This window comes from Embleya sp. NPDC005971 (assembly GCF_040629175.1).
Taxonomy (GTDB): Bacteria; Actinomycetota; Actinomycetes; order Streptomycetales; family Streptomycetaceae; genus Embleya.
On sequence record NZ_JBEXUX010000009.1, the window covers coordinates 115,344 to 173,014 of the forward strand.

The following is a 57,671-nucleotide window of genomic DNA, read 5'->3' on the forward strand; positions in this document are numbered from 1 at the left end:
CTCTACCTGCCCGACGAGCGAGCGGACTCGCGGTGGACGTTGTGGCTGGAGGTGTGGACGCGGTCGCCGGCCGATCCGGAGGTATTGGCCGCGAGCGCGGAGATCGAGGGCCCGTGGATGGCGGACCTGCGCGCGCTGATCGCGCCGCATCCGGATCCGGACGGATATGTACTGCGGCTGCACGCGTTGCTGGACGGGCTGGCCACCCGGATCGTGATCGGTGCGCCCGGTCCGTCCCGAGCGGAGATGGCGCGGCAGGCGACCGAGTTCGCGGTGCGCGAGGCGCTGGTGGCCGGGACTGGGCCGGGGTTCGCGAGTGCGATCGCGGAGGGCGGGGGCGGGGCCGGGGAGGCGGCTGCGAATTCGGGTTCGGACGCGGATTCGGGTGCGGGTGCGGGACCGGACTCGGGTGTGAACCACACGAACCGGTGATCCGGGGGTGAATTGCCCCCGTTTCGCGGGCCTCGGCCGCATCGTGGGGGCATGAAGTGGTGGCGGAACCCGAGGCAGCGGCTCGCGTTGATCTGTGCGGTGGCCGCGGCGCTGGTGATCGTGGGGCTGATCAACCGGGACCGCAAGGACGACACCCGGTCGACGGCGGCCGACGGCGCGCGGGTCGCCGCCACGGCGCCGGCACCCACCGGTCCGGTATCGGCGGCGCCGCAGACCCGGCGGGCCAAGCCCGCACCGGTGCCGAAGAACGTACTGCCGGACCTGGTCGGGGTCGACCTGCAACAGGCGTGGGACGGCGCCCGCCGGGCCGGCTACCGATCCGTCACCTCGCACGACGCGAGTGGGCGCGGCCGACGGCAGTTCGTTTTCAGCAATTGGCACGTGTGCGATCAGACTCCCGAGTCGGGCCCGCTGGCCAAGGAACTCCCGGTCGACCTGGGCGTGGTCCGGCACGACGAGAAGTGCCCGGCCGGTGCCGTGCCGACCCGGGCGCCCAAGGTGGTCGACGGACGCATGCCCGGCCTGGTCGGCCGCAGCGTCACCGTGGTCCGCCGGGCGCTGCGCGGCGACGCGCACGTCAAGACCGAGGACCTGGGCGGGAGTCGGCTCGTGCTGATCGAGACGCACTGGATCGTCTGCACCCAGCGCCCAGCCGAGGGGCAACCCGTCGCGGACCCGGTGACCGTGGGCGTGGTCAAGTACGGCGAACGCTGCCCGTGACCGCGCCCGGCTCGACGCCGCCCCGTCGAGTCAGCCGTCGAGCGCCTCACGGGCCGGGTCCACCAGCTTGCGCACGGTGCGGCCGTCGGCGAAGCGGCCGAGTGCCGTCATCGACCAGACGGGACCCTCGCGCACCAGCTTGCACATCAGCACGCCGGTGCGCGGTTCGGTGGCGGACAGGTCGAAGCGCACCAACTCGGCGTCGGTGGTGTCGTCGACCAGGCGACAGAAGGCGCGGGAGACCTCGGTGAACTTCTGCCCCAGGAACGAGTTGACGGTGAACACGAGCCCGGTGACCTGCGGTGGCAACGCGTCCAGCCGGACCACGATCGACTCGTCGTCGCCCTCGCCCTCACCGGTGAGATTGTCGCCGGAGTGCACGATCGCGCCGTTGAGGCCGGACAGCTTCATGAACCAGACGGTGACGACCTTCTTGCCCTGCGCGTCGAACGCGATACAGGACGCGTCGAGGTCGATGCTGCTGCCGGCCTTGGCCGGGTCCCAGCCCAGGCCCATCCGGATCCGGGTCAACGGCGGGGCGCCGGTCTTGACCAGCGAGACCGACTGGTCCTTGCGCAGGCTGACCCGGCCCTTGTCGAGGTTGATCGCTCCACCGGTGTGGGTGCCGCCGACCGGCAGCGGGACGGTGGCCGCCACCGTCGGAGCAGGAGCAGGAGCGGGAGTCGGGGCCGACACCGGGGCCGGCGGAGGCGGTGGCGTCGGCTCCGCAGGCGCGGTGGGCTGCACGGTCACCGGGCGTCGTGGCACCGGCGGCGGGATCGGCGCGGGCCTGGGTGGTTCGTGCGGGAGCAGCGGCGCGACGGGGACCGGCGGCGGCTCATCGGGCGCCGGGGCCTGCGGGCGCGCCGGAGCCGGAGTCGGCACGGTCTGTGCGGGCGTCTCCGGACGCTCCTGTCGCGTGGGCCCGCCCGACGGTGCCGGCGGCGTGCCCGGGCGGCCGGTCGGCGGGGTCGGTTCGTCGTCGACCGCGACGCCGAAGTCGGTGGCGATGCCCGCGAGTCCGTTGGCGTAGCCCTGGCCGACCGCGCGCACCTTCCACGCGCCGCCGCGCCGGTACAACTCCAGCATCGCCAGCGCGGTTTCCCGACCCAGTCCGTGCGGGGTGAAGGTGACCAGCGCTTCGCCGGTGGCATCGCGCACGGTCGCGGTCGGCGGCGCCGTTCCGCCGAAGGTGGCCGGTGTGCCGGGGCCCTCGTCCAGGCTCAGCGTCACCACGATGGTCTGGACGTCCGCCGGCACCGCCGCGGTGTCCACCTGCACGGCGGCCGGTCGGCCCGGTGCGCCCGCGCGCAGTCGCACGCCGGGCCCGGTCGGCTGGTTGTAGAAGACGAAGTCGGCGTCCGTGCGCACCTTTCCGGATGCGGCGAGCAGCAGCGCCGAGACGTCCACGGGCGCCTCGGCGGCGACCTCCACCAGTACGGCAGCCACCGCCAACGGGCAGTTGCCGCCCTTCGTGAGCGTCACCGACATGCGCACCCCTTCGGTTCACGGATCCGACCGGGGTCGGACGCCTCCGAGGTTACCGAGCACGCGCCGCCGTCGCACCGAGGCCCGCGGTCCGCACCGCCGCCGCCCGGTGGCTCGTCCGCACTCGGGTCAGCGGCGGATCAGGCCCGCGTCGTAGGCCAGTAGGCCCGCCTGGGTGCGGTTCGCGCACTCCAGTTTGGTGAGCATGCGGGAGACGTAACTCTTGACGGTGGTCTCGCTCAGGAACAGTCGGTCGGCGGTCTGCGCGTTGGACAACCCCTCGCCGATGCAGGTGAGTACCTCGATCTCGCGCTCGGTCAACGACGCGACGGCCAGTACGGCGCGCTCGCGGGCCGCGTTGCGTCCCGAGGACGCGGTGACCAGGTCGCGGGTCACCGCCGGAGACAGCACGGTGTGTCCGTCCATCGCGACCCGAACCAGACCGATCAGATCCTCCGGCGGGGTGTCCTTGAGCAGGAACCCGGCCGCGCCCGCGTGCAACACGCGCAGGATGTACTGCTCCAGACCGAACGTGGTCAGCACGATCACCCGAGGCGCGTTCGGCAGGTCGACGATCTGTTCGATCGCGGTCAGCCCGTCCACTCCCGGCATGTGCAGGTCCATCAGCACCAGGTCGGGCCGATGGCGCAGGACCGACTCGACCGCCTCCGCGCCGTCGTACGCCTCGCCGATCACCTCGATGTCGTCGGCCACGCCGAGAATCGTGCGCAGGTGCGCGCACACCATACGTTCGTCGTCGACGAGCAGGACGCGGATCATGCGGGGTCTCCGGATTTCGTGGTCGATGCGCCGGCCGGTAGTACGGCGAGCAGTTCGTAGCCGCCGTCGGGCAGCGGGCCGGTACGCAGCGTGCCGGCCACCAGTTCGACCCGCTTGCGCAGACCGAGCAGGCCGCTGCCACCAGTGCCCAGGGCGACGTCGGCGACCCGGGTGGGAGCCGAGTTTCGCACGGTGATCTGCACCTCGTCGCCCACGTAGTGCAGTCGTACGTCCACCACCGCGCCCGGCGCGTGTTTGTGCACGTTGGTCAATGCCTCCTGGACGACTCGATAGGCGGCCCGACCGACCACCGGCGAGGTGGCGTACGGCTCGCCCAGGGTGAGTACGTCGACGGATACGCCCGCCGAGCGCGAGTCGGCCACCAGATCGGACACGTCGAGCACCGCGCGCGGCGCGGCCACCACCGAACCCATCTGCTGCTCCGACCGGGTGACCGCGACCAGAGTGCGCAATTCCTCCAGCGCCTTGCAGCCCACCAGGCGCAGTTCCTCCGCCGTCGCGCGCACGTCCTCCTCCCGGGCCCGGGTGCGCAGGGCACCCGCCTGGAGCACCATCAGGCTGACCCGATGGGTGATCACGTCGTGCATCTCGCCCGCGATCCGGGCCCGTTCCTCCATCCGCACCTGCTCGAAGAGCAACTCGCGTTCGCGCTCGGCCCGATCGAGGCGATCCAGGCGCAATCGGCGGCGCACGGCGACATAGAGGCCGAGCAGCGCCGGCACCAGCGCCACGCCGGCGCCGCCGACGATGCTCGGCGCGTCCGGGTGGTTCCACGGTTGGGCGACCGTCAGCACCAGGGCGGCGATCAGTGCGACCGCGCGCCGCCGGTCCTCCAGGTAGGCCCCGGCGGCGTAGGCCGCGAAGAAGAGCGCGTGGGTGGGAAACAGCAGGGACACGGCACAGATCGCCACCCCCGAGCCGAACGGCGCGCGCCGGCGATCGAGCAGCAGCCCGCCCGCCAGCACCGCGCTCACCTGGTGCGTGTACGGCCAGTCGACCAGACCCGGGTCCCGCCCCATGCGCAGGGCCAGGCCCAGCGCGACGGCGATCGCCGAGACCAGTACGTCGAACCCGAACGAGCGGCGGGTCGCCGACCAGGCACGGAAGCTCACCCGGCCACGGTAGCCGGGCCCGGACCCCGGCCGCCGCAGCAGCGACGGTGCGCCGGCGAGGGACGCCGGCGCACCGTCGGATCGGGCGGCGGTGTCGATCATCGAAGGGTGGTCATTCCGTGGAGATCGCGGCCAGTACGTTCATCCGCGAGGCCCGCAGGGCCGGCAGCAGGGCGGCGAGCAGGCCCACCACGCCCGCGCCGACGACGACCTCGGCGATGGTCAGCCACGGGATGGTCAACACATCGAGGCCCTGCGATGCCAACATGCGCTGCGCCGCGACCCCCCAGCCCACCCCGAGGGCGAGCCCGAGCACCGCGCCGAACACCGCGATCACCGCCGATTCCAGCCGGATCATCCGCCGCAGTTGTACGCGCGACATGCCGATCGCCCGGAGCAGTCCGATCTCGCGCGTGCGCTCGATCACCGACAGGGCCAGCGTATTCACCACACCCAGGATGGCGATGATGATCGCGAGCCCGAGCAGGCCGTAGACCATTTGCAACACCAGGTTGGTCTGGTCCTGCACGGTCTGCTTGTAGTCCGCCTGATCGCGCAGTTGCACCTGCGGGAAGGGCTTGAGCGCGTTGTCCAGGGCCGCCCGCACCTGCGAACTCTTGGACCCGTCGGCGGTGTTGGCCATGATCACCGAGTCGAGCAGCTCCGGGACCAGCTTGCTCAGCGTCTCCAGGCCGACCATGCCGCCGCCGGCGGTGGCCAGCCCGATGCCCTCGTCGTCGATCACCGCGCCGATCCGCAGCTCCGCACTCCTGCCGTTGGGCGTGCGCAGCGTCACCGTGCCGCCGATGCCGAGGTGACGACCCTTCACATAGGACTTGGGCAGCGTGATCCGGCCCGCGGCCAGCCCGTCGGCGGCGTTGCCGGCGGTGTACTTCTGCTTCAACATCCCGTCGATGCCCGGGTCGGCGCCGGTCACCGAGATGGTCTCGGCCGACCCGTTGAAGACGACCTTCGCCTCGGTCTCGCGTTGGCGCACCACGTCGCGTACGCCGGGCACCTTGCGCACCGTCTCCGCCACGTTCGGGGCGAAGTTGAGCCCGCCGGTGCTCTCCAGGGTGAAGTCGGCGCCCAGACGCTGGTCGATCTGCTTGCCCACCGAGTCCTTCATCGACGTGGCCACCACCGACAGCGAGGCGACCAGCGCGACGCCGATCATCAGTGCGGCGGCCGTGGCGCCGGTGCGACGCGGGTTGCGCAGCGCGTTTTCCCGGCTGAGCCGGCCGACCGTGCCGAACAGGCGCGGGAACGTGCCCGCGAGCCACGGGATCACCAGGCGGGCCAGCACCGGTCCGAGCACGATGAACCCGACCAGCGTGCCGCCCAGGCCGCCGCCCAGGGCCAACCCGTGCGCCGGGTCCAGCTTGGTCGCGGACGCGCCGGTCGCCAGCCCGATCGCGCCGAGCACGGTGACCACACCGCCGCCGATCGCCCGGCCGCGCAGCGACTTCGCCGGCGGCGCGCCCGCCTCGCGCAGCGCGGCCATCGGGCTCACCCGGGCCGCCCGGCGAGCGGGCAGATAGGCGGCGACCACGGTGACCAGCACGCCCACCGCGTAGGCGATGATCGGTGTCGCGGGTTTGATCTCCAGCGGGGTGCCCTTGAGGTCGACGCCGACCGCGCTCATCAGCGTCAACAGCCCCTGCCCGAGCCCGAATCCGCCGAGCAGGCCCAGCGTGGAGCCGACCACCGCGAGCAGCAGCGCCTCCACGAGCACCGAGCGGTTCACATCGGCCCGACTGGCTCCGATCGCGCGCATCAGCCCCAGTTCGCGGGTGCGTTGGGCGACGAGCATGGAGAAGGTGTTGAAGATCAGGAAGGTGCCCACCAGCAGCGAGACGCCGGCGAAGCCGAGCAGCGCGTACTTGATCACATTGAGCGCCTGGCCCAGGTCGGCGGAGGCGGCGTCGGCCTCCTCCTCCCGGGTCTTGAGCTCGAAGCCCGCGCCGAGCTTGGCCGCGACCCGGGCCTTGAGCTCCTTCTGGTCGACGCCCGGCTGCGCGGTGAGCGACACCGAGGTGACCACGCCGGGCTTGCCCAGCAGTCGGGCCCGGGCCGCGGTGCCGTCCAGGAACAGCAGGGTCACGCCCGGGTTGATGGTCTTGTAGTCGGCCAGCCCGACCACGGTCGGAGCGAATGTGCCCGGCGCGGCGATCACCTGCACCCTGTCGCCGATCCGGACCTTGTTGTGGTCGGCCGCGTCGCTGTCCAGCACGACCTCGTCGGGCCCCTGTGGTGCGCGGCCCTTGCCGAGCCTGACCGGGGACTGCTTGTTCGGGAACCAGTCGGCCGCCTGCACCTGTGGCTCCGAGGTCAGGCCGACCTTCTTGCCCTTGCCGTCGACGACGATCACGTTGGTGACCACGACGTCGGGATGCGCGTCGGCGACGCCGGGCACCGCGCGCGCGGTGGCCACGGCGCTCTCGGGCACCGTCGGCTGCTGGCCGGTGCGGCCGAGCCGGTCCTCGCGGAACTCGGACTTGGGCTTGACCGTCACGTCGGCCGCGGCGGTGCGGGAGAGGTCGTGGAAGGTCTTGCTGATCGTGTCGGTGAACATCAGGGTGCCCGCCACGAACGCGACCGACAACAGGATCGCGAGTGCGGACAGGACCATTCTCGCCTTGTGCGCGAGGAAGCTGCGGAACGTGGCCTTCAACATGGCGCCGCCTCAGCTCGTCGCGCGGGCGAAGCGCTGCATGCGCGCCAGCACCGTGTCCGCGGTCGGCGACAACATCTCGTCCACGACCCTGCCGTCGGCCAGGAACAGCACCCGGTCCGCGTAGGACGCCGCATTGGGGTCGTGGGTGACCATCACGATGGTCTGGCCCAGGTCGTAGACACTGCTGCGGAGGAAACCGAGCACCTCGGCGCCGGAGCGCGAGTCGAGGTTGCCGGTCGGTTCGTCGCCGAAGATGATCTGCGGCTTGCTCGCCAGCGCCCGGGCACACGCCACACGCTGCTGCTGACCGCCGGAGAGCTCGCTGGGCCGGTGCTTGAGCCGGTCGCGCAGACCGACCGTGTCGATCACGGTGTCCAGCCAGGCCGGGTCCGGCTTGACCCCCGCGATGTCCATCGGGAGCGTGATGTTCTCCAGTGCGGTCAGGGTCGGCAGCAGGTTGAACGCCTGGAAGATGAAACCGATCTTGTCCCGCCGCAGTCGGGTCAGTTCCTTGTCCTTGAGCCCGGTGATCTCGGTGTCGGCGATCCAGCTCTGCCCGGAGGTGACCGAGTCCAGGCCCGCGAGGCAGTGCATGAGGGTGGACTTGCCGGATCCGGACGGGCCCATGATCGCGGTGAACCGACCGCGGCCGATCTCCACGTCGACCGAGTCCAGCGCGATGACCCGGGTCTCACCCTCGCCGTAGCACTTGGTCAGCCCTCGGGAAGCGGCCGCGCTGCCCTTGGCCCGATCGTCGTGATCGATGCGCCGGTATTCGTCCGGCGCGGCGGGCCGGGTCGCCGGGGGAGTCGTGGTCGGGGGGCGCCGGCGGTTTCCGGGAGGCATGCGGTGTGCTCCTTGACTGGGGGTCCTGACACCTCCTCAGCCTCCGGTCCGGGCGGGTGGGCTCGATAGCCGCGAACGTGCCCAGCGCTGTCACTAAAGTTGCATCCTGTTTGCCCTTTGTTGCCGGCCCGTCGCGCGTCGATTCGGCCGGCGTACGTTGCCGGGCCCGCCGCGTCGTCGGGCCCTCCCCTCACGCCGTCGAGGTCAGCCGGGCCAGCACCAGTCCGCCCACGATCAGCGCGAGCGCCGCGATCCGGCCCGCGCTCAGCGCGTCGTGCTGGAACGTGATGCCCAGCGTGATCGCGCCGACCGTGCCGATCCCGGTGAACGCCGCGTAGGCCGTACCCACCGGCAGATCGCGCATGGCCAGTGACAGCAGGTACACCGCCGTCGCCCCGAGCACGACGCAGATCGCGGTCGGCAGCGGTTTGCTGAACCCCTCGGTGGGCTTGATGCTCTGCGACCACACCACCTCGACGAGGCCCGCGCCGAGCAGGATCAACCAGGCCATCAGTACGCCTCCACGAGTGAGCGCCCCAGCTCCGCGGCGCGGCCGAGCGCCTGCGCGTGCGAGGACACGTGCTGCTCCCGGCGCTCGGCGAGCCCGGGGTCCACGAGTGTGTTGGTCAGTTCGGTACCGAGCACGATCGCGTCCGAGATCGCGTAGTGCCCGGTGAAGAAGTCGACGAGGTAGCGCGTCTGGTGGTCGAACGGCGCCCGGGGCGTGCCCGGCAGGTACGAGCCGCCGCGCGCCGAGGCCACCACGAAGCGGCGCGGCGCCAGCGACATCTTCGGGAAGGTGACCTGGTCGATCCAGCTCTTGAGCTGCGCGGGCACGCCGAAGTTGTACATCGGCGCGCCGATCAACACGACGTCCGCGGCGACCAGTTCGGCCAACAGCGGTTCGACCGTGTCCCACGCCTTGCGCTGCTCGGGCGTGCGGACCGCGCGCGGGTAGTCGGCGATCTCGGTGATCCCCTCGCGCAGCATCGTGTCGCAGATCTCGGTCCAGGGCTGGTCGATCGGTGGCACGGGACGGGCGGTGAGGTCGCGGTGGGTGTACTCGGCGTCCGGCCGCGCGGTGCGCCACGCGTCGGCGAAGGCCGCGCCCAGGGTCCGGGAGAAGGAGTCGGCGCGGGCGCTGGAGTCGAGGTGCAGAAGGTGCGGCATGGGTGCTCCCGAAGATTAAGTGGACGTGGTGTCCGCTTTCCTGGGAGGACCGTAACAGCTAAGTGGACAGCATGTCCACTTGCTGGTTAGGGTGGGGAACATGACGAAACGCACCGACTTGCTCACGGGCCTCCCGGTCGCCGAAGACGGTGCGGCGCGACCGCGGGAGCGCGCCGACGCGGCCCGGAACCGGGCCCGGGTGCTGGCCGCCGCCGAGGAACTGTTCGCGGCCGGCGACCCGGCCGAGGTCACGATGGAGGACATCGCCAAGGCCGCGGGCATCGGCCGCGGCACGCTGTATCGCCGCTACCCGGACCGGGCCTCGATCGCCCGTGCCCTGCTGGACGAACACGAGCGCGCGCTGCAACACGAAATCCTGCGCGGCGCGCCCCCGTTGGGCCCGGACGAAGACGATCCGGCGGAGCGCCTGACGGCCTTCTACGCGGCGATGGTCGACCTGCTGGAGCGACACGTACACCTGCTCCTGGGCGCGGAGACCGGCAGCGCGCGCTACCGCACCGGCGCCTACGGCTTCTGGTACACGCACGTGCGCGTCCTGACAGCGGATCACCCGGACCCCGAGGCACTCGCGGACACACTGCTCGCCCCGCTGGCCCCGGAGATCTACCGCCGACAGCGCGAACAGGACATCTCCCCCGACCGCATCAAGAACGCCCTGGCAACCCTGGCCCGGGGCGTACTGACGGGCGGCGGAGCGAAGCCCCCCGAATAATCGGCCGACCCGACGGCGGCCCGTCGCTACGCTGCCGTCGCATGATCGAATACGGCGCGTGCGATGACCTGTTCCCGCACGACGACCTCGTGCGGGCCCTCGACCTCGGCCTGGTCGTCCGCCGCTCGCACCCCGAACTCCCGTTGTCCATCTACACCTACACCCGCACCTGCGTGTTCGAGCGGCGCTGGACTCCGGTGACCCTGCGCTGCCGCGGGCTGATCCTGGAGGACACGACCGGGCGCGTCGTCGGTCCCGCGCTGCCCAAGTTCTTCGGCCACACCGAGCACGAACTCGGCAAGGCGTACGCGCCGTCGCTGCCCGACGACGGGTTCGAGGTCTTCGACAAGGAGGACGGCTCGCTGGGTCTGGTCTTCCACTACGCCGGTCGGTGGCGGGCCGCGTCCAAGGGGACCTTCACGTCCCGCCAGGCCGGCTGGGCGCAGGCATGGCTGGACGAGCGGGCCGGCGAAACGCTCGATCCCGAGGTCGGCTACGTCACCGAGATCATCCACCCGGACAACCGCATCGTCGTGGACAACGGCGCGGAGCACACCCTGGTGTTGCTCGCCGTGGTGGGCCGGGACGGCGTCGAGCAGCCGTTGGCCGCGCATGCCGATACCTGGATCCGGATGGGCGGCCGGGTGGTTCGCTCGTGGCCGGCCGCCTCGTTGGCCGAGGTGGTGCGCGCGGCGCGGGACAATCGTCGGCTCGACGGGGTGCCGGTCGACGGTATGGCGGCCGAGGGTTGGGTGTTGCGCCACGCCTCCGGGCTGCGGGTCAAGGTCAAGCTCGCGGACTACGTGCGGTTGCATCGCATCCTCACCGGGGTGAGCGAACGCGACATCTGGCGCTACCTGGGCATGCAGCGCTTCGCCGACCGCGACCCCGGTCCGGTCGCCTACGCGCTGTCCTGTGCGACATCGGAGGTGACCGAGCAGACCGTCCCCTTCGACGCGCTTCTCGACCTGGTGCCCGACGAGTTCGACGCATGGGTGCGCTCCGTCGCGAACCGGCTGACGCGGGAGGCCGAAGCCGTCGAGACGGCCACCCGGACGGCGTTCACGGCGGCGGCCCACCTCCTTGACGACCGCGCCGCGTTCGCCCGGGCAGCGGCGTCGCACCAGGATGTGCGGGTCAGGGCAGGCATGTTCCAACTCCGCGACGGTCGCCCTGTCGACCTCCCGATCTGGCGCTCCCTCAAGCCGGGCCCGACGCCACCGTTCCGCCCGGACGAGGACGGCTGAGGATCGAGGATCCCGTGCGATCGGTCGATCGGCGCCTCACCCCTCGCCGGGCACCCCCATCCGCAGCCGATTCCCGTCCGGGTCCGTCAAGTGCACCTCCCGGCCCCAAGGCGCTTCCTCGACCGCCACGCCGAACTCCCGGGCCGGCCCGTCGACGTCCGCCACCCGCAGATACACCAACGTGTCCGGCCGCGCGTCGCCCGTGTGTTCGCTCAGGAACAGCCGCACATCGCCCCGGGCGATGGACACGAACGCCGGGAAGCCCGGCTCGAACCGATGTTCCCACTCGCGGACGAAGCCCAGCCGCGTGTACCAGGCGACGGAAGCGGGGGCGTCGGCCACGCGCAGGATCGGGATCGCTTCTTCCTTCATGGCGCGGATGGTCCCAGGCGGCGCCGACACCCGAACCCTTGTGTCAGCGGGCGCCGTGCGGGTAACGGGGTCGGCGGGGTGCACCGATCGATGCCCGCACCCGCCGCAGGCACCTGCCGTATCTGGAGGACCCATGGCCATCGCGTCCGTCAATCCGGCCACCGGAGAGACGATCGAGGAGTTCGCCGAACTGAGCGAACCCGAGATCGAGGCCCGGATCGCCCGGTCCGACGAGGTGTTCCGGGCGCACCGGCGGGACTCCTACGAGGTCCGTGCCAAGGCGATGCGCCGAGCCGCCGACCTGCTCGACGCGGACCGGGCCGAGGTCGCGGCGACGATGACGGCGGAGATGGGCAAGACGCTCGCCGCCGCCGAGGCCGAGGTGGCCAAGTGCGCCCGGTTGTGTCGGTTCTACGCCGATCGGGCGGCGGCCTTCCTGGCCGACGAGCCGGCCGACGCGCAGGCGGTCGGCGCGCGCAAGGCGTACGTGCGGTACGAGCCGCTCGGTCCGGTGCTGGCCGTGATGCCGTGGAACTTCCCGCTGTGGCAGGCGATGCGGTTCGCCGCGCCCGCGTTGATGGCGGGCAATACCGGGCTGCTCAAGCACGCGTCGAACGTGCCGCGGACCGCGCTGTACCTGGGCGACTTGTTCACCCGGGCGGGTTTTCCCGAAGGGGCCTTCCAGGCGCTGTTGATCGGGTCCGCGCGGGTCGAGCGGGTCTTGAGCGATCCGCGCGTGGTGGCCGCCACGCTGACCGGCAGCGAGGGCGCCGGGCGTTCGATCGCCGCGATCGCCGGCCGCGAGCTGAAGAAGACCGTGCTCGAACTGGGCGGCTCGGACCCCTTCCTGGTGTTGCCCTCCGCCGACGTCGAGGCCGCCGCCAAGGTCGCCACCACCGCCCGCACCCAGAACAACGGGCAGAGCTGCATCGCGGCCAAACGCTTCATCGTGCACACCGACGTCTACGACGCGTTCGCCGCGGCGTTCACCGCGAACATGGCCGCGCTCCGGGTCGGCGACCCGACCGCCGAGGGCACCGACATCGGCCCGCTCGCCCAGGAACAGGGCCTGCGCGACGTCACCGAACAGGTCGAGGACGCCCGGGCCAAGGGGGCCCGGATCCTGTGCGGTGGCGAGCGACCCGCAGGCCCCGGCTGGTACTACCCGCCGACCGTGGTCGCCGAGCTGACCCCGGAGATGCGGATGTACCGCGAGGAGGTGTTCGGCCCGGTCGCCGGCCTGTACCGGGTCGCCGACCTGGACGCGGCGATCGAGCTGGCCAACGCGACGCCGTTCGGCCTGGGGGCCAACGCCTGGACCGACGACGAGGCCGAACAGCAGCGCTGCGCGGCCGAGTTGGAGGCCGGCGCGGTATTCCTCAACGGCATGGTCACCTCGCACCCCGAACTGCCCTTCGGCGGCGTCAAGACCAGCGGCTACGGCCGCGAACTCGCCCGACCGGGCATCCGCGAGTTCTGCAATGCCAAGACGGTCTGGGTGGGCGGCGGCTGACGGGGCAGACGTCCCGACGTGGACACCCGGCTTTGGATCCTGATCGGCGTCGCGGCGCTCGTGTTCGTGGTGACGCTGGTGATCGTGGTCGTCCTGGTCCGCAGGTTGTGGCGGACCTGGCGGCTGGTGCGCGGCCCGGACGCGAGCACGCGCGACCGGGCGTTGTTCCTGGGCGCGCTGATCTACGCGATCAGCCCGGTGGATCTGCTGCCCGACCCGATCCTGATCGACGACATCGTGGTGCTGCTGTACGCACTGCGCGAACTCGGCTCGGCCGGCGGCGTGCGTACCGGCGTCCGTGCGGGCGTGCGGCACGGCGCGGGCGCGCTCGCCCGCACCCGGCCGCCGCGGAGCTGACCCACCGCCCGATCGCGGCCTCAGCGGTTCGTCGGCCCCGGGTCCGCGGCGGAGCCGCCGCCCACGTCGATGCGCACCTGCGCGCCCGCGATCGTCCAGGCGAAATAGGGCAGCGCGGCCGCGAGCGCCGCTCGGCGGGCCGTGCGTTCCGCCTTGGCCAGGCCGAATCGTTCCTGGAAGACCTGCGTGCTGCGCCGGCCACCGGCGTGGGCCGCGAGGTGCCACCCCGGCGCGCTCGCGGCGGCCGGCAGGTGGGCGCGCAACACACCTCCCGCCCATTCGACCTCGGTCAGCTGCGTCCAATCCAGGTGGGAGACCTTGCCGCGAAAGGAGGTTCGGGTGATGCCGACGCCGTCGATCCGCACCGTGGGCACGGTCAGCGGGATGAAGCACATGATGATCGGCACGGTGACATAGGCCAGGGGCAGTCCGAGGTAACTCCGGATCGGGGCCGCATCCTCGTCGGCGGTCCCGAACAGGCCGCCGACGAGCGCCAGCACGATCAGCGCGCCGCCGTGCCAGGCGACCAGCCGGAGCAGGCGCACCCCGCGTCGCGCCGGCAGGACCAGCCCGGCGGGATCGACGCCGGCCGGGACACCGCCGTGCGGATCGTGACCGGCGTCGGTGGGGCCGAGCGCGCGACTGGGCGCGGCGTCCGGCGTGTAGACGAAGGCGTGCAGCCCGCCGGGCAACGCGATGACCGCGCGGGTCGCCGGATCCCCGGCGCACCACACGCGCGTGACACCGGACGCGCGCACCTGTTGCAACACCTCGGCCCTCCAGCGCACGCCGACTTCGAGCAGCGTCTCGCCGTTCGCCTTGAGCAGCCGGATGCCCTCCATCGGATACCCGTCCTGGTGCTCCACCCGCGTGAAGGTGAACGGCACCGGCACCCACGGGTGTTCTCGCAACACCCGACGCATCGTCCGGCTCGTGCCGCGGTGAATGGAGAACCTCGCGGAGACCACGAGCAGGAAAACGATCGTGAACACCACGCCGACCAGCGCCGACGCGATCGCCCCCGGCGCGTCCGGAAGCCCGTACCCGTAGCCGAGCGTCCCGCCGGAGATCACCAGCCCGTAGGCCAACCCCCGTAGCCGCTTCCGGAGTTCGTGTCCGCGAGCACGATCGATGTGGGCCGCGACCCCGGGCGAATCGATCGCCGCCCCCGGTGCGGGCGTCTGTTCGAATATCTCGGACACGGTAGCCCCCCGACTCATCCCGAATCCGGGGAGCCTAACCGCAGTGCCGCCCGTCGGCCCAGCCGAATCGGGTGACTCCCTTGCCCCGGGCGGAATTTCGAGGCAGCCGAAAGCGGCGGGGCAGGGCGCTACCGCTGCCGGATCACCGCCTCCTGCACCACCGACGCGACGAGCACCCCGTCGTGGTTGTAGAACTCGCCCATCGCCAGCCCGCGCGCGTCCTGGGCGGACGGCGACGCCTGCGCGAACAACAACCACTCGTCGGCGCGGAACGGACGCAGGAACCACACCGCGTGGTCGAGCGAGGCCATCTGCAGCTTCGACGGATCGGTGATGTACGGCTTGGCCGCGGTGCCCGCGAGCGTCAGGTCGGACATGTAGGTCAGTCCGCACACGTGCAGCAGCGGGTCGTCCGGAAGCTGCTTCGCGGCCCGCATCCACACCCGCTGATGCGGAATGCCGTCCACGATGTGGGTGCCCGGCGCCCGGTCCTCCGGAACGAAGCGCAGGTCCATCAGCAGTCGGGTCTGCGACTCCTCGTAGTGCGCGCGCTCCTCGGCGGACAACTGCTCGTACGGATCCGGGAGGTCCTCCGGCAGCGGTACGTCCGGCATCGCCCGGCGGTGCCCCGGGGTCTCCTCGGCCACCTTGAAGGACGCCGACAGCGTGAAGATCACCGCGCCGTGTTGTACGCCGGTCACGCGCCGGGTGGCGAACGAGCGCCCGTCCCGGACCCGGTCGACCTGGTACACGATGGGTGCGGTGGTGCTGCCGGGGCGCAGGAAGTAGCTGTGCAGCGAGTGCACGTGTCGGTCCGGAACCACGGTGCGGCCCGCCGCCACCAGGGCCTGGGCGGCGACCTGGCCGCCGAAGGCACGCAGCGGCGCGCCGGCGTGGCACCAGCCCCGGAAGATGTTCTCCTCGATCTGCTCCAAGCGCAGCAGGTCGAGGAAGGTCTCGGCCCGGCCAGGGCCCTCGTCGGCAAGATCGTGTTCGCTCACCCTGCCCATGATGGACTACGGCCGCCGCTCAGCCCGCCGCGGCCAGGAACGACCGGACGATCGGCCCGGCGGATCGACCGCCGGTGAGGCCGCCCTCGACCCAGACCGCGACCGCGATGTCGCCGCGGTAGGCGACCATCCAGCCGTTGTTCGGCTTGCCGCCGCCGACCTCGGCGGTGCCGGTCTTGGCGCCCACGTCGCCGCCGAGCCCGCCGAGCGAGTCCCGCGCGGTGCCCTCGGTGACCACCGACCGCATCAGCGTGCGCAACCGGCTGCTCACCGCGGGCGAGAGTGCCCGCGGGGCCTGCCACCGGTCCGCCTGGTCGGTGAGCAGGTGCGGTTGGCGGAACGTACCGGACTTCGCGGTGGCGACCACCGAGGCCATGGTGAGCGGGTTCATCTGCACCTGGCCCTGGCCGATCATGTTCGCGGCCTTCATGGTGTCGTCGGTCGCGGCGGGCACCCGGCCGTCGAAGGAGACGATCCCGGTCTTCCAGTCGCCGCCGATGCCGAAGCAGTCGTGCGCCATCGTGGCCAGGTCGGAGCCGGTGAGCTTGCCGGACAGGTTCGCCATCGTGGTGTTGCAGGACTGGGCGAAGGCGAGCTTGAAGGTGCCCTCGGGGAAGGCGCGCCCCTCGGAGTTGGTGAACCGCATGCCGCCCGCGTTCGCCGATTCGGGGCAGCCGACCCTGTCGTCCAGGTCGACCACGCCCTTGGTCAGCAGCGTCGCCGCCGAGACGATCTTCAGGGTCGAGCCGGGCGGGGTGGTGCCCAGGAACGCGGTGTTCGGCCCGCCGGCCGGGTTGTTCGCGACCGCGACGATCTCTCCCGTACTGATCCGCACCGCCGCCAGCGAGGTGGTTCGCGACTCGTTCCGGACCGCCTGCTCGGCCGTCGCCTGGAGTGTGGCGTCGAGCGTGGTTTGCACGCCGCCGTCCGCGGGCGGCGCGCTCTGCACCACGCCGACCGTGCCGAGCTGCTTGACCGTGGCGCTCGTGCTCGCGTCGACCAGCAGTACGGTGCCGCCCGCCTCGGCCTGTTCGCCGGGCCGGGCCTTGCTCGCCAGGCCGGTCCGGATCGCGGCCAGCGAGGGGTACTCGGTCGGCGACAACTCCGAGCCGTCGCGCGCGCGCAGCACGTCGCCGCCTGCCCCGTCCCGGTTGGGCTCCAGCCGGAGCCGGGTGGTCGCGGTCAGGTCCGGGTGCAGCGCGTTCGGCGCCCAGTTCACCAGGTAGCCCCGGACCGGGGTCTTGGCGACGGTCAGCACCCCGGTGTACGTCCACTCGCCGGCGCCCCGCAGCGTCAGGTGGGCCTCGAACCCCACCGGGACGCCGCCGTCCGGCTGTTGGGGTCGCGCCTCGCCCACGATCAGCCGGCGACTGCCCACCCGGAGCCCGTCGTCCAGCCCCACCAGCGCCGCGCCCGCCGCGGTCGGATCGGTGGTGAGCGCGCCCGCGCCGGACCAGTTGCCCGTCTGCCACTCGGCGAGGAAGCGCCGCGCGGCATTGCGCGGGCTCTGCTCCGCGGTGCCCGCCGTCGCGGACTCGGCGGACTTCGCGTTCGCGGTCGATAACGGGTCGTCCTGCTTCAGGAACGAGTAGGCCCCGTAGCCCGTACCGACGACCAGCAGCAGGGCCGGCACGAGGAACACCCAGCCGTGCCGGCGCCGGTCTTCGTGGTGCCCGTCGTAGTCGTCGTAGGTGTCGTAGCCGTCGTGCTCGCGGTCGTCCCGGTAGTTCCGGTCGTGCTCTGCGTCGCGCATGCCCCACCTCACCCGGTACCGCCGATCCCCACGACGGGACAGCGAGTGTACGAGGCAGCCAAAGGGTCGGTGTGCCCAGGGGCGTTGGCACATCACGAGGAAAGATCATTTGTTCGAACGGAATCGGTGTTCGAACAACGGCGTCACCCCGCGAGCAGGACCACCAACCGCGCGGTGAGCTCGTCCGCGCGGGCGCCCATCACCCGGAAGGATTCGAGCGGTTCGCCCATCGGGTCGTCGAGCTCGTCGGCGGGGCGGGCCAGACGGTTGGCCGGTCGCAGGGTGTCGACCGAGGCCGCCCAGTCGGCCACCGGCAGTTCGCCGCGCGGGCCGAACCGCTCGCCCAGCCGCACGAGTTCGCCGAGCAGGAAGGTGCGGGGCAGGGCCTCGGCGGCGAGCGCGTCGATCGCCCAGTGGTGTTCGCGCGACATGCCGATGACCAGGTCGGCCGCGCGCAGCAACTCGGCGGTGAGTTTGCGGCTGCGGTGCGCGCCCGGGTCGATCCCGTACTCGTGCAGCACCAGCGCGCTGTTGTCCGCCATCGGCCGGGAGTTCCAGTCGATGGTGCCCGCGGAGGAGACCTCGACGGGCAGCGTCGATGTGGCCAGCCGGTGCCGCAGCATCGCCTCGACCAGGGGGGAGCGGCAGATGTTCCCGCTGCAGACGACCAGTATCGATGCGCTCACGCTGCGGATCCTATGGCCGCACCGATCGTCGGGCCGGGCCGCCCCGACCGCGGATCCCCAACGGGGCTGACGGGTGGTCAGTAGGCTGTGCCCCCCGTGGGGGACGGGAACGGCGCAGCGAAATGGGGCGAGGGGTTGTTCGGGATCATCCGGCCGTGCCGGCACCGACTGTCGGAGAAGCTGCAGAGCGAGTGGATGGCGCATCTGTGCGGCATGTGTCTCGCGCTGCGTGACGACCACGGTCAGGCGGCCCGGGCCGCCACCAACTACGACGGGCTGATCATCTCGGTCCTGGTCGAGGCCCAGTCCGCGCGGCCCGCGGCGGACGGCCGACGCCGGGCCGGGCCGTGCCCGCTGCGCGCGATGCGGCGGGCCGACGTGGCGATGGGCGAGGGGGCCCGGTTGGCCGGTGCGGTGTCCCTGGTGCTCGCGTCGGCGAAGATGCGCGATCACATCGACGACGGCGACGGGGTGTACAAGCGGCGCGCGGTGGCCGGTGGCGCGCGCCGGGTCGCCGAGCGCTGGGCCCGGCAGGGTGCGGACGCCGCGCTGGAGGTCGGCTTCGACACGGCCGTGCTGGTCGAGGCGGTGGATCGGCAGGTCGAGATCGAGGCGTCGGCCGGACCGGGGGTGTCCGTGCTGACCGTGACCGAACCCACCGAGACCGCGACCGGCGCCGCGTTCGCGCACACCGCGGTGCTGGCCGAACGACCGGACAACGCCGAGTCGTTGGCCGAGGCGGGCCGGTTGTTCGGGCGACTCGCGCACCTGCTCGACGCGGTCGAGGACATCCACGCCGACCGCGCGGCGGGCGCCTGGAATCCGCTGTTGGCCACCGGGACCGGACCGGACGAGGCGCACCGGTTGTGCCGCGACGCGGCGACCGGGATCCGGCTCGCGCTGGCCGAGGTCGAGTTCGTCGACGGCGTGCTCGTGCACCGGCTGCTCGTGCACGAGATCGACGAGGCGATCGACCGGTCCTTCCGGCATGCGGGCTTCCCGGTCGAGGCGCCGTCCTGTTCGGTCGCTGGCAGGCACGGCAACGGTTGCGCCAAGCACGGCGAGCGAACCGAACGCCGCCTGGCCGCGCGCCCCGAGGGTTCCTGGCCCAACCAGCAGCCGCCCTACCCGCAGCCGCCGAACCAGCAGCCGCCCGGGAGCCCGTACGACCCGAACAGCCCGTGGGGTCCGCCCGGCGGCCCGACCCCGCCACCGCCGCCGCCCGGCGGGCACAACGTGTTCGTCGCGTGCGCGATCTGGGCCGGGTTGTGCTGTACGTGCCAGTGGTGTTGCCGGGAGGAGTTCGAGGACCCGTGCACCGGCCGGCAGCGGCAGGGTTGTTGCCACAAGTGCGACTGCGGGGACTGCTGCGACGGTTGCGACTGCTGTGGCAACTGTTGTGAATGCGGGGAATGTTGCTCCTGCGACTGCTCCTGCTGAACCCCTGAATATCTCCCCGAAAGGTGCGTAAATTCCCCGAACTGGCATTCGATGGTGAAATCGCCCAACCGTAACGTCTTGGCAAAGCATCTTCGGTCCGATTGACCCTGCTTTCGCCGCCCAACCACGATCAGCGATGACCGGGTGTCGCGCCATCGGCACCCGGCGTCACCGATCTCGGGCCGGTTCCGCCGGCCCGATGCCGTGTGCCCCCCGGGGCGCGCGGCAGACGGGAGGGGGCCGGTCATGCACGACACGACGCACACCGCACAGGCGACACGTCCATTGCCCCGCATCACCGAACTGCCCGGCGGCACCCCACTGCGCGCCGGGCAGTCGGCATCGGACCCGCTGCCGCGCGACCGGGTCACCCTGGTCGTGCCGGCCCGCAACGAAGCCCGCAACCTGCCCTGGGTGCTGCAACAGATACCCGACGGCGTCGACGAGGTCCTGCTGATCGACGGCGACTCCACCGACGCCACGTCGTTGATCACCCGCCACTACCTGCCCGCCGCCCGGGTCATCCCGCAGTCCGGCCCCGGCAAGGGCAGCGCGCTGCGCACCGGATTCCGGCACGCGACCGGCGACATCATCGTCACCATCGACGCCGACGGCAGCATGTTGCCGCAGGAGATCCCGCACTACGTGCACTTCCTGGCCAACGGCTACGACTTCGTCAAGGGCTCCCGGTTCGTCGGCGGCGGCGGATCGCTCGACCTGACCGCGCTGCGCAGCGCGGGCAACCACGCGCTGATGGCGCTGGTGAGCCGGCTCTACCGCTATCGGCTCACCGATCTGTGCTACGGCTTCTGCGCGTTCCGCCGGTGTTTCCTCGACCACCTCGACCTGCGCTCGACCGGCTTCGAGATCGAGGCCGAGATGATCATCCGCGCGCTCCGCGCCGGGCTGCGCATCGCCGAGGTGCCCAGCCTCGAACTCCCGCGCCGCAGCGGCCGATCCAACCTCAACGCACTGCGCGACGGACACCGCGTACTGCGCACCGTGCTGCGCGAGCGCGGCGGTGCGCGCACGCTCCGGACGGGGGAGGACGGTTGACCCCGCGACCCGAACCGGAGCCGAATCGGCCGCCGCGGATCCCCAGGCAGCGCCCGGCCGAGCACACCGACCCGACGTCGAGCCCGGAGCCCGGCGGCGAGCCGACGCCGGTACTCCTCCCGCGCCCGGCGCCGAGCCGCTCGGCCGCCGACCTCGATCCCGCCCCCGACGTCGAGTGCGCCCCCGACCCCGGGCGGGATCCCGCCACCGGCGAACCCGACCTCGTGCACGTGCGCGTGCTCGACCTGACCGCCACCGGTGCGGCCCGGCTGAGCACCCCCGACGGCCGGCCGGCCGAGTGCCCCACGGGCGCCGTCCTCGCCCTGGTCCGGCACGACGGCGTGCCCATGGGCCTGCTCGACCTGGAGTCCTACGGCGCCGACCCGGAACGGCTGATCACCGCCGCCGCGGCCCGATTCGGCACCCCCGCCCCACCCGACCACGCTCCCGGACCGCCCGGACGCCGGGAGACGCCGAGGGTCAGCGTGATCGTGGCGACCCGGGAGCGCCCCGAGCTGCTCGCCGCGTGCCTGCGCACCCTGCTGTGGCAGACCTATCCGGACATCGAACTGATCGTGGTGGACAACGCGCCCACCACCAACCGCACCGCGAGCGTGGTCCGCGGCGGTTGCGCGGGCCTGGTGCGCTACGTCCGCGAACCCCGCGCCGGCCTGGCCCTCGCGCACAACCGGGGCATTGCCGCCGCCACCGGCGAACTGCTCGCCTTCACCGACGACGACGTGCTCGCCGACCCCGGCTGGGTGGCCGGCCTGGTCGCCGGCTTCGCCCGGGCGGGCCGACCCGCGTGCGTCACCGGGCTGATCCTGCCCGCCGAACTGCGCACCCCGGCCCAGTTGATGCTGCATCACCACGCGGGCTTCGCCAAGGGCTTCGAACCCGTGCTCTACGACGCGCAGGCGCCGCCGGCGGACCCGCTGTTCCCGTTCACCGCCGGCCGCTTCGGTTCGGGCGCGAACATGGCCTTTCGAGCCGACGTGTTGCGCGCGATGGGCGGCTTCGACCCGGCGACCGGCGTCGGTACGCCCGCGCGCGGCGGCGACGACCTGCTCGCGTTCTTTCGCACCATCGTGCGCGGCCACCGGATCGGCTACGAACCCGGTGCGCTGATCTGGCACCGGCATCGCGCCGATCGCGCCGCGGTGGCGCACCAGGTCCGCGGCTACGGCACCGGCCTGGGTGCCTACCTGACCGCCGCCGTGCTGCGCGAGCCGCGCACGATCGGCGCGTTCTGCCGCCGCGTGCCCGGCGGCATCCGCCACGCCCTGGCCCGCACCCGCGCGCCCGGCCGGCCCGAAGTACCCTGGCCCGCCCGCCTGGCCGGGCTCGAACGGCGTGCGCTGGTCGCCGGCCCGCTCGCCTACCTGCACGCACGGCTGCGCATGCACGGCGTGCGCACGCCCTGGGAGCAACCGGGGCAGGCCCGGTGACCCAGGCCCAGCTTCGCCGGCCGAGTCGGCCCGGGGTGGACCCGCTGCTGCGCAACGGCCATGTGCTGACAGTGGGCTCGCTGGTCACCTCGGCATTCGGCGCGGGCTACTGGGCACTTGCCACCCGCTGGTACGGCGACGCGACAGTGGGCCGCAGCTACGCCGCCGTGTCGGCACTGATGTTGCTCTCCGGGCTGGGCCAACTCGGCCTGGGCAACGTGCTCGTGCGCTTCCTGCCGCAGGCCGGGTCGGACCGGCGGGCGCTGATCCGGGCCGCCTACACCGCCGCGGGCGGCGCCACGCTGGTGGGCGTGCTGGGCTTCCTGGCGCTGATCCCGGTGTGTGCGCCGGGCCTGGGCTTCCTGCGCGAACCGGCGGCCGGTGCCTGCTTCGTGGCCACCACCGTGGCGTACGCCCTGTTCGCGCTCCAGGACGGCGCGCTTACCGGACTGCGCCGACCCGGGCCGGTGGTGGGCAAGAACAGCGGCTTCGCGGTCGCCAAGATCGTCTTCGTCGCCGCGCTCGCCGGGTCGATGCCCACGATCGGGATCCTGATGTCCTGGACGCTGGCCCTGGTCTCGACCCTGGTCGTGGTGGACGCCTGGTTGTTCGCCCGACTGCTCCCGACCGACCGGCGCGGCAACCCCGCCGGGTCCGAGGGCGGTTCCGAGGTCCGCCCCGGATCCGGCCCGGGATTCCGTCCCGGATCCCGTCCCGACGCCGGTCCGGGCGCGGGTCCCGTCGCGCGCCTCGAGCCGTCCGCGCCCGGCCGGCGCCGGTCCGGCTTCGTGCTCGGCGGTGCCGTCCTGCGCTACGCCGGCGCCGAGTATCTGGGCACGCTGTGCTGGCTGGCCGCGACCACGCTGCCGTCGATCATCGTGCTGGAACACGCCGGTGCCCGGGAGAGCGCCTACTTCTCGCTCGCCTGGGTGGTGGCCAACACGCTCCACCTGATCAGCCTCAACATGGGTGCGTCGCTGCTGGTCGAGGCGGCCGGCGAGCGCGCCGGCCTCGCCGCGGGCTGCCGTCGGGTGCTCCGCCACACCGGCGCACTGCTCGTCCCGGCGATCGCCGCCCTCGTCGCCGGCGCACCCCTGGTGCTGCGCGTGTTCGGCCCCGGCTACGCCCGCAACGGCTCGACGCTGCTGCAACTGTTGGCCCTGTCCGCGCTGCCGCACCTGGTGGTCGCGACCGCGATCAGCGCCTGTCGCGTGCTCGGCCGCATGCGCGTGGTGGTCGCCGTCCAGGCCAGCCTCGCGACCGCCGTACTGACCCTGACCGTCCTGCTGTTGCCCGTGCTCGGCGTGCTCGGCGCCGGCGTCGCGTGGCTCGGCGCGCAGACCGCGACCGCGCTCGCGCTGCTGATCGCCCGCCGGGTCTGGCTGCCCGACACCGCCGGGAGGCCCGCATGACGGAGACTCCACCGCGCACCCGACGCCTGGCCTGGGTCGCCATCCGGGCCGAGGAGGCGGCCGTCCGGCGGGCCCGGGCGGCCGCCCTGCGGCAGGCCGTGCCACCGGCCGGGCAGACGCCGCCCCGACCCACCCTGACAGTGATCGTCTGCGCCTACACGATGGACCGCTGGGACGACCTGAGCGCGGCCCTCGCCTCGATCCGGGCCCAGGACGAGCCGCCGGCCGAGACGATCCTGGTCGCCGACCATTGCCACGAACTCGCCACCCGCGCCGCCCGCGAGTTCACCGACGTCACCGTGTTGCGCAATCGCGGCCGACGCGGCCTCTCCGGGGCGCGCAACACCGGCGTCGAGGGCGCGCACGGCGAGGTGGTGGCCTTCCTCGACGACGACGCGGTGGCCGAACCCGACTGGACCATGCGCCTGCTCGACGGCTACGCCGACCCCGACGTGCTCGGGATCGGCGGCCGGATCCGGCCGAACTGGGACACCGGGCGCCCGGCCTGGTTCCCGGCCGAGTTCGACTGGGTGATCGGCTGCACCTACCGGGGCATGCCCGAACACGCCGCGCCGGTCCGCAACCTGATCGGTGCCAACATGTCCTTCCGGCGCAGCGTGCTGGTCGACATCGGCGGCTTCCGCACCGACCTCGGCCGGGTGGGCACCCGCCCGCTGGGCTGCGAGGAGACCGAGCTGTGCATCCGCGCGGCGGCCCGGCACCGCGGCGGCACGATCGGCTACGAACCCGCCGCCGTGGTCCGCCACCGGGTGCCCGCCGCGCGCGCCACCTGGCGCTACTTCCGGGCCCGCTGCTGGGCCGAGGGCCTGTCCAAGGCCGCGGTCGGCCGGCACGCGGGCACCGGCACCGCGCTCGCGGCCGAGCGTTCCTACCTGGCCTCGACCATCCCGCGGGCCCTGGTCCGGCCGTTCGCGCCGGACGCCGCACCGCCCAAGGCCACCATCCCCGCGCTGCTCCTGGGCGTGCTCACCACCGGGCTCGGCTACGCGACCGGTCGGCTGCGCGGCCTGGGCCGCGACCCGCTGCCGACCGCGGCGGCGCTCGCCTTCCGCGCGTTCGGGCTCCTCGCGCTGCCGGTGGCCGTACTGCTGTGGGTGCTTGCGATGCGGATGCCGGTCGCGGTGGACCGGATGGGCGGCCTGGGCCTGCTGGACGTGCTGCCGATCCTCTACTGGTGCGCACTGGGCCTGCTGACCGCGGGTTTCGCCGCGACCCTGCTCGACCGCGCCGCCCGGGCACCGCGATACGCGTTGTACACCGGCGCGTTGGTGACCATGCTGCACGCGACGCCCGCCGTGCTGTACGACCATCTGCGGTACGCATGGGCCTGGAAGCACGTCGAGGTGGTCGACCAGTTCCTGCGCACCGGCGAAACCCTCCCGCACGCGGGCGAGTTGGCGCCGTACCACCAATGGCCGGGGTTCTTCGCCGCGGCCGCCACCGCGGTCCGCGGCATCGGCGCGCAGGACGCGCTGACCATCGCGACCTGGTCGCCGCTCGCCTTCGACCTGCTGCTGATCGGCCCGCTGGTCCTGCTCTATCGCACCTTCACCCGCAACCGGCGGATCGTCTGGGCGGCGGTGTGGATCTACTTCGGCACCGCGTGGGTCGGCCAGGACTACTTCGCACCACAGACCTTCGCGTTCGTGCTCTACGTGAGCATCCTGGCGCTGATCCTGGACCGTGACCGACGCCCGCTCGGCACCGTCGCGCTGTGCACGCCGCTCGTGCTCGCGGTGGTGACGGCGCATCAGCTCACCCCGCCGATGCTCGTGGTCGCGACCGGCGCACTGGCCTGCTCGCGGGCCCATCGCCGGGTCGCGCTGCCCCTGCTCGTGCTGACCACGATCGCCGTCTCGGCCTGGGACCTGACCGTGGCCCGGCCCTTCGTGTTCGAGCAGTTCGGCTCCTCCTGGGAGCAGTTCGGCGACTTCGAGGCCAACGCGCACGCCGGGATGGTCGACCTGGGCAGCGCCGAACCCGGCCAGGTGCTGGTGGCCCGGGTCGATCGGGCGCTGACCGTCGGCGTGGTGGTGCTCGCCGCCGCCGCGCTGATCCGCCGCCCCCGGTTGCGCCGCTCGCCCGCCACGCGGTTGGCGATCGCCCCGCTGCCGTTGCTCGCGGCCGGTGCGTACGGCGGCGAAATCATCTTCCGCGTCTACCTGTTCGCGCTCCCCGCGGTCGCCTTCCTGATCGCCTCGTGGCTCGCGCCGCTGTTCGGCGACCGGGGCCGGCCGCGCCCGCGTGCGCTGCTGCTGCCGGTGGTGTTCGCGCTGCTGCTCACCGGGTTCGTGTTCGGCTACTACGGCAAGGAGCGGCAGAACCACTTCGGCGACGGCGAGATCGCCGCCCGGCAGTGGTTGGGCACGGTCTCCGCCCCCGGCGATCTGATCGTCGCGGCCACCAACAACTTCCCCGGAGCCTACGCCGATTACGAGCGACAACAACACCGCTGGTTCGCGATGGAGACGCCGACCCTGCGCGCGGGCGTCGTGCACGATCCGGTCGCCGGCCTGACCGCGCTGGCCGACGAATACCCCGGCAGCACCGCGTACCTCTTCCTGACCGCCGGCCAGCGGGCCGAGTGCGAGCAGACCGGCCTGCTGCCGGCCGGCGCGCTCGAACGCATGGACCGCACGCTCGCCGCGGCGCCGCGCTTCACCCTGCTCCGGCGCGATCGGGACGCGGTGATCTACCGGATCGACCCGAGCACCCGGCCGATCGGGACCGCGCCGGCGCAGGTTGCCCCGACCCGGGACGCCCCGGCCCGAAGCGACCCCCGGCGATGACCGGCCCGATTCGCGCGGCGTGGCCGGCCGCGGCCGGCTGGCTGGCGTTCGGCTCACTCGCCCTGCCCGCCGGGCAGCCGCTGCGGGTGCTCGTGGTGGTCGTGTTCCTGGCGCTCGGCCCCGGCTGCGCGATCGCCGGGGATGGCGGCACGGCACCGGCGACGGCGGTGATCTCGGTCGTCGGCAGCGCCGCGTTGTGCGCGCTGACCGCCGAGGCGTACCTGCTCGCCGGCGCCTTCTCCGGCCCCCGCGTGCTCGGCACGCTCGCGGGGCTGACCACCCTCGCGGCGCTGATCCGCATCGTCGCGCACACTCTCGCCTCGCGAAGGGACATCGGATGAGATCCGAGACCGCGGTTCCGGTACTGCTGTACCACTCGGTGCGCGACGACCCGCCGCCGTGGATCGCGCCGTTCACGGTCGGCCCGGCCGAGTTCGGCCGCCACCTCGACCGGGTATTGGCCAGCGGCCGGGTCCCGGTCGACCTGGACCGCTTCACCGAGGCCCTGCACGGCGGACGCGATCTGCCCCGACACAGCGTGCTGATCACCTTCGACGACGGCTACGCCGACTTCGCCCGGTACGCGCTGCCGCAACTGGTCGAGCGCGACCTGCCCGCGACGCTCTACGTCACCACCGACGCGCTGTGGCCCACCCGGCGGCCCCCGCTGCCGCCCGCCGCGATGCTCACCTGGGACGGCCTGCGCCGGATCGCCGACGCGCCGGGCCTGACCATCGGCGCACACGGCTGCACGCACCGCGAGCTGGACACCCTGCCGATCGAGCTGATGCACCGCGAGATCACCGATTCGCGCGAGCGGCTGGAGACCGAACTGGAGCGTCCGGTCACCTCGTTCGCGTATCCGTTCGGATACAACAACGCGGCCGTGCGGGAGGCGGTGCGGCATGCCGGCTTTCGCACCGCGATGGCCGTGCGCGACGCGCACAGCTCGCGCGAGGACGATCCGTGGCGGATCTCCCGCCTGCTGGTGCGCGCGGACACCGGCGCGACCCGCCTGGACGCCTGGCTGGCCGGCGCCGGCGCTCGGGTCGCGCCGTTTCGGGACGGGCTGCCCACGCTGGGTTGGCGGATCTGGCGGCGCACCCGGGCGCGCCGGCGCGGACACCCCGATCCGTGGGCGGGCCGGCGTGATCCGGTGGCCGGCCGGATCCGGTGACCGACCCGCGGCCGGCGCGGGCGCGCTCAGGGCGACCACACCCGCACCGATCGGATCCGCAACTCGGCGCTGCGCACCTGCTCCGGCACCGGGTCCGGATAGCCCATCGCGAGGGTGAACAACACCTCCATCGGCTGGTGCGGGATGCGCGCGGGATCGGTCACCGTGAACACCTGTTCGCCGTCGATCGACCAGGTCAGCCGAGCCGGCGCCCAGTCGAGCGCGAAGTGGTGGAAGCGCTCCGACCAGTCGCGCGCGGGCGACTCGTGCACCCACGCCCGCGCCCGACCGTGCGAATCGCGCCAGTGCACCGTGGACCGGGCCCGACCGTCCCCGCCGATCAACTCGACCACGTCCAACTCCGGCGGGGTGTACCGGGAGGCGGGCATCAGCCAGAACGCCGGGAACGAGTCGGGCTCGCGCGGCATCAGCAACTCGGCCTCGACCCGGCCGTAGGTGAAGGTGAAGCGCGGCCGACCGGACCAACTCGGCCGCCCGGTCGACAACATGCCCGACGCCCACGGGTGGACCAGTCGATCCGAGCCGGGCGTGGGCCGGCGCACCGCGCTCAGAATCGCCTCACCCCCGCCCACCCGGACCTGCTCGGGCCGATACCACTGCTGCTCCCGGTTGCCCGCGTTGGTGCAACCGTCCACGTTCCAGTCGTAACAGGTCACCCAGCGCTCGGCGGCCAACGTCGAACCGGTGAAGTCCTCGGCGAACAACAAGCGCGGCCGAGCCGGCGGCCCCGCCCCACAGGCCGCCAGCAGCACGGCCGCCAGCAGCAGCGCCGGCGCCCGGGGCACCCGCCCGCTCGCGGTCACCGCACGCCCTCAGCGCCCGTACCGACGCAACGCCGCGCCGAGCGCCCGTACCGCGACCGCCGCGGCGGGCAGTGGATCGTCCCAGGCCAGCCAGGCCGGCTCCACCCCGCCGCGAACCGGCGGACAGCCGGGCGGCCGGGCCGCTCCGGCCCGACCCCGGTAGGCGAGCCACGCCGCGACGTCCAGATGCTCGGCGACGTAGCGCCGTCCCTCACGCTGCCCGCCCGCCGGGATCGCCCGACCGGTCAGGTCCAGGTGCAGCGCGCGCACCACGTCCAACCCGCGATCGGTCTCGAACATGCGGAACTGGGCGCCCACCCGCGGGTTGAAGTCGACCAGCTTGTACCGCCCGTCGCGCAGATCCAGCCGCCAGTCCAGATCGGCCGGCCCGCGATAGCCGATCGCCCGACACAACCGGGCCGACCGGCGGGCCAGCCCCGGATTCGCCAACGCCCGGGCGTATGTGGTCACTCCGGCGTGCGCGGGCCAGGACCGGAGCTTGAGGCCGGTGAACACCGGCGCGCAGCGGCCGTCCGGCGCGGTGTACAGGTGCACGATCCAGTCCTGCGCGGCCTCGCGCGGCAGGTAGGTCTGCAACAACACCGACCGCGGGGCGTCGACCAGGGCGAGCAGGGTGCCTTCGTCGGAGACCAGCGTGGTGCCGGCCACCACCGGGGCGCGCAATCGGGCCCACGGCGCCAGGTTCTTGACCACGACCGGGTAACCCAACTCGGCGGCGTCAGTCACCAGTTGCTCCCGATCGACGGGGAACCGGGTGTCCGGTGCGGGCACCCCGTGGGCCAGACACCGCCGGTAGAGCCCACGTTTGCCGGCCAGCCCGGCAGGCAGGTCGGGTTCCACCTCGGGCAACAGGAAACACTCGGCCAGCCGATCCTGCGCCCCGGCGGCGAGCAGCGCGGCCTCGTCGTCGGTGGGCACCAGCACCGCACGGGCGGGCAGCCCGCGACCGATCCGCAACAGCCGCTCCAGCAGCGCCGCCGGGTCCTCCAGGCCGGTGGTGGGCCACACGTGTCGCCGACTCAGATGCCGGGGGAGCGCGGTCGGGGTGTACGCGTCCTCGACCACCGCGTGCACCGCGACACCCGCTCGGCCGAGCGAGCGCACCGCGCCGACCGAGCCCTGATGCAGCGGATATCGGCCGATCTTGAACAGCAGTGCCGGTACCGAACGATCCAGCTCGACCCCTCGCCCGACCATGGCGTCGCCTCCCCGTCCGGACCTTTCTAGCAGCGCGAACCGACTTTTCATCGGATAACCCCGCAATCGGTATCAACATCTCCATCTCGCACACCCGAAGGACGCACCATGACCGTCGCCATCGTCGGAGCGGGCCCCTACGGCCTCTCGCTCGCCGCCCACCTGCGCCAACTCGGGGTGACCACCCGTGTGTTCGGCGAGCCGATGGAGAGCTGGCGACGCCATATGCCGGTCGGCATGCTGCTCAAATCCCGGCCGGACGCGTCCTCGATCGCCGCCCCGAGGCCGGGCTTCGACCTGGCCGACTACCAACGCGCCCGGGGCGAGCGGCCGTTGACGGGCGATCAGCCGGTGCCCCGGGAGACGTTCGCCGGCTACGGCCGCTGGTACACCGATCGGCTGGTACCCGGCGTGGAACGGGTGCGGATCACCGGCCTCGAACCGGCCGGCCACGGTTTCGTGCTGGGCCGCGCGGACGGCGGCGAGGTCGAGGTCGACGCGGTCGTGCTGGCCACCGGGTTGGCCGCGCACCGCCATGTACCGCCGGTCCTGGACCGCCTGGGCGCCGACCTGGTCTCGCACTCCGCCGAGCACGCGGATCTGGCCGAACTCGGCGCGGACCGGGACATCGTGGTGATCGGCTCGGGTCAATCCGCGTTGGAGAGCGCGGCGTTGCTGCACGAGGGCGGCGCCGCGCGGGTGCGCGTGTTCGGCCGGGCCGAGCGGGTGCGCTTCGCCGCGCCGCCGGTGCCGGGTCGGGCCCGGCGGCTCACCCCGGACTCGCCGCTGGGCGCCGGGTGGTCGGTGGCCGCCGCCGCACGCGGGCCGGCCGCGTTCCGGCTGCTGCCCGCGGGCGTGCGGGTCGACCTGGCCCGGCGCATCCTGGGCCCGTCGGCCGCGTGGTGGTTGCGGGATCGGCTGGACGGGCGGGTGTCGGTGCGGGACGCGCAGACGGTCACCGGGGCCCGCCGGGAGCCGGACGGGCGGGTCCGGATGTTGCTCCGGGACCGCACCGGATACCAGCGCGCGGTGCACACCGACCACGTGCTCGCCGCGACCGGCTACCGGGTCGACCTGGCCGCGCTGGGCTTCCTCGCGCCGCACGTGCGGCGCCGGATCACCACGATCGGCGGATTGCCCGCGCTGGACGCGGCGTTCGAGACGACCGTGCCGGGCCTGTACGTCACCGGCCCGCCGGCCGCGGCGACCTTCGGCCCGGTGGTCCGCTTCGTGCACGGCACCGGCTTCGCCTCCCGCCGCCTGGCCGCCGTACTCGCGGCCCGCTTCCAGGGCTGAGCCCCGTCCGCCGCACGGGCCGACGGCCCGTGCGGCGGACGAAGGCGAAACCCGGCCGCCGCCGGGTCAGTGCGCGTGCGGCTCCAGGCGGACCACGATCGACTTCGAGGTCGGCGTGTTGCTTTCGTCCGCCGTGCTGTCCAGCGGCACCAGCACGTTGGTCTCCGGGAAGTAGGCCGCACAACAACCCGCCGCGGTGTCGTAGGACACCACCTTGAACGCCGGCGCCCGGCGCTCGACGCCGTCGCTCCACTCGCCGACCAGGTCGACCGACGCGCCGTCCGCGATCCCCAGTTCGGCCAGGTCGGTCGGGTTGACGAAGACCACCCGGCGGCCCTGCTTGATCCCGCGATAACGGTCGTCCAGGCCGTAGATCGTGGTGTTGTACTGGTCGTGCGAGCGCACCGTCTGCAGGATCAGCCGACCTGCGGGCACCCGCAGCACCGCGAGGTCGTTGCGGGAGAAGTTCGCCTTGCCGGTCGTGGTCGGGAACGTGCGCGCGTCGCGCGGTCCGTGCGGCAGGACGAAACCGCCGGGCTTGCGCACCCGCCGATTGAAGTCGGTGAACCCCGGGATCACCCGCTCGATGCGATCCCGGATCAGGTCGTAGTCGCGCGCGAAATCGCGCCAGGGCACCGATACCCGATCACCCAGCACCCGCTCGGCGAGCCCGCAGACGATCGCCACCTCGGAGCGCAGGTGCGGCGAGGCCGGCGGCAGCTTGCCGCGCGACATGTGCACCGCGCTCATCGAGTCCTCGACGGTGACGAACTGGTCCTGCTCGGTGCGCCCCAGCGTGGGCAGGATCAACGCCCGCCGGCCGGTGACCGCGTGCGAACGATTGAGCTTGGTGGACACCTGGACGGTCAGCCGGGTGGCCCGCAACGCGGCCTCGGTCGCCGCGGTGTCCGGCGTCGCCGAGACGAAGTTGCCGCCCACCGCGACGAACACCTCGACCGCGCCGTCGCGCATCGCCCGGATCGCGTCCACCACGTCGTGCCCGTGCTCGCGCGGCGGCTCGAAGTCGAACTCCTTCGCCAACGCGTCCAAGAACGCCGCCGAGGGCTTCTCGTAGATGCCCATCGTCCGGTCGCCCTGCACGTTGCTGTGCCCGCGCACCGGGCACACCCCGGCCCCCGGCCGGCCGACGTTGCCGCGCAGGAGCAGGAAGTTGACCACCTCGCGGATGGTCGGCACCGAGTTCTTGTGCTGGGTCAGGCCCATCGCCCAACACACCACGATCCGGCGCGAGTCGAGCACCCGTCGATGGATGCGCTCGATCTGTTCGCGCTCCAGCCCGGTCGCCTCCAGCACGTCGGCCCACGGCGTGGTCCGCACATCCGCCGCGAACTCCTCGAAGCCGTGCGCGTATTCGTCGATGAAAGCCCGATCCAGGACGGTGCCCGGCGCGGCGTCCTCGGCTTCGAGCAACAGTCGGTTCAGCGCCCGGAACAGCGCGAGGTCGCCGTTGACCCGGATCTGCGCGAACTCGTCGGTCAACGAGGTGCCCGAGCCGAGCATGCCGGACACCTTCTGCGGATTCTTGAACCGCAGCAGCCCGGCCTCGGGCAACGGGTTGACCGCCACGATCGAGGCGCCCGCCTGCTTGGCCTTCTCCAGCGCGGACAACATCCGCGGGTGGTTGGTGCCGGGGTTCTGGCCGACCACGAAGATCAGGTCGGCCTGATACAGGTCCTCCAGCGACACACTGCCCTTGCCGACCCCGAGCGTCTGGGTCAGCGCCGAACCGCTCGACTCGTGGCACATGTTGGAGCAGTCCGGCAGGTTGTTCGTGCCGAACGCGCGCACGAACAACTGGTACACGAACGCGGCCTCGTTGCTGGTGCGACCCGACGTGTAGAACGCCGCCCGATCCGGCGAATCCAGCGCCGCCAACTCCTCGGCGACCACCCCGAACGCGTCCTCCCAGGAGATCGGCGCATAGTGCGAGGCACCCTCGGCGAGGTACATCGGCTCGGTCAGCCGGCCCTGCTGGCCCAGCCAGTAGTCCGACTTGTCGGCCAACTCGGCGACCGGGTGCGCGGCGAAGAAGTCCGCGCCCACTCGACGCACGGTGGCCTCCTCGGCGACCGCCTTCGCGCCGTTCTCGCAGAACTCGGCGACGCTGCGATGGTCCGGCTCGGGCCACGCGCACCCGGGACAGTCGAAGCCCTGCTTCTGGTTGACCCGTACCAGGGTCAGCAGGCTGCGCTTGACCCCCATCTGGCGACCGGCGTGGCGCAGTGACCAGGCCACGGCGGGCAGCCCGGCCGCGTACTCCTTGGGCGGGCCGACCACGAGGCCCTCGTCGCCGACGTCGTCCACGGGCGGCTTGCTGACCATGCGGGCGCTCCTGCTGCTGCTCGAACCGATCGCTTCGACACGACCCTGTTGCCCCGTACGTTACGCCCCCGCGCCGGCGTGTCCGCAGCTCAGCAGCCCTGGAGCAGCCGCGGCCCCGGCACGATGGCGTCCAGACTCTCGGTGTGCAGCCGCTGCGGGGCCACCCCCAGCTCGCCGGTCAGCCGATGGGCGGTGGCCCGGACCATCGCCGCCGACCCGCTGACGAACACGTCGTGGTCGTGCCAGCGGCCGTACCGGGCCAACACGTCGGGCAGCGCACCGTGGTCGCCGGCGAACGAGCGGTCGTGGCTGACCGCCGGGATCACGTGCAGCCACGGGTACATCTGCGCCATCGCGGCCAGCGCGGTCAGGTCGTACAGATCCGCCCCGTACTTCGCACCGATGAACACATGCGCCCGGTTGGCCAACTGCCGCTGCGCCATGTGCTGGACCAGCGCCTTGATCGGCGCCAGACCGGTCCCGGAGGCGACGCACAACGTGCGCCGCAGCGTCTCGCCGCGCAGCACCAGGCCGCCGCGCGCGGGCCCGAGCCGAATGTGGTCGCCGACCCGGGCCCGGTGCACCAGCGCGTTGCTCACCCACCCGGCGGGCACCGCGCGGACGTGCAGTTCGAGCCGGCCGTCCACCCGCGGCGCGTTGGCGATCGAGTAATGCCGCCACACCCGCGGCCACCACGGTGTCTCCACGGTGACGTGCTGGCCCGGGTGATAGGGCAGCGGTTGATCCGGCTGCACGGTGATCACCGCGATGTCCCGCCCGCGCGGCTCGTGGCCGGTGATCACCGCGTCCCACCACGGCGGCGCCTCCTCGGCGTCGTCGGCGGCGGCCTCGATCATCACCGCCGCCGCCCACGTGTAGACCTCCAGCCAGGCGGCCTGGAGTTCGGGCGTCCAGCGGCCGCCCAGGTAGCGGGCCAGTGCGCCGATCAGCGCGGAGCCGACCGCGTCGTAGTGCTCGTCGAGGACGCCGTACTTGCGATGGTCGCGACCCAACCGGCGCAGAAACCGGCGCAGCTCGTGCGGTTCGTCGGCGCCGGTGCCCAGCCGCAGCAGCGCCGCGAGCAGTCGGTCGCGCTGGAGGTCCATGGCCGGTGGGAACAACTCGCGCAGGTCGGGCCGGCGCAGGAACAGCAGGGCGTAGAAGTGCGAGACCAGATCGTGCGCGGCGGGGGCGACGGCGGTGAGGCTGCCGCGGAGCAGATCGGCCCGGGAGGGATCGGGACTTCCGGACATGACGGACCGCATCCTCGTGTGCTCGGAGAGCGACCCGGCGGCGGGACATGTACTGCCGAATCCGGAAACCGCCGGTCACCCGAAGGGGAAGTGAGCCGACGGTATGCGGCCGTGCGAACGCGGAGGGTGGGTAATGCGCGAAGCCCGCCGCGGCGAACCGCGGCGGGCTTACGCTTGAGGATTTCCTGCGCCGTGTGGGTGACAAGGACGGTGGGTCACCCACCCGGCGATCAGAGCCGGGTGTCCTTGTCGAAGCCGGCGGCGATCGTCGCGTCCGCGCTGCGCCCGGCTGCCTCCGGGTCGAGTCCCTTCGCCAACACGTTCCCGGCGAAGTCCTTGAGCGGCGCGGACGTCCAGCCGGGCGCCTGCGGGTAGGGGCGGCCCTGCTTGAGCGCCGCCAACGTGGCCGGTCGGATCACGTTGGTGCGGCCCGCGGCGGTGGTCACCTCGGCCAGGGCCGGCACCGTCTCGTTCTCGGTGGCCCACCGCTCCTGCCAGGTCGCCGAGGCCAGCACCCGGAGCATGTTCACCGCGCCCGCCGGATGCGCGGTCTTCGCCGACACCGCCAGCACCCCGCCCCACACGCCGACCGCCCCTGGCTTGTCCGCACTGTTCCCGGGCATCGGGAAGGCGGCCAGGTTGCGCGCCGTCTCGGGGGAGGAGCGCAGCAGTTCCGGGAAGACCCAGTCGGGCTGGATCATCATCGCCGCCTTGCCCCCCGCGAGCACGGCGGTGATCGTGCCTGCCGGGTCCTTGAACTCCTCGACGTCCTTCGGCGCGGTCGAATACGCCTGGAGCTTCTGGTAAAAGCCGATGCCCGCACGGCCGGCCGGGCTGCCCAGCCGCCCGGCCCAGCGCTCACCCTCGCGCACGGCTATCTCGCAGCCGTCCTCGTACAGGCACGCGGTGATCGTCTGCCACGCCTTGCCGACCAGGTGCAGCGCCTCGAACTTCGGGTCGCTCGCGTGATGCCGCTTGAGCTTGTCCAACTGGGTGATCCACTCGTCCCGGGTGCGCGGCACGGTGAACCCGGCCGGGTCGCACAGCCGCTTGTCGTAGACCACGACCGGCGCGTAGACGTCCATCGGCAGCGCGTACAGCTTGCCGTCGAACGTGCACGCGGCCCTGGCCGCCGGGTGCCAGGCGTCCACGTTCAGTCGGCTCGCGTACGGCGTCAGGTCCAGCAGTTCCCCACGCCGCACCCGAGCGGCCAGATCGAAGGTCTGCGCCTGGAAGATGTCCGGGCCGTTGCCGGCGGCGAGCGCGGTGTCCAACTTGCGCCTGTCGATCAGGTCCTGGACCTCGGTGCGGGCGGTCCCGAACGGATCGGCCTTGAGCAGTGCGGCGGCCAGGTCGGTGTTCGTCTTCGCCTGGTCGACACCCGGGGTGAGCAACTTTTCCAGCCACAACGTGAGCGTGTACGGGCCGCTCTCGCCGGTGGGCGGTTCCGGGTTGGGCGGGGCCGGCGGGGGGACCGGCCCCGGCGTGGTGGGGGCGGGCGTGGGCCCGGGCGCCGCGGTCTTGCCGTCGCCCCGGGTGAGCAGCCACGCGGCGACGCCGCCGGCCGCGACGACCGCCGCGACCGAACCGGCCACGATCACCTTGCGCCGCGAGGAACCGTCGCCGGGCGGCGGGGGAGTGGGCCCCCAGCCGGGCGGAGGCGGCACGTTCGGGTACTGCGGCGGGCCGGCCGGATACTGCGGTGCCGCACCGCCGGGGTACGGCTGTGGCGGCACACCGCCCGGGTACGGCTGCTGCGGCGGGCCGGCCGGGTGGTACGCGGGTGCCCCGCCGGCGGGCTGCGGGGGTGGTGGCACGGCCATCGGCGCATGGGTGGGCCGAGGGGGTGGGTCGGCCGATGCGTCATCCTCCGATGACACCTGCGGGTCGTCGTTCCACGACGGCACTGTGCGGCTCCTCCGGTTGGCGGGATACGGATGTTCGCCAAACCTTAGAGCGGGGCCGGCCCGGGCCCGGTCGGGAGATCCACCGACTTCGGGCCCGGGGGCCGCGTCAACCCGGCGATACGCCGAACTCCCGAGCCACGATCGGATTCGCCGCCGCCGCCGCGGCCAGCGGATCGGCGCCGGCCAGGGTCTGCTTGGCCAACTCGGCCAGCGGGCGCTCGGACCAGCCGGGGGCGACCGGATACGCCCGCCCGCCCACCGGCAACGCGGCGATCGAGGCCGGGATCATCGGATTGTCCGGCGGCACCGCCCGGTCCAACCCGGTGCGCACCGGGACCAGTCGGCCCTCGGTCGCGATCCGCGAACGCCAACGCTCGGTGGCGATCAGCGCCAACAGGTCCATCGCGGCTTCCTTGAACAGGCTCCCCGCCGACACCGCGAGCACCGTGCCGCGCACTCCGACGGCGGCCGGCTTGCCCGCCGTCCGGCCCGGGATCGCGAACGCGCCCAACACCGCGCGCAGCGCCGGATTCGTCGCCACCACCGCGTCGTACAGCGCCGAATCGGCGATCACCGACGCGACGTTGCCCTTGGTCACCCGGGTGGTGATCGCCGGGTCGTCGTTGGCCACGCCGACCGCGTCCGGCGCGTACGACTGGAGGTGGCGGAAGAACCTGGCCCCCTCGACCGAGCCGGGCAGGTCGAGCGTGCCGCGCCACGCGTCGCCCTCCTGGACCGCGATCGTGCCGTCGTCCTCCCACACGCACGAGGCCAGGATCGGCCACGCGCCGCCGGGCACGTACAGCGCGCGATAGTCGGCGTTGCTCGCATTGGCCAGACGCAACTTCTCCAGGTCCGCGACCCAGGTCACCCGGTCGCTGGGCACCCCCACCTGGGCGGCCTGGAACAGCCCCTTGTCGTACAGCACCACCGGCACGTTCGCCGCCAGCGGCAGCGCCATGATCCGGCCGGCGGAGGTGACCGAGGCGCGCACGGCGGGGAACCACGTGGTGGTGTCGAACCGGCTCTGATGCGGCGTCAGGTCCATGATCAGGTCGGCCGCCTTGAACCGGGCCACGGAGAGCAGGTCCAATTCGAACACGTCGGGCCCGCGACCCGCGCGCAACGCCTGCTCCAGCGCCTGGGTGTAACCGGCTTTGGACTGGAGCCGGCTGCCCAGCCGGACCCCGGAACCGCTCTTCCCGAACTCCAGGCCCAGGTCGCCGAGCAGCGCGGCGGGCACCAGGTTCTCGGTGGTCCAGACGGTGAGTTCCTGGACCGAGGCGGGCCTGCTCGGGCCGGTCGACGCGGTCGGGCTCGGCGGCGGTACCGGCGCCTTCGGCTTCGGCCCGGCCTTGGGCGAGTCGCCGCCCCGGCTCAGCGCCACGGCCGCGCCCACGCCGCCGAGCACCGCGGCGCCGGCGGCGACCGCCAGGAAGCCGCGCCGGGACTTGGCCCGGGCGCCGGACCGACGTGCGCGGGAGGGGGATTCGGCGCGCGCGGCCGGCGTGGCGGGCCCGGGTGCGGCCGGCGGTTCCACCGGGGTTGCGGCCTCGGGAGCCGGGGCCGGGGCCGGGGCCGAGTCGGGTTCGGCGTCGGCCGCCGGCGCCGACGCGGGCGTGCTGCCCGGCGGCGGCGCCGGGACGGTGCCCGGCGCGTACGGCTCACTGCCCGGCATCGGCTCCGGCGGCTCCCACGGATTGGCCACCCGCTCGGCCACCCACGCGGCGCCGGCCGCCGGCAGCCAGGTCGGCCCCGGGGTGCCCGCGGCGACCCGGACCACCTCCTCCGGCGCGGGTCGGTGCGCGGGGTCCTTGACCAGGCACGCGGCGATCAGGGTGCGCAACGACGCGGGCACGTCGCCGAGTTCGGGATCGCCCTCGGCGACCCGATCGGCGACCGAACCCACCCCGCCCCGGTCGAACGGGCCGCCGCCGGTCGCGGCGAACGTCAGTACGGACCCGAGCGAGAACACGTCGGCGGCCGGACCCACCGGCAGATCCCGCACCTGCTCCGGCGAACGGAAACCGGGGGAGTCGAGCACGGTGCCGATCACCACGCCGTCGGCGGTCACCGACGAGCCGGCCGACCCGTGCGCGATCCCCAGCCCGGGCAACCACGGCCCGTCCGTGCCGAGCAGCACCGAAGCCGGATCGAGCCGGCCATGCTGCAACCCGACCGCGTGCAACCCACCCAGGGCGGTCGCCAGTCGACCGGCGAGCACCCGCAACGAATGACCGGGCAACGGGCCGTGCCGGCGCACCGTCTCCTCCAGGGTCGGGCCCGGGAGGTGGGTGGTGGCGTACCAGAGCTGACGTCCGGTGGTGTCCGCGTCCAGGATCATCGCCGTACCCAGGCCGGGCAACCGCCGCGCGGCGTCCACCTCTTCGCCGAAACGGGCCCGGAAGGCGGGATCACGCCCGAGGTCGGCCCGGATCACCCGCACGACGACGGGCGTGTCGTCGGGCGCGGCCCCCAGATAGGTCCGAGCCGTGGTCCCTTCGCCGAGCCGGCCCACCAATCGGTAGGCACCAACGCTCGAAGGGTCCTCGTCGTGCAGCGGCCGCATGGCAGAAACTCCGTTTCGCTCACCGGTGTGAACGGTGCCGAAGTCTGCCATGAAGCGACCCGCGCCCCGGCCACCCGTTCGGCCGCCCGCCATCCGAGTCGGTCGGCCGAGCCCGTCATATCGGTGGAGCCCGGACACCACACCGCCGGCGGGCCACGATTACCGTGCCCGGGGCAGCCCCAATCGATGTTCGGCGATGTTGTTGCGCTGGATCTCGCTGGTCCCGCCGTAGATCGTGGTCACCGGGGCGTCCCGCGCGGCGTGGTCGACGAACCACGCGTCCCCGGGCTCGCCGAGCAGGCCCTCGGGCCCGGCCATGTCCAGGCACGCCTCGGCGGCGCGGTTGTACGCCTCGCTCGCGAACAACTTCGCGATCGAGCCCTCGGTGGTCGGCAACCCGCCCGCACTGGCGATCAGCGCCGGCCGCAGCGCCAACAGCGCGGTGATCTCGTTGTCGATCGCGATCCGGGCCAGCCGCTTGCGCACCGCGGTGTCGTCCATCGCCCCGGTCTCGGCCGCCCACCGGGTGAACCGCCGCAGCAGCGACACCCCCTGGTTCATGTTGCCGAACACCCCGCGCTCGTACGCCAGCGCCACCTTCATCACCCCCCACCCGCCGTCGACCTCGCCCAGCCGCCAACGATCGGGCACCCGAACGTCGGTGAAGTAGGTGATGTTGGTACGGTCTCCGCCCATCGTCTCGACCGGCTGGAAGGAGATGCCCGGCAGATCCATCGGCACCAGGAACATGGTCAGCCCCCGATGCTTGGCCACCTCCGGGTCGGTGCGAGTCAGCAGGATCACGTAACCGGCCTCGTGCACGAGCGTGGTGAACATCTTCTGCCCGTTGACCAGCCACACCGGCTCGTCCTCCGGATGGCCCAGCACCCGCTCCGCGCGAGTGGCCGCCGCGGCCACGTCCGAGCCCGAGCCCGGCTCGCTGTAGCCCAGCGCCGCGATCGCCTCGCCGCGGTGGAACCGGGGCAACACCTCGGCCAGATGGAACGCGCTGCCGATCTGCTCGACGATGCCCGCCACCAGCATCGTGTTGGCAAGCCCGAAGAACGGCGCGTCGGCCAGTCCCAGTTCGTCGAACAGGACGTACAACTCCAACGGATCACGGCCGGTGCTGCGCCCGGGCCCGGCCATGCCCTCGGCGATCACCCCGGTCGCGGCGAGCGCGCGATGGAACTCCCAGTCGTGGAACGTGCCGGTGCGCCGAGCCCGTTCGACCATGTCCTCGGTCAGGTGCGCCGCGACGAACTCCCGGATCCAGCGCCGGAACTCCTCCACCGACTCCTTCGGTCGAAAGTCCATCAGATGCTCCCCACAGGTCCGAAGAGGTCGTCGGCCAACCGCTGGTACTCCTCGTCCGGGTCGCCCAGGACCAGTGGCCAACCCCGGGCGCGGCGGAAGTAGAGCTGGATGTCGTATTCCAGGGTCACCCCGTAGCCGCCGTGGAAGTGCACCGCGCGATACGTCGTGGCGCGGGCCGCCTCGGTCGCCGCCAGGTAGGCCATCACCGCGAGTCGGCCGGCCTCCGCCGGATCGCCCTCGTCGGCACCCCACGCGGCCCGCGCGGTCAGCAGCCGGATCCCGTCCAGCGGCCCGACCAGATCGGCCAACCCCTGCTGGACCGCCTGGAACGCACCGATCGGCTTGCCGAACTGCTCACGCTCCAGCGTGTACGCCACCGCCAGCTCCAACGCCCGCTCGGCCAACCCGACCAGCGTGGCCGCCGTATACAACTGCCACTCGCGCCGCAACGCCGCGAAGCGCCGCGCCGCCTCCTCGCCGGTGGCCAGCACGACCCGACCACCCAGGTCGTCGCGCACGTAGCGGTCGGCGAGCGGCGCGCACGCGTGGTTGACCGGCGCGGTCATCGGGGGCTCGCCGCGCACGGCGACCAACTCGTCCTCGTCCAGGGCCACCACGACGTGCGCGACCGCGCCGCCGGGCACCAGGCGGGCCAGTCCGTCCACGGCCGGTCGCAGTGCGGGCGCCGCGATCACGGTGCCCTCGGCCGCCTTGGCACCCCAGGGGGTGTCGACCAGCAGCGGGGACGCGGCCAGGTGCCCGCTCAGCGGCACCGGCGCCAAGACCCGCCCGGCCTCGTGCAGCAACAGGATCAGGTGTGATCGGCCGGCTCCGCCGCCACCGACCCGTTCGGGCAGCGCCATCCCGGGCGCACCCATCGCCGCCAGCCGGCGCCACAGGTCCGCCGCGAATCCGAGCGGCTCGGCCGCGCGCACCGCGGAAATGGGGCATCGGTCCGTGAAGAACTGCGAAAAGACGGCCCGTACCGCCTTTTGATCTTCCGTCGGTTCAAGATCCACCGGCGACCTCCGTTCACACCTCGCCGCTCGCACGAGCCGGCGGGCGCAAAGGTAGCCCCTGGTGGTGGACCGATCCATGGCATCGGCCGCCGGGGCGAGCGATGTGCCGGAGATCTCGATCCCGTGACATTACTTGCCGGTAGCTGACTGGCGGGTTGCTCTTTGCGAAGATCGGCTGCCCGAGTGACAAACAACGAGAACAGGTGCTTTCCGCCGTGCGGGTCCGGGGTGATCGCGGCGATCACCCATACGATCCGAGGAATAACGGAAAGCGAAGGGAGAACCCGCTGTGCGTGCATACCGCCACGTGGCGCTGGTGCTGATCGCCCTGCTGGGTGCGGCCCTGATCATCTTCCCGCTGGCCGCCGGCCTGCCGAAGAAGACGCAGGCTGTCGACAATCTGACCAATGACTTCCGCCCGGCCTTCACCCCGGCCGCGATCGCGCAGAGCCGGACCGATCTGGTCACGATGAACGAGATGCTCGCCCAGCTCCAGGCGGAGACACTGCCGGGCCTGGCGAAGCAGGCCGGGATCGAGACGCCGGCGCTGATCAACCTGATGGGCGTGACCGCCCCCGAGGTGGGCAAGGGCCTCAAGGAACTGCCCACGATCATGCCCCGGTTCAACAAGCTCGCGGGCACCATGGACGCGCAGGCCGCGAACTTCCGCCAGGCCGACGCAATTCCGACGGCCGACGCCCCCAATACGGCGGTCACCTATCTCTACCTGATCCCGGGCATCGTGTTGCTCGTGGTCGGCGCGGGCGGCCTGCTGTTCTCCTTGGTCGGCAACCGGGTCGTGGTGAGCACGGTGTGTCTGGCGCTGGCCGCCGTGGTCGGGCTGGGCATGGTGATCGGCACCTTCGCCACCGGGGTGATCGGCAAGACCAAGGCGTCCGAGAAGATGTTCACCGCCTTCCGCCCGACCTTCACCGACGCCGGATACGCGCAGGCGCACAACGACCTGGACACGCTGGGCAAGATGGCGGCCGGGATGAAGACCAAGTCGCTGCCGTCGATGGCCGCGCTGCTGCGCAAGCCGCTGCCGCAGTTCACCGCCGAGTTGTCCACCCAGTACCCCAAGGTCGGCAAGGGGCTGGTCGAGACGGACCGCATCCTGGCCAAGTTCAACGCCCTGGTGGAGAACATCGGCGCGAACGTCGACACCTTCAAGGACGCGGACAGCATTCCGGACGAGGAGACCGAGGTCTCGGTCATGCCGTGGCTGCTGCTCGGTCCGGGTCTGGCGGTCTTCCTGCTCGCCGGTGCGGCCCTGGTGATTCAGTTCACAGGGCGCGGGAGCGGCTCGGCCGACGCGACCCGGCAGGCCCCCCGACAGCCGTCGGGTGCCTCGGCCTGACCGCTCGAACGTGCACGGTCGGCAGCCGGCCGACCACGGTGCGCGTAGCTTGTCCGGATTATTCCCGAGGTATGGCCAAAAGAAGGAAAAGACCGGTTCCCTGATATGTCCGGGATCCGGACGTAAAGCGAACCTTGATCGATCGAAATGCACGTGCATCGGCGTGGTGCAGACGCAGAAATCGTCGATGCACGTGCATCCGGTCTTGCAGTTGGGGTCGGCATCCTCATAATGAAGTGTGTGCATGTGCACGCGCATGTGCATGGACGCTCTGTGAGGCGAGTCCTCTGGCGGCGTTCCCAACAGGCCGGGGACCAGTACCCGCTCGGAGGCACGGATGACCGTCGCGAGTCCCACAGGGTTCCGGACGTCGACGTTTCAGTGGATGGAGCCTCTGGCCGGGGATATGGGCCCAACATCCGATATCGCGATACAAGCCCTCGCCGCCCGCCGTGAGTCGGTCAAGGCCGCTCGGGACTTCACCCAGTCGGTGCTCGCCGGTTGGGGGGCCGCATGCCTGGAGGACGACCTCGCGCTGGTCGTGTCCGAGCTCGTCACCAACGCGCTGTGTCACGGTCTCGGCGCCGGCCGCGACGATGCCGCCGATGTCGCGCACAACATCCAACTCGCGCTGTTGCGCAAGGGGGAGCGGGTGATGTGCGCGGTTCAGGATCCCGGTGAGAGTCTCCCGGAGACCCAGGCCGGCGGTGAGGACGAGGAATCCGGTCGGGGTCTGTATCTGGTCGGCTGTTTCAGTGATTCGTGGGGCTGGTTCCCACTGGACGGTATGGGCCGACGCACCGGAAAGGTCGTCTGGGCGATGTTCGAGATACCGGCCTGACACACACGTTCTGCAGTCTTCGGAACGCATTGCGTTCCATGCCGACGTTGCAGGTTTGTGGAGAGTTCTAATTCACATTCGGGAGCGGCAACCGAATTAAGGTGTGAAGCGTTTACCCGTCGATCCTTCGACGGGTTTTCTGCATTCTTACGCCCGTTTCGTCCCCCGCCTCTTAAGCAGCTTTTACGGTTCCTTTGAAACCTTGAGGAATGCCTGAGCCCTCCCGTGTGAGTGAAGTCGGGCTGCGCTATCATCACCGTTGTACGCTGCATATGCATGGTCAGATGCACGTGCATGCGTAAGTCGGACCGGTTCTGGAAGAAATTGCGACGGACCGGGACGAAGGAACGACACGTGCCGCAACCGGGGGCGGGCGACCGCCGTCGGGTCGCTCGGCGAGAGGTCCAGGAGAAGCGTCATGCAGGCAACGCACAACGGGGTATCGGCGACCGCGCTCGACGGGGTCACCTGGCAGAAGAGTCGCCGGAGCAACTCGCAGGGCAATTGCGTCGAAATGGCGGCGTTGCCGAACGGCGACGTCGCGGTCCGCAATTCGCGTCACCCCGACGGACCGGCGCTGATCTATACGCGCGCCGAGATCGAGGCGCTCATCCTCGGGGCCAAGGACGGGGACTTCGACAACCTGCTCGCGTGAAAGCCCGCCCGGGACGCTCCGCCCGGGTGGGTCCACACACGTCGATCCGGGTCAGTTCTCCTTCAGGATCCGCTGTAGCAGATCCACACTCTTGTCGGGCGGCATGCCGTCCACGCTCAACCGGTCCATGACCTCGGTGTACGCGTCGACCTCGTCGCGTTTGTCCAGATAGAGCGCGCTCGTGAGCTGTTCCAGGTAGACCACGTCCGGCAGGTCGCTCTCCGGGAACCGCAACAACAGGAACGGGCCGCCCTCGGCCGCGTGCGCACCGAACCGGAACGGCATGATCTGGATCGTGACATTGGGCAGGGCGGCCATTTCGATCAGGTGCCGGACCTGATCGCGCATCACGTCCCGACCGCCGATCGGGCGCCGCAGGGCCGCCTCGTCCAGCACGACCCACAACCTGGGCGGCTTGTCGCGGTAAAGGATCGACTGCCGCTGCATCCGCAGCCCCACCCGGCGGTCCACCTCGGCCGCCGACGCGGAGGGCTGACCGGCGATCACCACGGCCCGTGCGTAGTCCGGGGTCTGGAGCAGGCCGGGCACGAACTGCACCTCGTAGGTGCGGATCACCGACGCGGCCTCCTCCAGGCCCACGTAGACCTGGAACCAACTCGGCAGGATGTCGTTGTAGTTGTGCCACCAGCCCTGGGCGTTGGCCTCCGCCGCGAGGCCGAGCAGCGCCGCGCGCTCGGTCTCGTCGCCCACTCCGTACATCGTGAGGAGGTCAGCCACGTCGCGCTCCTTGAAGCTGACGCGCCCCAGTTCCATTCGGCTGATCTTGGATTCGGAGGCACGGATCTCGTAACCGGCCTCCTCCCGCGTAATCCCCTTCGCTTCGCGCAGGCGGCGAAGCTGGGAACCGAGGAGAATACGGCGAACCGTCGAGCCGCTCCCCGGCTGCGTTGCGGGCATCTGCTACCTCCGGCTGAATGGACCAGCGCATAGTATGCCGGCGCGTTGCCACGCGTCCTCGGATCATGGTTACAACAGCACTCTCTTGACGATGTGCCACCACCCACCCGAGTCGTCCATGTGCCGCAGTTCCGCGGCTCATGTTCGGACCCCGGGCCCCAGCCGCCCATGCTCGCACAGGTGATACCACCTAATCGATGCCGCGGCACCGCGAATCCCCCTCTACTATCGGGTAATCCGGATGTTTCCGACGAACGAACGAGTCGATCGGTACGCTGCGCGCGCAATCCGTGACTCGTGTCGTATCCACTGCCGTACGAGTGCGCCGCGGCGGCCCCGCGCCGGGTCGCCCGCCCGCGCGCCGAGGTTCCCGAATCGGCCACGAAAGAACCGCGCAGGCCCACCCGTTAGGGTCGGCGGACCGGCCGAACCGGGGCCGGCGGGGCCGACTACCGCTGTCGGACGGGGTGTCTACCGTTTTCCGCATGTCCTCCCCGGTGCACTCCTTCACCTATCTGCGGTCCTCCACGCTCGCCGCCGTCGACGGCGAACGCTCGCTCGGGCTGCAAACCTGCGGCGGCCTCGGTTCGCACGGCCTGACCCCCTTCCCGCGCTTCTTCGACGGCTTCCTGACCGCGCCCGAGGCGGCGGCGGGCGGACTGCTCGCGGTCGCCGACGTCGCGGCGGCGCGCTACTACCAACCGATGCGGCCGGGTCTGCTCGATCCGGTGGTGACCGGCAACGGCGACCGGCTGCGCTTCGAGTCGTTCTCCGCGTGTTGCGGCGTGCACGCCCGGCTGGACGTGCTGCCGGCCGGCATCGACGGCGAGATGTTCGGCACCGGCACCACCAACGTGGACGTCAACGCGCCGCTGCGCGAGGCGTTGGCCAAGGTCGGCGGCGCCGATCCGCTGCACCTGGCGGTCGGACCCGACGATGTGACCGTCACCACCTTCGACGGGCCGGTCGTGGAGAAGAAGGTCCCGCTGCCCGAGCGCTGGCTGCGCGGATTCGCCGAAGTCCAGGTGATCTCGGCCGGGTTCGACCTGCGCGCCGAACTCGCGGCGGGCGAGGCGGTGCGGTTCGTGCGCGCGCTGCCCCGGGGCGCCCGGCAGCCGCTGTGGGCGGTTCCGGCCGGGCGTTCGCTGCGGCTGACCGCCCGTCCGCTGCCGGGCGCGGTGTGCCTGCCGGGGCCGGACCGACTCCAGGCGCTGACCCGGTTGTTGCGACACGCGCTGGCGTTGCGCGTCTACGGGCCCGCCGTGCACGCGCGCAGCAGCGCGGTGTCCTCCGCGTGGGAGATCGAACTGCCGGGCATGCGACTGACCCTGACCCTGTCCCCGGACCCGGCTCGGGGCTTCTCCGGCGAGGGTGCGGTGCTCACCGGCCTGGCCGCCGACTCCGGCGCCGCGGACGCCGACCTGATCTCGGCCCTGCTGGCCTGGGAACCCCGGGTCGAGGTGGGCGAGTTGGCCGCCCGCTCGGGACTCGCCGCGGACCGGGTGCGGGCCGCGCTGGTCCGGCTGGGCACCGGCGGTCGGATCGGTTACGACGTCGCCGAGGCGGCCTACTACCACCGCGAACTCCCCTACGACACCGGCAGCGTGGAGCGGATGAACCCGCGCCTGCGGGACGCGCACGCCCTGGTGGCCGCAGGAGCGGTGACGCTGACCGGGACCGGCGAGAGCGCCACCGTGCGCAGCGGCGAGAACACCTACGGCCTGCGGCTCGCCGGAGCGGGGAGCTGCACGTGCCAGTGGTGGGCCGAGTACCGGGGCGGGCGCGGGCCCTGCAAGCATCTGCTCGCCACGCAGATCGTGCGCGGCCGGGCCGCCGGCGACCCGACCACGACGGCCCCCGCAGCGCAGGAGGCGAACCGATGACCGGGACCGAACCGAACACCGGGAGCACGACCCCCGCCGGGACCCGGGCGCCGCTCACCTGGGCGCAGGTGCAGGCGGCCCTGCCCGACCAGGACGAACGGACCGAGGACCCGACGGCGATCATCGCCCTGTTCGCCGGCCGCACCGAGGCCGAACGCCGCAAGCTGCTGCCGGAGTACAAGGAGGCGATCCGCGCGCTCCGGGACACCCCGCGCGGCCTGCGCTCGTTGCGCTACGCCGGCATCGCGTGCCTGGGCGGGCCGGCCGGGATCGCCCAGTGGCTCTCCCGCGAGGACATGACCTGGCCCGGCCGAGGCGTCGGGGACGAACGCGCTGTTTACACGCTGCTCGCCCAGCGCAACCCGGCCTGGCTGCCGGAGATCGCGAACCGGCTCGCCGCGAAGATGCCGGTCGAACCCTGGGGCAACCACTGGGACGTGGTGGACGCGCTGGTGCGCGGCGGCGGCCTGCCCACGCCGACCACGGCCGGCTTCGTGGTGCGCTGGTTGGACAAGGTGGGGCGCGAGAGCATCGGGGAGGGGCACACGCTCGCCGAGCGGTTGCGCGAGGACCCCTACTTCGCCGATCTGCTGCCCGCCCTGTTCGAGGCCGACGGGGTCGGCGCACGCCTGGAGAGCCAGGATTCCTGGCAGCAGGCCGGACAGTCGCGCTGGGGCGCGGCACTGGCCGAACTCGCCGACGCGAAGGTGATCGAGCGGGACACCGTCCTGGACGGCTGCCTCTCCCGCCTGTTGCGCGGCGAACGCTTGGGCGCATCAAGGGCGTTCATACGTTTGCACGACGCGATGGCGCCCACCGACGACGAACTCGCCGCCCGCGTCGACTTCTACCTGCGCCTGCTCCCGGACGCACCCTCGCCGGTGGCCGGGACCGCCCAGGAGGTGCTGCGTCGACTGGACGCGGCGGGCCGACTCGACGCGGAACGACTCGCCGAGGCGAGCCGGGCGGTGTTGTTCCGGAGCGAGAAGAAGCTGGTCCGCGGCCAACTCGTCTGGCTCGGCCAGGCGATCAAGCGTCACCCCGAGCACGCGGGCACCCTGCTGGCCGGTGCCTGCACCGCGTTCGGCTCGACCGCCGTCGACCTCCAGGAGCGCGCGCTGATCCTGATCGCCAAGCACGTCGGCAAGCTGCCCGCGGATCAGGCCGCCCTCGTGTACGACGAGGTGCGCGCACAACTGCCGCTGCTGGGCGAGGCACTGCGCCCGGACGCGGCGGCGCTGATCGGCGAGAGCGTGGTCGCCGAGCCGGATCCGCTGCCGCTGCTCGCGCCGCCGCCGGTGCGCGAACTGCCGCCGCCGATCGGCTCGCTCGACGAACTCGTCGAGGAACTCGCGGTGTTGTTCGCCGGCACCGCCAACCCGTGGGTGAACCCGCGCGGCCGGGCCACCGATCCGCTCGCGGTGGAGCGGATCGTCTCCGCGATGTTGCGCGAACATGCCCGCGACCGCGAGGCGTTGCACACCGCGCTGCTGCCGCTCACCGAACGGCACGCACACATCATCGAGCAGCACTGGTTCATCCATCAGGTGCAGGGCGCGGTCGGCGCGCTGGTGGCCGCCGCCACCGGCTACGGCGGCTCCCGAACGGGCTGGTTCCGCAGCCTGTTCGGCAAGGGCACCGAGGCTTCCGACCACGACCTGATCCCCGGATCCAAGGTCGACGTGGACCGACTCGAACCCGCGCAGCGCTTCCTGCTCGCGCGCCTGTACGAGGTGGGCACCCGGCTGCGGGTGCCGTACAGCGGCCCGCACCTGGCCGAGATCGCCGACGCGACCGGCTTCGTGGACCCCCGGGCCCTCGTGGCGGGCCTGGAACAGTGGGAGGCGTCCGAGCACACCCCGTGGCGTCGCGACGTCGACCAGGCGCTGCTGCGGCTGCCCGCCGACATCGACCCCGACCTGATCGCCCGGGCCGGCCGGCTCACCTCGCCCGCCGGGCGGCGGGTGGCCGCGGTGCTGGCCGCGGGCGGGCCGCCGGCCGGAGTCGTCGGGCGCCGGCGCTTCGACCGGATCCACCGCGAGTTCTCCTACCGGGACCGGACCTGGGCGCACTCCGACGGCCCGCTGGCCACGGTCGTCCCCGGCGACCGCGAACTGCTGCCCAAGAGCGCGTCGGTCCTGTACGACCTGGCCGACGCGGGGGCCGCCGCGCGCGGGGCCGGTTGGTCCGAGAACACCGAGCCGGACATGCACTGCTGGCCGCTGCTGCTGCCCCGGGATCGGGACACGATCGCCGCGCACCTGGCGATCCGTACCCAGCGCGGGATCGACGGGAGTTCTCGAGGCGCGGAGATCCTGCCCGCCCTGGCCGAGTCGCACGGCCCGCTCGGTCCGGGCATGTCGCTCGCGCTGGCCTACGCGCTCGGCGCCCGGGCGGCCGAGGACCGCGCCGCCGCGGTGGACGCCCTGGTGACCCTGGCGGCCCGGGGCGACGCGTGGGACACCGCGGCGCTGGGCCGCGACATCGGCGAGGCGGTGCGGACCCGGGGCCTGAAGACCACCCGGGTGGTCGCCTCGTTGCGGGACGCGGCCCGGGCGGGCGCGGGAGCGGCGGTGTGGGGCGTGCTGAGCGGCTTCCTGCCCGATCTGCTCGCGGGGACGAAGAGCACCGGCCTCGCGGACGCCCTTTCGGTGGCCGCGGAGACCGCCGCGGCCGGCGGCGGGCCGGCCGGGGCGATCCGGGGGCTGGACGAGCTGGCCGACCGGAAGGGCGCCTCCCGGGCGGTCACCGAGGCCAAACGCCTGCGCCGGATCCTGGCCGACCGCGGCTGAGTGGGCAGGGCAGGTCGAGCGGCCGGGCCGGACGGGTCACCACGACTCGTCCGGCCCGGCGGATCACAGTTCGTCCAGCTCCTTCACCCGGGCCAGGGTGATGCCGTCCGCGACCGGAAGCATCACCGGCTCGACCCTCGGGTCCGCCTTGACGTGGGCGTTGAACGCGGCCACCGCCTCCGGCGTCGGGTCGCCGTTCGGCTTGAGGACCAGACCGCCGTAGAGCACGTTGTCGACGATCAGCAGACCGTTCGGACGCATCCGGGGGATCAGCGCCTCCCAGTAGGAGATGTAGCCGTCCTTGTTCGCGTCCAGGAACACCAGGTCGATGTGCGGGTGCGAGGGCAGCGCGTCCAGCGTCTCCAGCGCCGGGGCGATCCGCAGGTCGATCCGGTCCGCCACACCCGCCTCGCGCCACGCCTCGCGGGCGATCGCGGTCCACTCTTCGGACACGTCGCAACACAGCAGCCGGCCGCCCTCGGCCAGGCCCTTGGCGATGCACAGCGCCGAATAGCCGGTGAAAGTGCCGACCTCGACCGCGACCTTGGGCCGGATCACGCCCGACAGCAGGGTCAACAGCGCGCCCTGCTCGGCCGGCACCTGCAATCCGGCGAACCGGCCCATTCGCCGGGTGCGTTCGATCACCTCGCGCTGGACCGCGTCCGGTGCGAGCGAGTGGTCCAGCACGTAGTCGTACAGCTCGGCGGTGACCTGCACCTGCTTGTCGAAGGACATGGCTCAGCTCTCCTCGGGTCGCGTGGCGGATTCGGGGGGCCGGGAGGTTTCGCGGCGCCCGGATGACTGGGACGGCTCGGGGAAGGCGGTGTCCCAGGGCAGCAGCAACCCGAAGTCGCGGACCAGGAGCCGAAGCACCTCGTGGTCGTCCGCCAACTCGCGTTCCTCCCGGGACCCGTTGCTGTGCACCACGGTCAACCGCCGGTCGTCGATGTACGCCCGCCGATGCGGACCGCTGCACTGCACGCGCAGCGTATTGCGGAACGGCGAGCGCGGATTCGTCGCCACGTACCAGTTGGCCACCTCGAAGTCGACCGTCTCGCGGCGCTCCAGGGTGAACGCGTACACGGTGAACCAGCCGTCCTCGCCGTAGACGGTCTGCAACAGCCACAGGTCGTCCTCGCGCACCAGGCGGAAGCGCCAGGCCCCCTGCGGGCTGGCCACGCCCGGCAGCAGCGGCAGCGGCTCCAGCAGGCCGCCGCTGCCGAAGCCGACGTCGGCGATGTAGGGGTGCGCCTCGCCGGGCACCTCGACCGCGAGCAGCATGTGCGTCATCGGGCGGATCGCGTCCGAGCCCATCCGCACCCGCGCGGCCAGCCGGGTGACCCCGAAGCCCAGTGCCTCCAGCACGCCGGCGAAGAGCAGGTTGTGTTCGAAGCAGTAGCCGCCCCGGCCCTGGCGGACCAGCTTGTCCTCCAGGTCGGCCGGCTCCAGCGAGGGCACTCCGCCCAGGAGGACTTCGACATTCTCGAACGGGATGCCGACCACGTGCGCCAGATGCAGCGAACGCAGCGTGGCCCAGGTGGGTGCCCGCTCGCCCGACCAGCCGGTGCGGGCGAAGTAGGCGTCGAGGTCGAGGTGGTGCGGATGGCGCACGAGCCGTCTCCTTGGGATCCGGGGCCACGATCGCACCGATTCTCACACGCGCGCCGCGGCCGGCGGCGCCGCGGCCCCGGCGCGCCACCCGATAGGTTCGGATCCGGTCGGGTCGGGGTCGGCTCGACTGCCGGATCCGTACGTCGTCGCGTTCTCGGAGGTCGATCATGAGCGAGCAGCAGCCGGGGCAGCAGCCGGAACAGGGGTCCGCACCGGACGAGCAGGCGATCGCGGAGCTGGCCGGGCGGCTGTTCGAGGCCGCGCGCACCGGCGACGCCGAGACGCTCGGCCGCTACGTGGACGCCGGTCTGCCGGTGAACCTGGCCAACGACCGGGGCGACACGTTGCTGATGCTCGCCGCCTACCACGGACACGCCGACGCGGTCGGTGCGTTGCTCGCCCGCGGCGCGGACCCGGACCGGGCCAACGACCGCGGTCAGACCCCGCTCGCGGGCGCGGTGTTCAAGAACGAGCGCGCGGTGGTCGCGGCGCTCGTGGGTGCCGGTGCCGACCCGGACGCGGGCACGCCGAGCGCGCGTGAGGCGGCCCGGATGTTCGGCAAAGAGGACATGCTTTCGGCGACCGGTGGGTAACAAAGCTATGACCCTCCGTCAGTTCCCGCCTGCGCCAGGGACAACCGGGCGCGAGGGCTCCGGGGGAGGCGCAAACCATGTCCGATCAGCCCGCGATACCGCGTCTGGACCTGGACGGATTCCCCACGGGTGCGGGTCTGTTGCACCTGCGATCGGACCTGCCCGAGGCGCTCGACGGCACGTTTTCGCCGTGGTGCGATCGGCACCACGACGATCTGCTGCGGCTGCCCGGATTCCGGCGGGCCCGCCGCTTCGTGTTGTGCGGTGCGTTCGGCAACGGTGAGATCGAGGCCGGGCCGCCGGCGGCGCGCTACCTGACCGTCTACGACCTCGAGCACCTCGGGGTCCAGGCCGCCGCCGGCGGCGACCTGCACGACACCGCCGGCACCCCGCTGCCTCCCGAACTGAGCGGCGCGGTCACCTCGTTGCGGCTGGACTGCCGGGAGATCCGCCGCTGGCCCAACGTATCGGCGAGCCGGCTCTTCCCGGCCGGCGACAAGCTGCTGCACCTGACCGCGCACGGTTCGGGCGCGGCGATGGGGCGTTGGCTGCACGAGGAGGCCGTCGCCGAACTGCTGCGCGCGCCCGGGGCGGTGGGGTTGCGCTGGTTCGACGCGGGCGAGGGTCTGCATGTGGTCCTGTGCGAGGTGAGCGGCCCGATGTGGCCGCTCCCCCCGCACGTACCGGCGGACTTGGGCCCGGCGGTGTGGAGCGGATACCGGCAGGTCTACCTGGCCGGCGGGTGAAGTCGTCGAGCGGGCGACCGGGTCACACGTCGGAGAGCAGCACCTCGAAGTTCGCCGCCCGTAGGTCGGGGACGATGCGGTCGGCGTCGCCCTCGACGACCACGGCGAGTTCGTCGGGGCGCAGGTGCGTGTGCGCGGCGCGGTCGACCGCGTCCGGGTCGGTGGCCAGGATTTCCGCGTATTCGGCGGTGACGTGGTCGTCGGGGAGACCGTGCACGATCGCCTCGACCAGTCGGCCGCCGATGCCGCCGGGCGTTTGCAGGTTGATCGGCATGCTGCCGAGCGAGTGGGCGCGGGTGGCCGCGAGTTCCTCGGGCGTGACGCCGTCGGCGTGCATCCGGCGGATCTCGCCGATCGTGTCCACGACCGCGGCGGCGGTCACCTCGGTGTGCACGGACGCGGAGACCGTGAACGAGCCGGAGCGGCGGCCGTGGCCGAAGCTCGCGTGTGCGCCGTAGGTGTAGCCCCTGACCTCGCGCAGCAGGTGGTTGAGCCGCGAGCCGAAGGCGCCGCCCAGCACGTCGGCGAACAACTCGATCGGGATCAGGTCCGGGGTCGAGCGCGGCGGCGCGGTGTGCCCGATCCGCAACACCGACTGCACGGCGCCCGGACGGTCCACCACGATCACGCGCCCGGTCGAGGGGGCGCCGGCGAACTCGGCGAGGTTCGCCCGCGTCGCGGTGCCCGTCGCGCCCGCGAAGACGGTACGGCCCAGCGCGGCCAGGTCGATCGTGTCCAGGTCGCCGACCACCGCGAGGGTGCCCGGCGCGGTCATCCGGTCGGCGTGGAAGCCGCGGATCGCGTCGGCGTCCAGCGCGAGCGCGGTGTCGGGGGTGCCGCCGAGCAGCCCGCCGAGTCGGTTGTCCGGGCCGAACAGGGCGCGCCGGAAGGCGAGTCCGGCGCGGGTGCCGGGCTGGGCCCAGGAGGTCTTCAACGAGCGCACGTGGTCGGCGAGGAAACGCTCGACGTCACCGTCGGCGAAGGCCGGTCGCCGGACCGCCTCGGCGACCAGGGCCAGGCCCGCGTCGAGTCGATCGGCGGGCAGGTCCAGGCCGACCTCCTGGGTCTCCCAGCCGCAGGCCAGCCGCCAGTTCGCGCCCAGTGCCTCGATGGCGAGTCCGAAGGCGTCCGCGTCGCGGTCCAGGCTGCCCTCGTCGAGCAGCGAGCAGGTGATCCGGGCCAGGCCGTCCAGGCCCACCGGCTCGTGCAACGCGCCGCTTTCCATCACCAACTTGACCCAGGCCAGGCTGCGTCCGGGCACGTGCGCGCCGACCACCTCGCCGCCGCCCACCGTGACCCGGCGGACCTCGGGGAAGCGGTACGGGCGCGGGGCCGCGCCGGTGGGTCGCTCGGCGACCAGGGTGTGGCGGGTGGCGATGTGCTCGCTCATGCGGCGGCCTCCGGCTCGGTGGTGTCGATCTCGGCGTCGGCCTCGGCGGCTTGCGGGCGGAACTCCAGCACGATCCGGTTGTCCTGGTGCAGCAGGTCGCGGGCGACCCGGTGCACGTCCTCGACGGTGACCGCGAGCAACTCGTCGAGGTGGTCGCGGATCGACTCCGCGTCGCCGAAGCGGGTGGTGAACCGGCCGATCGCGTCGGCCCGGCCGGCGGCGGTGGCCACCTCGCGCAGCCATTCGCCGGACAACACCGCCCGGACCCGGTCGAGTTCGGCCTCGGTCACCCCCTCGCGCGCGACCTCGTCGCAGACCGCGACATAGGCGTCGAGCACCTCCCGCGCCTCGACGCCCTCGCTGGGCGCGCACGAGCCCATCAGCACCGACTCGAAGTGCAGGTGGTTCCACGCGGACAGGAACGCGCCGGACGCCTGGGCCAGATTGCGCGCGGTGACCAACTCCCGGTACAACCGGCTGCCCCGACCGCGCCCGACGGCGGTCGCCAACACACTCGCGGCGGCGGCGTCCGGGGTGCCGAAGCGCGGCGCGCGGTGGCACAGGAACAGGCGCGGCGCGGGCACGTCCCGATGGACCGTCAGATGCCGGCCGGCCCCGAAGCGCGGCGGCAGCGGCGCGGGGGTGGGCTGGGTGAAGGAGCCGCGCGGGGCGATGCCGCCGAAGTACTTCTCGGCCAACGCCACCACCTGCTCCGGCCGCACGTCGCCGACCACGGTGAGCACCGCGTTGTCCGGCGCGTACCAGGTCTCGTGGAATGCGGTGAAGTCGGCGAGTTCGGCGCCGTCCAACTCGGCCATCGAGCCGATCGTGGAGGTCGCGTAGGGGTGGCCCTCGGGGTAGGCGAGGACCATCATCTCCTCGCTCCAGGTCCCGTAGGGCACGTTGTCGTAGCGCTGCCGGCGCTCGTTCTTGACCACCTCGCGCTGGTTGTCCAGGGTCTCCTGGGTCAACCCGAGCGAGCCCATCCGGTCGGCCTCCAGCCACAGCGCCAGTTCCAACTGGCCCGAAGGCACCGTCTGGTAGTAGTTGGTGCGGTCCGGACTGGTCGAGGCGTTGATGCCGTCGCCGCCGCAGCCCTCGATCGCGGCGAAGTGGCCGCCCTTCTCCACGTGCGCCGAACCCTCGAACATGAGGTGCTCGAAGAGGTGGGCGAAGCCGTGCTTGCCCTCCACCTCGTGCCGTGACCCCACGTCGTACCAGAGGTTGACCGCGGCGAGCGGCACCGTGGCATCGGGGCAGACCACCACCCGCAGACCGTTGTCGAGCCTGGTCCGGTGCAGGGTCCACGGGAAGTGGGCGGAAGTTGACGGCACGTCAGGTCCCTCCGGGGGGTCGCGGCGCTCGACGATGGATCGCCATTGTTCCAGGCGAACGCGAGACGCGTGGGCGGACCCGGTACGCACGACGACCACCCGCCCGGGCAAGAACACCGGGTGGATGGTCGTCGTGTGGGGTGTCGCCGGGTGGGCGGCGACGGGTATGTGGGTGCCGAGGCGGTTACTTGACGAGTGCGGCGAACTTGGCCAGCGACTCGATCAGCGCTTCCTGGGTGGCCTTGGTGACCTTGCCGGCCATCATCTGCACCGCGCCGCCCTTGACCTCGGACTCGATCCGCAACACCGAACCGTCGCCGGCGGCCTCGACGATGAAGACCTCGGTCATGATGACGCCCATCGGGCCCTTGCCGTCGAGCGAGAGCGACTTGCCCGCCTCGACGTCCTTGATGGTCCACTTGATGTCCGCCGGGAAGCCCATCAGCTTCATCTTCTCGTCGTAGGTCACGCCGGCCTCGAGCTTCTCCGGCGCGCCGCCCGGGAACTCGACGTGCGGGACCATCCACTCGCCGAAGACGCTGTAGTCGGTCAGCTTGGCCCACACGGCCTCGGGGGCGGCAGCGATCTCGACCTGCTCGTTGATGACGGGCATGCGTGTGTCCTCACGGTTTTTGAGCTGCGGTGAACCTGCGGCTCGGAGCATGGAGTCCCCGGAACGTACCGCCGTTATGTGACACAGTCAATGGTGTCGACGAGCAAAAAGAGAACATGTTCTAGTTCTGCTGTCACTGCGGTTGGCTAGGGTCGGGCGGCATGACAGGCACGCTGCCGGGAATGCCGCCCGGCGCCGAAACCGGGGCCGGGGGAGGCGCCGTTCTGGAAGCCGTCCTGGAGCGCATCACCTACCAGAACGACGAGAACGGCTGGACCGTCGCCCGAGTGGACACCGGCCGACACGGCACCGAACTGCTCACCGTGGTCGGCGCGCTGCTGGGCGCCCAACCCGGCGAGTCGATCCGGATGCACGGTCGCTGGGGCAGCCACCCGCAGTTCGGCAAACAGTTCCAGGTGGAGTCGTTCAGCACCGTGCTGCCGGCCACCGTGCAGGGCATCCGGCGCTACCTGGGCTCGGGGCTGATCAAGGGCATCGGCCCCAAGACCGCCGACCGGATCGTCGAGCACTTCGGTGTGCGCTCGCTGGACGTGATCGACGAGGACGCCACCCGACTCATCCAGGTCCCGGGCCTGGGCCCCAAGCGCACCAAGCTGATCGCCGCCGCGTGGGAGGAACAGAAGGCGATCAAGGAGGTGATGGTCTTCCTCCAGGGCATCGGCATCTCCACGTCGCCGGCGGTGCGCATCTTCAAGGAATACGGCGACGCGTCGATCACCGTGGTGCGCACCGAGCCGTATCGGTTGGCCGCCGACGTGTGGGGGATCGGCTTCAAGACCGCCGACGCGATCGCCAAGGCCGTGGGGATACCGCACGACGCGCCGCAGCGGATCAAGGCCGGACTCCAGTACACGCTGTCCGAGGGCAGCGACAGCGGACACTGCTACCTGCCCGCCGAGGTCCTGGTGGCCGAGGCGGTCGAGATCCTGGAGGTGTCCTCCGAACTCGTGGTGACCTGCCTGAACGAACTGGTCGCCGAGGAGGGGGTGGTGTGCGAGGAACTGCCCGGCCCGGTCACCGTCTCGGGCACCCAGGGCGATCCGGTCCAGGCCGTCTACCTGGTGCCCTTCCATCGCGCCGAACTCTCCCTCGCCGGCCGGGTGCGTGCCCTGCTGGGCGCCCGGGAGGACCGACTGGCCGCGTTCGCCGAACTGGACTGGACCCGGGCCCTGGGCTGGCTGCGCGCCCGCACCGGCACCGCGCTGGCCCCCGAGCAGGAGCAGGCCGTACGACTGGCGCTGACCGCCAAGGTCGCGGTGCTCACCGGCGGCCCCGGCTGCGGCAAGAGCTTCACGGTGCGCTCCGTGGTGGAACTCGCCCGCGCGCGCGAGGCCAAGGTGATCCTGGCCGCGCCCACCGGCCGCGCGGCCAAGCGGCTCGCCGAGCTGACCGGCTGCGAGGCGGCCACCGTGCACCGCCTGCTCCAGCTCCAGCCCGGCGGCACCGCGGCCTACGACCAGGACAAGCCGCTGGACGCGGATCTGGTCGTCGTCGACGAGGCGTCGATGCTCGACCTGTTGTTGGCCAACAAGCTGATCAAGGCGATACCCGCGGGTGCCCATGTGCTCTTCGTCGGCGACGTGGACCAGTTGCCCAGCGTGGGCGCCGGCGAGGTGTTGCGCGACCTGCTCGCGGCCGAGCGGGTGCCCAGGGTGCGGCTGACCCAGATCTTCCGCCAGGCGCAA

48 protein-coding genes (2 of these 48 cut by a window edge) are annotated in these 57,671 nt (G+C 72.3%); 22 read left to right on the forward strand and 26 right to left on the reverse strand.

Annotated features, from left to right (window positions below):
* A protein-coding gene (locus ABZ374_RS11330) for a TetR/AcrR family transcriptional regulator (protein ID WP_360309462.1) crosses the window boundary here: on the forward strand, positions 1-432 show its 3' portion. 282 nt of this gene lie to the left of the window's left edge; 432 of the gene's 714 nt are visible here — the last part of the coding sequence; the start codon falls outside the window, past its left edge; the stop codon is at positions 430-432.
* A gap of 51 nt (positions 433-483) precedes the next feature.
* The gene (locus ABZ374_RS11335; RefSeq protein WP_360309464.1) at positions 484-1,173 is read left to right on the forward strand and encodes a hypothetical protein; all 690 of its coding nucleotides are present in this window, start codon (positions 484-486) and stop codon (positions 1,171-1,173) included.
* A gap of 30 nt (positions 1,174-1,203) precedes the next feature.
* On the opposite strand, the gene ABZ374_RS11340 is transcribed toward ABZ374_RS11335, so the two are convergent.
* The 7 genes from ABZ374_RS11340 to ABZ374_RS11370 all read right to left on the reverse strand — a co-directional run bounded on the left by ABZ374_RS11340 (position 1,204) and on the right by ABZ374_RS11370 (position 9,267).
* Positions 1,204-2,664 carry a TerD family protein gene (locus tag ABZ374_RS11340; RefSeq protein WP_360309466.1) on the reverse strand — a complete coding sequence of 487 codons (1,461 nt, stop codon included), beginning with the start codon at positions 2,662-2,664 and terminating at the stop codon, positions 1,204-1,206.
* 126 nt (positions 2,665-2,790) lie between these two features.
* On the reverse strand, positions 2,791-3,441 hold the full coding sequence (locus ABZ374_RS11345; protein WP_360309468.1) for a response regulator transcription factor: 651 nt from the start codon (positions 3,439-3,441) through the stop codon (positions 2,791-2,793).
* Positions 3,438-4,574 (reverse strand): histidine kinase, encoded by a 1,137-nt coding sequence (locus tag ABZ374_RS11350; protein WP_360309470.1) that lies wholly within the window; start codon positions 4,572-4,574, stop codon positions 3,438-3,440. The genes ABZ374_RS11345 and ABZ374_RS11350 overlap by 4 nt, the downstream gene beginning before the upstream one ends.
* A 112-nt stretch (positions 4,575-4,686) precedes the next feature.
* A complete protein-coding gene (locus ABZ374_RS11355; protein WP_360309472.1) occupies positions 4,687-7,251 on the reverse strand; it encodes an FtsX-like permease family protein in 2,565 nt (854 codons plus the stop codon).
* A gap of 9 nt (positions 7,252-7,260) precedes the next feature.
* The gene (locus tag ABZ374_RS11360; protein WP_360309474.1) at positions 7,261-8,097 is read right to left on the reverse strand and encodes an ABC transporter ATP-binding protein; all 837 of its coding nucleotides are present in this window, start codon (positions 8,095-8,097) and stop codon (positions 7,261-7,263) included.
* Positions 8,098-8,287: 190 nt separating this feature from the next.
* Positions 8,288-8,608: a multidrug efflux SMR transporter gene (locus tag ABZ374_RS11365; RefSeq protein ID WP_360309476.1), complete on the reverse strand. Its 321-nt coding sequence runs from the start codon at positions 8,606-8,608 to the stop codon at positions 8,288-8,290.
* Positions 8,608-9,267 (reverse strand): NAD(P)H-dependent oxidoreductase, encoded by a 660-nt coding sequence (locus ABZ374_RS11370; RefSeq protein ID WP_360309478.1) that lies wholly within the window; start codon positions 9,265-9,267, stop codon positions 8,608-8,610. Before ABZ374_RS11370 ends, ABZ374_RS11365 begins: the two co-directional genes overlap by 1 nt.
* 100 nt (positions 9,268-9,367) lie before the next feature.
* Between ABZ374_RS11370 and ABZ374_RS11375 the strand changes: the two genes are divergently transcribed.
* Both ABZ374_RS11375 and ABZ374_RS11380 read left to right on the forward strand, forming a co-directional pair.
* The gene (locus ABZ374_RS11375) at positions 9,368-10,000 is read left to right on the forward strand and encodes a TetR/AcrR family transcriptional regulator (RefSeq protein WP_360309480.1); all 633 of its coding nucleotides are present in this window, start codon (positions 9,368-9,370) and stop codon (positions 9,998-10,000) included.
* 41 nt (positions 10,001-10,041) lie between these two features.
* Positions 10,042-11,247 carry an RNA ligase gene (locus ABZ374_RS11380; protein ID WP_360309482.1) on the forward strand — a complete coding sequence of 402 codons (1,206 nt, stop codon included), beginning with the start codon at positions 10,042-10,044 and terminating at the stop codon, positions 11,245-11,247.
* Between the two features lie 36 nt (positions 11,248-11,283).
* Here the strand turns inward: ABZ374_RS11380 and ABZ374_RS11385 are convergent, their stop codons facing one another.
* Entirely contained in the window at positions 11,284-11,619 is a 336-nt protein-coding gene (locus ABZ374_RS11385; protein ID WP_360309483.1) for a glyoxalase superfamily protein, read from the reverse strand.
* A 133-nt stretch (positions 11,620-11,752) separates the two neighbouring features.
* Between ABZ374_RS11385 and ABZ374_RS11390 the strand changes: the two genes are divergently transcribed.
* Entirely contained in the window at positions 11,753-13,132 is a 1,380-nt protein-coding gene (locus ABZ374_RS11390; protein ID WP_360309484.1) for an NADP-dependent succinic semialdehyde dehydrogenase, read from the forward strand.
* Between the two features lie 18 nt (positions 13,133-13,150).
* Positions 13,151-13,489 carry a YkvA family protein gene (locus ABZ374_RS11395; protein WP_360309485.1) on the forward strand — a complete coding sequence of 113 codons (339 nt, stop codon included), beginning with the start codon at positions 13,151-13,153 and terminating at the stop codon, positions 13,487-13,489.
* A 20-nt stretch (positions 13,490-13,509) separates the two neighbouring features.
* Here ABZ374_RS11395 and ABZ374_RS11400 read toward each other — a convergent pair whose 3' ends face one another.
* The 4 genes from ABZ374_RS11400 to ABZ374_RS11415 form a co-directional block, all read right to left on the reverse strand.
* On the reverse strand, positions 13,510-14,691 hold the full coding sequence (locus tag ABZ374_RS11400; protein ID WP_360309487.1) for a hypothetical protein: 1,182 nt from the start codon (positions 14,689-14,691) through the stop codon (positions 13,510-13,512).
* A gap of 128 nt (positions 14,692-14,819) precedes the next feature.
* Entirely contained in the window at positions 14,820-15,701 is an 882-nt protein-coding gene (locus tag ABZ374_RS11405; RefSeq protein ID WP_360309489.1) for an acyl-CoA thioesterase II, read from the reverse strand.
* A 19-nt stretch (positions 15,702-15,720) separates the two neighbouring features.
* A complete protein-coding gene (locus ABZ374_RS11410) occupies positions 15,721-17,454 on the reverse strand; it encodes a penicillin-binding transpeptidase domain-containing protein (protein ID WP_360309491.1) in 1,734 nt (577 codons plus the stop codon).
* Positions 17,455-17,597: 143 nt separating this feature from the next.
* Entirely contained in the window at positions 17,598-18,140 is a 543-nt protein-coding gene (locus ABZ374_RS11415) for a low molecular weight phosphatase family protein (protein ID WP_360309493.1), read from the reverse strand.
* 135 nt (positions 18,141-18,275) lie between these two features.
* Here ABZ374_RS11415 and ABZ374_RS11420 point away from each other — a divergent pair, with 135 nt between their 5' ends.
* The 7 genes from ABZ374_RS11420 (at position 18,276) to ABZ374_RS11450 (ending at position 27,483) form a co-directional block, all read left to right on the forward strand.
* Positions 18,276-19,580 carry a DUF5685 family protein gene (locus tag ABZ374_RS11420; RefSeq protein WP_360309599.1) on the forward strand — a complete coding sequence of 435 codons (1,305 nt, stop codon included), beginning with the start codon at positions 18,276-18,278 and terminating at the stop codon, positions 19,578-19,580.
* A gap of 246 nt (positions 19,581-19,826) precedes the next feature.
* Entirely contained in the window at positions 19,827-20,636 is an 810-nt protein-coding gene (locus ABZ374_RS11425; RefSeq protein WP_360309495.1) for a glycosyltransferase family 2 protein, read from the forward strand.
* A complete protein-coding gene (locus ABZ374_RS11430) occupies positions 20,633-22,084 on the forward strand; it encodes a glycosyltransferase (protein ID WP_360309497.1) in 1,452 nt (483 codons plus the stop codon). Before ABZ374_RS11425 ends, ABZ374_RS11430 begins: the two co-directional genes overlap by 4 nt.
* Positions 22,081-23,496 carry a hypothetical protein gene (locus ABZ374_RS11435; RefSeq protein WP_360309499.1) on the forward strand — a complete coding sequence of 472 codons (1,416 nt, stop codon included), beginning with the start codon at positions 22,081-22,083 and terminating at the stop codon, positions 23,494-23,496. The genes ABZ374_RS11430 and ABZ374_RS11435 overlap by 4 nt, the downstream gene beginning before the upstream one ends.
* On the forward strand, positions 23,493-26,306 hold the full coding sequence (locus ABZ374_RS11440) for a glycosyltransferase (protein WP_360309501.1): 2,814 nt from the start codon (positions 23,493-23,495) through the stop codon (positions 26,304-26,306). The genes ABZ374_RS11435 and ABZ374_RS11440 overlap by 4 nt, the downstream gene beginning before the upstream one ends.
* On the forward strand, positions 26,303-26,647 hold the full coding sequence (locus ABZ374_RS11445) for a hypothetical protein (RefSeq protein ID WP_360309503.1): 345 nt from the start codon (positions 26,303-26,305) through the stop codon (positions 26,645-26,647). Before ABZ374_RS11440 ends, ABZ374_RS11445 begins: the two co-directional genes overlap by 4 nt.
* Positions 26,644-27,483, forward strand: coding sequence for a polysaccharide deacetylase family protein (locus tag ABZ374_RS11450; protein ID WP_360309505.1), 840 nt, complete (start codon positions 26,644-26,646; stop codon positions 27,481-27,483). The genes ABZ374_RS11445 and ABZ374_RS11450 overlap by 4 nt, the downstream gene beginning before the upstream one ends.
* A 26-nt stretch (positions 27,484-27,509) precedes the next feature.
* Here ABZ374_RS11450 and ABZ374_RS11455 read toward each other — a convergent pair whose 3' ends face one another.
* On the reverse strand, positions 27,510-28,307 hold the full coding sequence (locus ABZ374_RS11455; RefSeq protein WP_360309507.1) for a glycoside hydrolase family 16 protein: 798 nt from the start codon (positions 28,305-28,307) through the stop codon (positions 27,510-27,512).
* A gap of 9 nt (positions 28,308-28,316) precedes the next feature.
* Positions 28,317-29,525 carry an ATP-grasp domain-containing protein gene (locus ABZ374_RS11460; RefSeq protein WP_360309509.1) on the reverse strand — a complete coding sequence of 403 codons (1,209 nt, stop codon included), beginning with the start codon at positions 29,523-29,525 and terminating at the stop codon, positions 28,317-28,319.
* Positions 29,526-29,633: 108 nt separating this feature from the next.
* On the opposite strand from ABZ374_RS11460, the gene ABZ374_RS11465 reads away from it, so the two are divergent.
* Complete coding sequence (locus tag ABZ374_RS11465) at positions 29,634-30,821, forward strand: FAD-dependent oxidoreductase (RefSeq protein WP_360309511.1); 1,188 nt, start codon at positions 29,634-29,636, stop codon at positions 30,819-30,821.
* Positions 30,822-30,887: 66 nt separating this feature from the next.
* Here the strand turns inward: ABZ374_RS11465 and ABZ374_RS11470 are convergent, their stop codons facing one another.
* The 6 genes from ABZ374_RS11470 to ABZ374_RS11495 form a co-directional block, all read right to left on the reverse strand.
* Complete coding sequence (locus tag ABZ374_RS11470) at positions 30,888-33,164, reverse strand: FdhF/YdeP family oxidoreductase (RefSeq protein ID WP_360309513.1); 2,277 nt, start codon at positions 33,162-33,164, stop codon at positions 30,888-30,890.
* Positions 33,165-33,253: 89 nt separating this feature from the next.
* Positions 33,254-34,417, reverse strand: coding sequence for an FAD-binding oxidoreductase (locus ABZ374_RS11475; RefSeq protein WP_360309515.1), 1,164 nt, complete (start codon positions 34,415-34,417; stop codon positions 33,254-33,256).
* A gap of 230 nt (positions 34,418-34,647) precedes the next feature.
* Positions 34,648-36,240 (reverse strand): extracellular solute-binding protein, encoded by a 1,593-nt coding sequence (locus ABZ374_RS11480; RefSeq protein WP_360309517.1) that lies wholly within the window; start codon positions 36,238-36,240, stop codon positions 34,648-34,650.
* Positions 36,241-36,430: 190 nt separating this feature from the next.
* Entirely contained in the window at positions 36,431-38,893 is a 2,463-nt protein-coding gene (locus ABZ374_RS11485) for a serine/threonine-protein kinase (RefSeq protein ID WP_360309519.1), read from the reverse strand.
* A gap of 159 nt (positions 38,894-39,052) precedes the next feature.
* A complete protein-coding gene (locus ABZ374_RS11490) occupies positions 39,053-40,210 on the reverse strand; it encodes an acyl-CoA dehydrogenase family protein (RefSeq protein ID WP_360309521.1) in 1,158 nt (385 codons plus the stop codon).
* Positions 40,210-41,307 carry an acyl-CoA dehydrogenase family protein gene (locus ABZ374_RS11495; RefSeq protein ID WP_360309523.1) on the reverse strand — a complete coding sequence of 366 codons (1,098 nt, stop codon included), beginning with the start codon at positions 41,305-41,307 and terminating at the stop codon, positions 40,210-40,212. The genes ABZ374_RS11490 and ABZ374_RS11495 overlap by 1 nt, the downstream gene beginning before the upstream one ends.
* A gap of 211 nt (positions 41,308-41,518) precedes the next feature.
* On the opposite strand from ABZ374_RS11495, the gene ABZ374_RS11500 reads away from it, so the two are divergent.
* The 3 genes from ABZ374_RS11500 (at position 41,519) to ABZ374_RS11510 (ending at position 44,085) form a co-directional block, all read left to right on the forward strand.
* Positions 41,519-42,589, forward strand: a complete 1,071-nt coding sequence (locus ABZ374_RS11500; RefSeq protein WP_360309525.1) for a hypothetical protein — start codon at positions 41,519-41,521, stop codon at positions 42,587-42,589.
* A 406-nt stretch (positions 42,590-42,995) separates the two neighbouring features.
* Positions 42,996-43,430 carry an ATP-binding protein gene (locus ABZ374_RS11505; RefSeq protein WP_360309527.1) on the forward strand — a complete coding sequence of 145 codons (435 nt, stop codon included), beginning with the start codon at positions 42,996-42,998 and terminating at the stop codon, positions 43,428-43,430.
* Positions 43,431-43,848: 418 nt separating this feature from the next.
* Positions 43,849-44,085 (forward strand): DUF397 domain-containing protein, encoded by a 237-nt coding sequence (locus tag ABZ374_RS11510; protein ID WP_360309529.1) that lies wholly within the window; start codon positions 43,849-43,851, stop codon positions 44,083-44,085.
* 51 nt (positions 44,086-44,136) lie between these two features.
* On the opposite strand, the gene ABZ374_RS11515 is transcribed toward ABZ374_RS11510, so the two are convergent.
* The gene (locus ABZ374_RS11515; protein ID WP_360309531.1) at positions 44,137-45,003 is read right to left on the reverse strand and encodes a helix-turn-helix transcriptional regulator; all 867 of its coding nucleotides are present in this window, start codon (positions 45,001-45,003) and stop codon (positions 44,137-44,139) included.
* A gap of 485 nt (positions 45,004-45,488) precedes the next feature.
* Between ABZ374_RS11515 and ABZ374_RS11520 the strand changes: the two genes are divergently transcribed.
* Positions 45,489-46,886 carry an SWIM zinc finger family protein gene (locus ABZ374_RS11520; protein WP_360309533.1) on the forward strand — a complete coding sequence of 466 codons (1,398 nt, stop codon included), beginning with the start codon at positions 45,489-45,491 and terminating at the stop codon, positions 46,884-46,886.
* A complete protein-coding gene (locus ABZ374_RS11525) occupies positions 46,883-49,678 on the forward strand; it encodes a DUF6493 family protein (RefSeq protein WP_360309535.1) in 2,796 nt (931 codons plus the stop codon). The genes ABZ374_RS11520 and ABZ374_RS11525 overlap by 4 nt, the downstream gene beginning before the upstream one ends.
* 63 nt (positions 49,679-49,741) lie before the next feature.
* Here ABZ374_RS11525 and ABZ374_RS11530 read toward each other — a convergent pair whose 3' ends face one another.
* Entirely contained in the window at positions 49,742-50,413 is a 672-nt protein-coding gene (locus tag ABZ374_RS11530; RefSeq protein WP_360309537.1) for an O-methyltransferase, read from the reverse strand.
* A gap of 3 nt (positions 50,414-50,416) precedes the next feature.
* On the reverse strand, positions 50,417-51,289 hold the full coding sequence (locus ABZ374_RS11535) for an arylamine N-acetyltransferase (protein ID WP_360309539.1): 873 nt from the start codon (positions 51,287-51,289) through the stop codon (positions 50,417-50,419).
* A 167-nt stretch (positions 51,290-51,456) separates the two neighbouring features.
* On the opposite strand from ABZ374_RS11535, the gene ABZ374_RS11540 reads away from it, so the two are divergent.
* Positions 51,457-51,882, forward strand: coding sequence for an ankyrin repeat domain-containing protein (locus ABZ374_RS11540; protein WP_360309541.1), 426 nt, complete (start codon positions 51,457-51,459; stop codon positions 51,880-51,882).
* Positions 51,883-51,959: 77 nt separating this feature from the next.
* Complete coding sequence (locus tag ABZ374_RS11545; protein ID WP_360309543.1) at positions 51,960-52,628, forward strand: hypothetical protein; 669 nt, start codon at positions 51,960-51,962, stop codon at positions 52,626-52,628.
* A 22-nt stretch (positions 52,629-52,650) separates the two neighbouring features.
* Here the strand turns inward: ABZ374_RS11545 and ABZ374_RS11550 are convergent, their stop codons facing one another.
* The 3 genes from ABZ374_RS11550 to ABZ374_RS11560 form a co-directional block, all read right to left on the reverse strand.
* Positions 52,651-54,018 (reverse strand): pitrilysin family protein, encoded by a 1,368-nt coding sequence (locus tag ABZ374_RS11550; RefSeq protein ID WP_360309545.1) that lies wholly within the window; start codon positions 54,016-54,018, stop codon positions 52,651-52,653.
* Positions 54,015-55,352 (reverse strand): pitrilysin family protein, encoded by a 1,338-nt coding sequence (locus ABZ374_RS11555; protein ID WP_360309547.1) that lies wholly within the window; start codon positions 55,350-55,352, stop codon positions 54,015-54,017. The genes ABZ374_RS11550 and ABZ374_RS11555 overlap by 4 nt, the downstream gene beginning before the upstream one ends.
* A gap of 184 nt (positions 55,353-55,536) precedes the next feature.
* Positions 55,537-55,965, reverse strand: coding sequence for an SRPBCC family protein (locus ABZ374_RS11560; protein ID WP_360309549.1), 429 nt, complete (start codon positions 55,963-55,965; stop codon positions 55,537-55,539).
* Positions 55,966-56,147: 182 nt separating this feature from the next.
* On the opposite strand from ABZ374_RS11560, the gene ABZ374_RS11565 reads away from it, so the two are divergent.
* On the forward strand, positions 56,148-57,671 hold the 5' portion of the coding sequence (locus tag ABZ374_RS11565) for an ATP-dependent RecD-like DNA helicase (RefSeq protein WP_360309601.1). The gene runs 711 nt beyond the window's last position; 1,524 of the gene's 2,235 nt are visible here — the first part of the coding sequence; the start codon lies at positions 56,148-56,150; its stop codon lies off the right edge, out of view.

Coding starts and splice junctions, on each gene's coding strand:
- ABZ374_RS11545 (WP_360309543.1), top strand. CDS start 51,960: ATGTCCGATCAGCCCGCGATACCGCGTCTGGACCTGGACGGATTCCCC.
- ABZ374_RS11470 (WP_360309513.1), bottom strand. CDS start 33,164: ATGGTCAGCAAGCCGCCCGTGGACGACGTCGGCGACGAGGGCCTCGTG.
- ABZ374_RS11475 (WP_360309515.1), bottom strand. CDS start 34,417: ATGTCCGGAAGTCCCGATCCCTCCCGGGCCGATCTGCTCCGCGGCAGC.
- ABZ374_RS11505 (WP_360309527.1), top strand. CDS start 42,996: ATGGGCCCAACATCCGATATCGCGATACAAGCCCTCGCCGCCCGCCGT.
- ABZ374_RS11355 (WP_360309472.1), bottom strand. CDS start 7,251: ATGTTGAAGGCCACGTTCCGCAGCTTCCTCGCGCACAAGGCGAGAATG.
- ABZ374_RS11360 (WP_360309474.1), bottom strand. CDS start 8,097: ATGCCTCCCGGAAACCGCCGGCGCCCCCCGACCACGACTCCCCCGGCG.
- ABZ374_RS11345 (WP_360309468.1), bottom strand. CDS start 3,441: ATGATCCGCGTCCTGCTCGTCGACGACGAACGTATGGTGTGCGCGCAC.
- ABZ374_RS11365 (WP_360309476.1), bottom strand. CDS start 8,608: ATGGCCTGGTTGATCCTGCTCGGCGCGGGCCTCGTCGAGGTGGTGTGG.
- ABZ374_RS11340 (WP_360309466.1), bottom strand. CDS start 2,664: ATGTCGGTGACGCTCACGAAGGGCGGCAACTGCCCGTTGGCGGTGGCT.
- ABZ374_RS11460 (WP_360309509.1), bottom strand. CDS start 29,525: ATGGTCGGGCGAGGGGTCGAGCTGGATCGTTCGGTACCGGCACTGCTG.
- ABZ374_RS11540 (WP_360309541.1), top strand. CDS start 51,457: ATGAGCGAGCAGCAGCCGGGGCAGCAGCCGGAACAGGGGTCCGCACCG.
- ABZ374_RS11515 (WP_360309531.1), bottom strand. CDS start 45,003: ATGCCCGCAACGCAGCCGGGGAGCGGCTCGACGGTTCGCCGTATTCTC.
- ABZ374_RS11390 (WP_360309484.1), top strand. CDS start 11,753: ATGGCCATCGCGTCCGTCAATCCGGCCACCGGAGAGACGATCGAGGAG.
- ABZ374_RS11560 (WP_360309549.1), bottom strand. CDS start 55,965: ATGCCCGTCATCAACGAGCAGGTCGAGATCGCTGCCGCCCCCGAGGCC.
- ABZ374_RS11480 (WP_360309517.1), bottom strand. CDS start 36,240: ATGGCCGTGCCACCACCCCCGCAGCCCGCCGGCGGGGCACCCGCGTAC.
- ABZ374_RS11385 (WP_360309483.1), bottom strand. CDS start 11,619: ATGAAGGAAGAAGCGATCCCGATCCTGCGCGTGGCCGACGCCCCCGCT.
- ABZ374_RS11425 (WP_360309495.1), top strand. CDS start 19,827: ATGCACGACACGACGCACACCGCACAGGCGACACGTCCATTGCCCCGC.
- ABZ374_RS11370 (WP_360309478.1), bottom strand. CDS start 9,267: ATGCCGCACCTTCTGCACCTCGACTCCAGCGCCCGCGCCGACTCCTTC.
- ABZ374_RS11525 (WP_360309535.1), top strand. CDS start 46,883: ATGACCGGGACCGAACCGAACACCGGGAGCACGACCCCCGCCGGGACC.
- ABZ374_RS11445 (WP_360309503.1), top strand. CDS start 26,303: ATGACCGGCCCGATTCGCGCGGCGTGGCCGGCCGCGGCCGGCTGGCTG.
- ABZ374_RS11380 (WP_360309482.1), top strand. CDS start 10,042: ATGATCGAATACGGCGCGTGCGATGACCTGTTCCCGCACGACGACCTC.
- ABZ374_RS11440 (WP_360309501.1), top strand. CDS start 23,493: ATGACGGAGACTCCACCGCGCACCCGACGCCTGGCCTGGGTCGCCATC.
- ABZ374_RS11405 (WP_360309489.1), bottom strand. CDS start 15,701: ATGGGCAGGGTGAGCGAACACGATCTTGCCGACGAGGGCCCTGGCCGG.
- ABZ374_RS11530 (WP_360309537.1), bottom strand. CDS start 50,413: ATGTCCTTCGACAAGCAGGTGCAGGTCACCGCCGAGCTGTACGACTAC.
- ABZ374_RS11410 (WP_360309491.1), bottom strand. CDS start 17,454: ATGCGCGACGCAGAGCACGACCGGAACTACCGGGACGACCGCGAGCAC.
- ABZ374_RS11465 (WP_360309511.1), top strand. CDS start 29,634: ATGACCGTCGCCATCGTCGGAGCGGGCCCCTACGGCCTCTCGCTCGCC.
- ABZ374_RS11520 (WP_360309533.1), top strand. CDS start 45,489: ATGTCCTCCCCGGTGCACTCCTTCACCTATCTGCGGTCCTCCACGCTC.
- ABZ374_RS11495 (WP_360309523.1), bottom strand. CDS start 41,307: ATGGATCGGTCCACCACCAGGGGCTACCTTTGCGCCCGCCGGCTCGTG.
- ABZ374_RS11485 (WP_360309519.1), bottom strand. CDS start 38,893: ATGCGGCCGCTGCACGACGAGGACCCTTCGAGCGTTGGTGCCTACCGA.
- ABZ374_RS11450 (WP_360309505.1), top strand. CDS start 26,644: ATGAGATCCGAGACCGCGGTTCCGGTACTGCTGTACCACTCGGTGCGC.
- ABZ374_RS11490 (WP_360309521.1), bottom strand. CDS start 40,210: ATGGACTTTCGACCGAAGGAGTCGGTGGAGGAGTTCCGGCGCTGGATC.
- ABZ374_RS11510 (WP_360309529.1), top strand. CDS start 43,849: ATGCAGGCAACGCACAACGGGGTATCGGCGACCGCGCTCGACGGGGTC.
- ABZ374_RS11335 (WP_360309464.1), top strand. CDS start 484: ATGAAGTGGTGGCGGAACCCGAGGCAGCGGCTCGCGTTGATCTGTGCG.
- ABZ374_RS11375 (WP_360309480.1), top strand. CDS start 9,368: ATGACGAAACGCACCGACTTGCTCACGGGCCTCCCGGTCGCCGAAGAC.
- ABZ374_RS11550 (WP_360309545.1), bottom strand. CDS start 54,018: ATGAGCGAGCACATCGCCACCCGCCACACCCTGGTCGCCGAGCGACCC.